Origin of the sequence: Kribbella speibonae, from assembly GCF_004331375.1 — a bacterium.
GTDB classification, from domain to species: domain Bacteria; phylum Actinomycetota; class Actinomycetes; order Propionibacteriales; family Kribbellaceae; genus Kribbella; species Kribbella sindirgiensis.
On sequence record NZ_SJKC01000009.1, the window covers coordinates 169144 to 225529 of the forward strand.

The 56386-nt window shown below is 68.2% G+C and carries 58 protein-coding genes (2 of these 58 running past the window's edge); 31 read left to right on the forward strand and 27 right to left on the reverse strand.

The window, feature by feature from the left end; genetic code table 11:
• Window positions 1–437, reverse strand: partial view of a bifunctional metallophosphatase/5'-nucleotidase gene (locus E0H92_RS41700; protein ID WP_131500194.1) — the 5' end (the start) only. It extends 1396 nt beyond the left edge of the window; 437 of the gene's 1833 nt are visible here — the first part of the coding sequence; it begins with the start codon at window positions 435–437; its stop codon lies off the left edge, out of view.
• 133 nt (window positions 438–570) lie between these two features.
• On the opposite strand from E0H92_RS41700, the gene mshD reads away from it, so the two are divergent.
• From mshD to E0H92_RS45400, 5 genes are all read left to right on the forward strand, one after another.
• On the forward strand, window positions 571–1479 hold the full coding sequence (gene mshD, locus E0H92_RS41705; RefSeq protein WP_202874104.1) for a mycothiol synthase: 909 nt from the start codon (window positions 571–573) through the stop codon (window positions 1477–1479).
• A 230-nt stretch (window positions 1480–1709) separates the two neighbouring features.
• On the forward strand, window positions 1710–2318 hold the full coding sequence (locus E0H92_RS41710; protein ID WP_131500196.1) for a DUF6318 family protein: 609 nt from the start codon (window positions 1710–1712) through the stop codon (window positions 2316–2318).
• Complete coding sequence (locus E0H92_RS41715; RefSeq protein ID WP_131500197.1) at window positions 2315–3247, forward strand: PKD domain-containing protein; 933 nt, start codon at window positions 2315–2317, stop codon at window positions 3245–3247. The genes E0H92_RS41710 and E0H92_RS41715 overlap by 4 nt, the downstream gene beginning before the upstream one ends.
• Window positions 3248–3293: 46 nt before the next feature.
• The gene (locus E0H92_RS41720) at window positions 3294–3971 is read left to right on the forward strand and encodes a DUF6318 family protein (RefSeq protein ID WP_275670135.1); all 678 of its coding nucleotides are present in this window, start codon (window positions 3294–3296) and stop codon (window positions 3969–3971) included.
• Window positions 3972–4134: 163 nt separating this feature from the next.
• Window positions 4135–4701 carry a DUF6318 family protein gene (locus tag E0H92_RS45400; protein WP_238173822.1) on the forward strand — a complete coding sequence of 189 codons (567 nt, stop codon included), beginning with the start codon at window positions 4135–4137 and terminating at the stop codon, window positions 4699–4701.
• Window positions 4702–4769: 68 nt separating this feature from the next.
• On the opposite strand, the gene E0H92_RS41730 is transcribed toward E0H92_RS45400, so the two are convergent.
• The gene (locus tag E0H92_RS41730) at window positions 4770–5948 is read right to left on the reverse strand and encodes an alpha/beta hydrolase (RefSeq protein WP_238173823.1); all 1179 of its coding nucleotides are present in this window, start codon (window positions 5946–5948) and stop codon (window positions 4770–4772) included.
• Between the two features lie 106 nt (window positions 5949–6054).
• On the opposite strand from E0H92_RS41730, the gene E0H92_RS41735 reads away from it, so the two are divergent.
• From E0H92_RS41735 to E0H92_RS41775, 9 genes are all read left to right on the forward strand, one after another.
• Complete coding sequence (locus E0H92_RS41735) at window positions 6055–8214, forward strand: RNA degradosome polyphosphate kinase (RefSeq protein WP_131500201.1); 2160 nt, start codon at window positions 6055–6057, stop codon at window positions 8212–8214.
• A 20-nt stretch (window positions 8215–8234) separates the two neighbouring features.
• Window positions 8235–9113: an NUDIX hydrolase gene (locus tag E0H92_RS41740; protein WP_131500202.1), complete on the forward strand. Its 879-nt coding sequence runs from the start codon at window positions 8235–8237 to the stop codon at window positions 9111–9113.
• Window positions 9114–9251: 138 nt separating this feature from the next.
• The gene (locus E0H92_RS41745) at window positions 9252–9725 is read left to right on the forward strand and encodes a bifunctional nuclease family protein (RefSeq protein WP_131294232.1); all 474 of its coding nucleotides are present in this window, start codon (window positions 9252–9254) and stop codon (window positions 9723–9725) included.
• A 266-nt stretch (window positions 9726–9991) separates the two neighbouring features.
• Window positions 9992–11107, forward strand: coding sequence for a phosphate ABC transporter substrate-binding protein PstS (gene pstS, locus E0H92_RS41750; protein WP_131460652.1), 1116 nt, complete (start codon window positions 9992–9994; stop codon window positions 11105–11107).
• A 291-nt stretch (window positions 11108–11398) separates the two neighbouring features.
• Complete coding sequence (pstC, locus tag E0H92_RS41755; protein ID WP_131460976.1) at window positions 11399–12448, forward strand: phosphate ABC transporter permease subunit PstC; 1050 nt, start codon at window positions 11399–11401, stop codon at window positions 12446–12448.
• Window positions 12445–13365 carry a phosphate ABC transporter permease PstA gene (gene pstA, locus E0H92_RS41760; RefSeq protein ID WP_131460653.1) on the forward strand — a complete coding sequence of 307 codons (921 nt, stop codon included), beginning with the start codon at window positions 12445–12447 and terminating at the stop codon, window positions 13363–13365. The genes pstC and pstA overlap by 4 nt, the downstream gene beginning before the upstream one ends.
• A gap of 20 nt (window positions 13366–13385) precedes the next feature.
• Complete coding sequence (gene pstB, locus E0H92_RS41765) at window positions 13386–14162, forward strand: phosphate ABC transporter ATP-binding protein PstB (RefSeq protein WP_131294238.1); 777 nt, start codon at window positions 13386–13388, stop codon at window positions 14160–14162.
• A 183-nt stretch (window positions 14163–14345) separates the two neighbouring features.
• Window positions 14346–15245 (forward strand): RDD family protein, encoded by a 900-nt coding sequence (locus E0H92_RS41770; RefSeq protein ID WP_131500203.1) that lies wholly within the window; start codon window positions 14346–14348, stop codon window positions 15243–15245.
• 27 nt (window positions 15246–15272) lie between these two features.
• Entirely contained in the window at window positions 15273–15761 is a 489-nt protein-coding gene (locus tag E0H92_RS41775) for a hypothetical protein (RefSeq protein WP_131460655.1), read from the forward strand.
• Between the two features lie 6 nt (window positions 15762–15767).
• On the opposite strand, the gene E0H92_RS41780 is transcribed toward E0H92_RS41775, so the two are convergent.
• On the reverse strand, window positions 15768–16193 hold the full coding sequence (locus tag E0H92_RS41780; protein ID WP_238152555.1) for a DUF2752 domain-containing protein: 426 nt from the start codon (window positions 16191–16193) through the stop codon (window positions 15768–15770).
• A gap of 55 nt (window positions 16194–16248) precedes the next feature.
• On the opposite strand from E0H92_RS41780, the gene E0H92_RS41785 reads away from it, so the two are divergent.
• On the forward strand, window positions 16249–16917 hold the full coding sequence (locus E0H92_RS41785) for an RDD family protein (protein ID WP_131460656.1): 669 nt from the start codon (window positions 16249–16251) through the stop codon (window positions 16915–16917).
• A gap of 2 nt (window positions 16918–16919) precedes the next feature.
• On the opposite strand, the gene E0H92_RS41790 is transcribed toward E0H92_RS41785, so the two are convergent.
• The 3 genes from E0H92_RS41790 to thiC form a co-directional block, all read right to left on the reverse strand.
• Window positions 16920–17477, reverse strand: a complete 558-nt coding sequence (locus tag E0H92_RS41790; RefSeq protein WP_131460657.1) for a hypothetical protein — start codon at window positions 17475–17477, stop codon at window positions 16920–16922.
• On the reverse strand, window positions 17474–18073 hold the full coding sequence (locus tag E0H92_RS41795; protein ID WP_131460658.1) for a transposase: 600 nt from the start codon (window positions 18071–18073) through the stop codon (window positions 17474–17476). The genes E0H92_RS41790 and E0H92_RS41795 overlap by 4 nt, the downstream gene beginning before the upstream one ends.
• A gap of 139 nt (window positions 18074–18212) precedes the next feature.
• A complete protein-coding gene (gene thiC, locus E0H92_RS41800; RefSeq protein ID WP_131460659.1) occupies window positions 18213–19835 on the reverse strand; it encodes a phosphomethylpyrimidine synthase ThiC in 1623 nt (540 codons plus the stop codon).
• Between the two features lie 153 nt (window positions 19836–19988).
• On the opposite strand from thiC, the gene E0H92_RS41805 reads away from it, so the two are divergent.
• Both E0H92_RS41805 and E0H92_RS41810 read left to right on the forward strand, forming a co-directional pair.
• Window positions 19989–20735, forward strand: coding sequence for a lysophospholipid acyltransferase family protein (locus tag E0H92_RS41805; RefSeq protein WP_131460660.1), 747 nt, complete (start codon window positions 19989–19991; stop codon window positions 20733–20735).
• Between the two features lie 126 nt (window positions 20736–20861).
• Window positions 20862–21392 (forward strand): hypothetical protein, encoded by a 531-nt coding sequence (locus E0H92_RS41810; RefSeq protein ID WP_131460661.1) that lies wholly within the window; start codon window positions 20862–20864, stop codon window positions 21390–21392.
• A gap of 46 nt (window positions 21393–21438) precedes the next feature.
• Here the strand turns inward: E0H92_RS41810 and E0H92_RS41815 are convergent, their stop codons facing one another.
• The 9 genes from E0H92_RS41815 to E0H92_RS41855 form a co-directional block, all read right to left on the reverse strand.
• On the reverse strand, window positions 21439–21672 hold the full coding sequence (locus tag E0H92_RS41815) for a hypothetical protein (protein WP_131460662.1): 234 nt from the start codon (window positions 21670–21672) through the stop codon (window positions 21439–21441).
• A 13-nt stretch (window positions 21673–21685) separates the two neighbouring features.
• Window positions 21686–22822 (reverse strand): inorganic phosphate transporter, encoded by a 1137-nt coding sequence (locus tag E0H92_RS41820; protein ID WP_420843856.1) that lies wholly within the window; start codon window positions 22820–22822, stop codon window positions 21686–21688.
• Window positions 22823–22906: 84 nt separating this feature from the next.
• A complete protein-coding gene (locus E0H92_RS41825; RefSeq protein ID WP_131460664.1) occupies window positions 22907–23905 on the reverse strand; it encodes an inorganic phosphate transporter in 999 nt (332 codons plus the stop codon).
• 2 nt (window positions 23906–23907) lie between these two features.
• Entirely contained in the window at window positions 23908–24540 is a 633-nt protein-coding gene (locus E0H92_RS41830) for a DUF47 domain-containing protein (RefSeq protein WP_131460665.1), read from the reverse strand.
• A gap of 139 nt (window positions 24541–24679) precedes the next feature.
• The gene (locus tag E0H92_RS41835; protein ID WP_131500205.1) at window positions 24680–24988 is read right to left on the reverse strand and encodes a DUF202 domain-containing protein; all 309 of its coding nucleotides are present in this window, start codon (window positions 24986–24988) and stop codon (window positions 24680–24682) included.
• An 8-nt stretch (window positions 24989–24996) separates the two neighbouring features.
• Window positions 24997–25329, reverse strand: a complete 333-nt coding sequence (locus E0H92_RS41840) for a YidH family protein (RefSeq protein ID WP_131500206.1) — start codon at window positions 25327–25329, stop codon at window positions 24997–24999.
• Window positions 25326–26576, reverse strand: a complete 1251-nt coding sequence (locus tag E0H92_RS41845; RefSeq protein WP_131460667.1) for a glycoside hydrolase family 3 N-terminal domain-containing protein — start codon at window positions 26574–26576, stop codon at window positions 25326–25328. Before E0H92_RS41845 ends, E0H92_RS41840 begins: the two co-directional genes overlap by 4 nt.
• A 1-nt stretch (window position 26577) precedes the next feature.
• Entirely contained in the window at window positions 26578–26991 is a 414-nt protein-coding gene (locus E0H92_RS44550; RefSeq protein ID WP_238151427.1) for a MarR family winged helix-turn-helix transcriptional regulator, read from the reverse strand.
• Window positions 26879–27943, reverse strand: a complete 1065-nt coding sequence (locus tag E0H92_RS41855) for a DMT family transporter (protein WP_165550269.1) — start codon at window positions 27941–27943, stop codon at window positions 26879–26881. The genes E0H92_RS44550 and E0H92_RS41855 overlap by 113 nt, the downstream gene beginning before the upstream one ends.
• Before the next feature lie 37 nt (window positions 27944–27980).
• Here E0H92_RS41855 and E0H92_RS41860 point away from each other — a divergent pair, with 37 nt between their 5' ends.
• Window positions 27981–28601, forward strand: coding sequence for a TetR/AcrR family transcriptional regulator (locus tag E0H92_RS41860; protein WP_131460669.1), 621 nt, complete (start codon window positions 27981–27983; stop codon window positions 28599–28601).
• On the opposite strand, the gene E0H92_RS41865 is transcribed toward E0H92_RS41860, so the two are convergent.
• Together E0H92_RS41865 and E0H92_RS41870 are read right to left on the reverse strand one after the other, a co-directional pair.
• Complete coding sequence (locus tag E0H92_RS41865; RefSeq protein WP_202874105.1) at window positions 28598–29263, reverse strand: potassium channel family protein; 666 nt, start codon at window positions 29261–29263, stop codon at window positions 28598–28600. The genes E0H92_RS41860 and E0H92_RS41865 overlap by 4 nt on opposite strands.
• Window positions 29260–29766: an acyl-CoA thioesterase gene (locus E0H92_RS41870; protein WP_131500207.1), complete on the reverse strand. Its 507-nt coding sequence runs from the start codon at window positions 29764–29766 to the stop codon at window positions 29260–29262. Before E0H92_RS41870 ends, E0H92_RS41865 begins: the two co-directional genes overlap by 4 nt.
• A 455-nt stretch (window positions 29767–30221) precedes the next feature.
• Here E0H92_RS41870 and E0H92_RS41875 point away from each other — a divergent pair, with 455 nt between their 5' ends.
• Window positions 30222–31184 carry a DUF1444 domain-containing protein gene (locus tag E0H92_RS41875; protein WP_131500208.1) on the forward strand — a complete coding sequence of 321 codons (963 nt, stop codon included), beginning with the start codon at window positions 30222–30224 and terminating at the stop codon, window positions 31182–31184.
• A gap of 83 nt (window positions 31185–31267) precedes the next feature.
• Here the strand turns inward: E0H92_RS41875 and E0H92_RS41880 are convergent, their stop codons facing one another.
• Window positions 31268–31891, reverse strand: a complete 624-nt coding sequence (locus E0H92_RS41880) for a flavin reductase family protein (RefSeq protein WP_131500209.1) — start codon at window positions 31889–31891, stop codon at window positions 31268–31270.
• Between the two features lie 120 nt (window positions 31892–32011).
• Between E0H92_RS41880 and E0H92_RS41885 the strand changes: the two genes are divergently transcribed.
• The 3 genes from E0H92_RS41885 (at window position 32012) to E0H92_RS41895 (ending at window position 34890) form a co-directional block, all read left to right on the forward strand.
• Window positions 32012–32923, forward strand: a complete 912-nt coding sequence (locus E0H92_RS41885; RefSeq protein WP_165550270.1) for an aminoglycoside phosphotransferase family protein — start codon at window positions 32012–32014, stop codon at window positions 32921–32923.
• 108 nt (window positions 32924–33031) lie between these two features.
• On the forward strand, window positions 33032–34066 hold the full coding sequence (gene mgrA, locus E0H92_RS41890) for an L-glyceraldehyde 3-phosphate reductase (RefSeq protein WP_131460674.1): 1035 nt from the start codon (window positions 33032–33034) through the stop codon (window positions 34064–34066).
• Window positions 34067–34239: 173 nt separating this feature from the next.
• Window positions 34240–34890, forward strand: a complete 651-nt coding sequence (locus E0H92_RS41895) for a hypothetical protein (protein WP_131460675.1) — start codon at window positions 34240–34242, stop codon at window positions 34888–34890.
• Between the two features lie 234 nt (window positions 34891–35124).
• On the opposite strand, the gene E0H92_RS41900 is transcribed toward E0H92_RS41895, so the two are convergent.
• Both E0H92_RS41900 and E0H92_RS41905 read right to left on the reverse strand, forming a co-directional pair.
• Window positions 35125–36093 (reverse strand): TAXI family TRAP transporter solute-binding subunit, encoded by a 969-nt coding sequence (locus E0H92_RS41900; RefSeq protein ID WP_131460676.1) that lies wholly within the window; start codon window positions 36091–36093, stop codon window positions 35125–35127.
• Window positions 36090–38111: a TRAP transporter permease gene (locus E0H92_RS41905; protein ID WP_131500211.1), complete on the reverse strand. Its 2022-nt coding sequence runs from the start codon at window positions 38109–38111 to the stop codon at window positions 36090–36092. Before E0H92_RS41905 ends, E0H92_RS41900 begins: the two co-directional genes overlap by 4 nt.
• 118 nt (window positions 38112–38229) lie before the next feature.
• Here E0H92_RS41905 and E0H92_RS41910 point away from each other — a divergent pair, with 118 nt between their 5' ends.
• Both E0H92_RS41910 and E0H92_RS41915 read left to right on the forward strand, forming a co-directional pair.
• The gene (locus tag E0H92_RS41910) at window positions 38230–38895 is read left to right on the forward strand and encodes a response regulator transcription factor (RefSeq protein ID WP_012918592.1); all 666 of its coding nucleotides are present in this window, start codon (window positions 38230–38232) and stop codon (window positions 38893–38895) included.
• Between the two features lie 3 nt (window positions 38896–38898).
• Complete coding sequence (locus E0H92_RS41915) at window positions 38899–40272, forward strand: sensor histidine kinase (RefSeq protein ID WP_238152556.1); 1374 nt, start codon at window positions 38899–38901, stop codon at window positions 40270–40272.
• A gap of 18 nt (window positions 40273–40290) precedes the next feature.
• Here the strand turns inward: E0H92_RS41915 and E0H92_RS41920 are convergent, their stop codons facing one another.
• Window positions 40291–41370, reverse strand: coding sequence for a TAXI family TRAP transporter solute-binding subunit (locus tag E0H92_RS41920; protein ID WP_131460678.1), 1080 nt, complete (start codon window positions 41368–41370; stop codon window positions 40291–40293).
• A 189-nt stretch (window positions 41371–41559) separates the two neighbouring features.
• Here E0H92_RS41920 and E0H92_RS41925 point away from each other — a divergent pair, with 189 nt between their 5' ends.
• Window positions 41560–44574 carry an alpha-mannosidase gene (locus tag E0H92_RS41925; protein ID WP_131500212.1) on the forward strand — a complete coding sequence of 1005 codons (3015 nt, stop codon included), beginning with the start codon at window positions 41560–41562 and terminating at the stop codon, window positions 44572–44574.
• 56 nt (window positions 44575–44630) lie between these two features.
• Here E0H92_RS41925 and E0H92_RS41930 read toward each other — a convergent pair whose 3' ends face one another.
• Window positions 44631–45464 carry an SGNH/GDSL hydrolase family protein gene (locus E0H92_RS41930; RefSeq protein WP_131500213.1) on the reverse strand — a complete coding sequence of 278 codons (834 nt, stop codon included), beginning with the start codon at window positions 45462–45464 and terminating at the stop codon, window positions 44631–44633.
• Window positions 45465–45564: 100 nt separating this feature from the next.
• Here E0H92_RS41930 and E0H92_RS41935 point away from each other — a divergent pair, with 100 nt between their 5' ends.
• Both E0H92_RS41935 and E0H92_RS41940 read left to right on the forward strand, forming a co-directional pair.
• Complete coding sequence (locus tag E0H92_RS41935; RefSeq protein ID WP_131500214.1) at window positions 45565–46797, forward strand: PucR family transcriptional regulator; 1233 nt, start codon at window positions 45565–45567, stop codon at window positions 46795–46797.
• A gap of 15 nt (window positions 46798–46812) precedes the next feature.
• Window positions 46813–48138, forward strand: a complete 1326-nt coding sequence (locus E0H92_RS41940) for a cytochrome P450 (RefSeq protein ID WP_131500215.1) — start codon at window positions 46813–46815, stop codon at window positions 48136–48138.
• Window position 48139: 1 nt separating this feature from the next.
• Here the strand turns inward: E0H92_RS41940 and E0H92_RS41945 are convergent, their stop codons facing one another.
• Window positions 48140–48637: a DUF5709 domain-containing protein gene (locus tag E0H92_RS41945; RefSeq protein WP_131460681.1), complete on the reverse strand. Its 498-nt coding sequence runs from the start codon at window positions 48635–48637 to the stop codon at window positions 48140–48142.
• A 48-nt stretch (window positions 48638–48685) separates the two neighbouring features.
• On the opposite strand from E0H92_RS41945, the gene E0H92_RS41950 reads away from it, so the two are divergent.
• Both E0H92_RS41950 and E0H92_RS45625 read left to right on the forward strand, forming a co-directional pair.
• Window positions 48686–49849, forward strand: coding sequence for an FUSC family protein (locus E0H92_RS41950; protein ID WP_131500216.1), 1164 nt, complete (start codon window positions 48686–48688; stop codon window positions 49847–49849).
• 70 nt (window positions 49850–49919) lie between these two features.
• Entirely contained in the window at window positions 49920–50051 is a 132-nt protein-coding gene (locus E0H92_RS45625; RefSeq protein WP_272948795.1) for a hypothetical protein, read from the forward strand.
• A gap of 214 nt (window positions 50052–50265) precedes the next feature.
• Here the strand turns inward: E0H92_RS45625 and E0H92_RS41955 are convergent, their stop codons facing one another.
• Window positions 50266–50715, reverse strand: a complete 450-nt coding sequence (locus tag E0H92_RS41955) for an OsmC family protein (protein WP_131500217.1) — start codon at window positions 50713–50715, stop codon at window positions 50266–50268.
• A gap of 7 nt (window positions 50716–50722) precedes the next feature.
• Entirely contained in the window at window positions 50723–51883 is a 1161-nt protein-coding gene (locus E0H92_RS41960; protein ID WP_131460684.1) for a phosphatidylinositol-specific phospholipase C1-like protein, read from the reverse strand.
• Between the two features lie 86 nt (window positions 51884–51969).
• On the opposite strand from E0H92_RS41960, the gene E0H92_RS41965 reads away from it, so the two are divergent.
• Window positions 51970–52587, forward strand: coding sequence for a TetR/AcrR family transcriptional regulator (locus E0H92_RS41965; protein WP_131460685.1), 618 nt, complete (start codon window positions 51970–51972; stop codon window positions 52585–52587).
• Between the two features lie 30 nt (window positions 52588–52617).
• On the opposite strand, the gene E0H92_RS41970 is transcribed toward E0H92_RS41965, so the two are convergent.
• On the reverse strand, window positions 52618–53010 hold the full coding sequence (locus E0H92_RS41970) for a DUF3592 domain-containing protein (protein WP_238151433.1): 393 nt from the start codon (window positions 53008–53010) through the stop codon (window positions 52618–52620).
• 354 nt (window positions 53011–53364) lie between these two features.
• On the reverse strand, window positions 53365–55062 hold the full coding sequence (locus tag E0H92_RS41975) for a DUF5107 domain-containing protein (RefSeq protein ID WP_238173824.1): 1698 nt from the start codon (window positions 55060–55062) through the stop codon (window positions 53365–53367).
• A gap of 35 nt (window positions 55063–55097) precedes the next feature.
• On the opposite strand from E0H92_RS41975, the gene E0H92_RS41980 reads away from it, so the two are divergent.
• A protein-coding gene (locus E0H92_RS41980; protein ID WP_131500218.1) for an FAD-binding dehydrogenase crosses the window boundary here: on the forward strand, window positions 55098–56386 show its 5' portion. 367 nt of this gene lie beyond the right edge of the window; 1289 of the gene's 1656 nt are visible here — the first part of the coding sequence; the start codon lies at window positions 55098–55100; its stop codon lies beyond the right edge, outside the window.

Sequence of the window (56386 nt, forward strand, 5' to 3'; positions counted from 1 at the left end):
TCGACCGTCGGCTCGTCGTGGAACGCGGCCGACAGCAGCGGCGAGGCGCCGATCAGGTCACCCGCGGCGACCGTCACCGAGTCCTGGCCCTTCGCGTGCGCGGCGGCCCGCAGCTGCTTCAGATGCGTGGCGAGGTACGCCGCGCCGCCCGCCGGGATGCCGTTGATGTTGCCGCTGGACCCGGTCGCGGGCTCCAGGTTGCCGTGGAAGTCGTTGATCGCGAGCAGCTGGATCTGGCTGTGCGTCGGCTTCGGCTTCTTCGCCTGCGCCGCTGTGTCCTGCGCCGCTGTGTCCTGAGTCGCGTCCTGTGTCGCGGCTCCGGCCTGGCTCACGGATCCCCCCGCGGCCAACGCGAGCGCGACGGCCGTCCCGGTGACGAGCAGCCCGACCGCCCGCCGTCCCCCCAACCGTGCCCTGCCTCGTCCTGTGATGGCCATTTCTTCTCCGTCGTCTCGGTCACCGCTGTTGCGGTGCCGCGAAATCCTCCGCGGTTCCGCGAAAGTTACCCGTGACGACGCGCCCTCGCCAGGACCTGAGCATGAACTGAACCGGACCTTTTACGGTATTCAGGTGACCCTCGAAGCCGTTCCCTCACCGTTGCCCTCGGCCACTGCCGCCGCCGTCACGGAACTCGCCCGCGCCGCAGCACACAGCGACGGCGTCAACCCGCTCTCCGAACGCACCCTCCTGCACCTCGACGGCGAACACCCCGGCGACGTCCACGTCCTCGCCTACGAAGGCGATCCCGGCACCATCGAGGTCAGCGGCCTGCAGAGCGCCCGCAACCTGGTCGGGTACGGCGCCCTGTCCCCTGACGGCTCCGCCGAACTCTTCGTCGCCCCGCCGTTCCGCCGGCAAGGCTTCGGCGCGGCACTCCTCCGCATCCTCCTCGACCACGGCGGCGCCCGTACCAGCGTCTGGGCCCACGGCCGCCTGCCCGGCTCCGACGAACTGGCCCACCGCCTCAACCTCGAGGTCACCCGCGAGCTCTACTTCCTCCGCCGTACCAGGGCTTCCTTGCCCGATCCGGTGTGGCCCGACGGCATCGACGTACGCACGTTCGTCCCCGGCCAGGACGACGCCGCCTGGCTCAAGGTCAACGCCGCCGCCTTCGCCGACCACCCCGAGCAAGGCAGCTGGACCGCCGCAGACCTGGCCGAACGCTTCCAGCAACCGTGGTTCGACCCCGACGGCTTCTTCCTGGCCGTCGACTCCGCCACCGGAGCGATCGCCGGCTTCCACTGGACAAAAGTAGAAGAAGGCATAGGCGAGGTGTACGTAGTAGGCGTCTCCCCCACCCACCAAGGCCAAGGCCTAGGCAAAGCCCTGACCCTCCAAGGCCTCCACCACCTACAAACCACCCGCAACCTCAACGAAATAGTCCTCTACGTAGACGGCACCAACACCCCAGCCCGAGCCCTCTACACCTCCCTAAACTTCACCACCGCCGCCCTAGACGTCCAATACACCCCCGCCTGACCCGCCCCGCACCCCCTGTGAACGACATCACAACGAAGTCACTCGCTCACTTCCCGTCATAAACCCCGCCCCCACCCGTCCCACCACCAACCAGGAGCCGTCCGAGCCTCTAACCCCCCAGCCGGGCGGCTCCTGGCCCCAACCCAGTTATCCACAACTGCATCTTTTGACATCGAACCCACCCCCACCCCACCGTTACGATCTGTGTCAACTACGGAGGGCTGACACACGTGACACACCGCAACAGGCCAACCATCACTCTCCTGGCCTGCCTGACCACGACCGCGCTACTGACCTCCTGCGCCCAAAAGAGCCCCGAGGCCGGCCGCCCCAACACGGCCCCGCCACCAGCCACGTCCGCAAGCTCTGCGACACCCACTGAATCCACGTCCTCGCCTTCGACCGCAAGCGGCCCGCCTGAACGCCCCGCGAACGCGAAGGGGCTTACGCTCGCGGCAGGCGAGCAGTTCGTTCGCTACTACAGCGAATTGCTCAACTACGCCTCCGAGACCGGCAACACCGCGCCGATGCTCGACAACAGCGAAGCTGGTTGCGAGAGCTGCAAGTCGTACGCAGGATTTGTGGCGAAGGCGAACGCGGCTAACGGACTACTCAAGGGTGACTACCGGGAGCGGGTGACCGACGTCCCTGACCTGTTTCGCGGGGAGGGCGGGCATCTGGGCGGTTCCGCAAATGTGAGCGTGGGCGCCTACGTGAGCCAGGAAACGAAGACCTCCGCTCCAATCAGAGTGAAGGCTGCGAAATACAAGCGTGAGTTCGGACTATCGGTCAGCCATGGCAACTGGGTCATGTACGAGATGGAACTCGTGAAGCAATGAAGAAGATGGTGAAGGTAGTCGTCACGCTCAGTGCGCTACCGGTGCTGGCGAACGTCGCACTCGACACTTCCTGGGCCGATGCAGACGGACGGCTGACTTCTTCTGAGATCGCCACTCAGCCTAAACCCAAGCCGAAACCTGAGGTGACCGGCGGCAAGATCAAGGAGGGTACGTCGGTAAGGGGTACGGGCCGAGTGCCGCATCGAGAACGAATCACGAAGTCGGCCACAGAAGAGAAAGCGTCGACCAGAAAGAACGAGTCCGATCGGCCGAAAGTCCCCGCCGATCCGCCACACACGAAAGACAACCCACCGACAGACTCCAAAGAACGAACCGACTTCAAAATCAACATCGGTATCTGTGGTCGTGTGCAGACGGACGGGAGTATTCCCGGTCCGAACCGGTGTCAGCCGGGCGGCGATGAACGGCGGCATACGATACGCAAGGTCCCGCGGGAGGTCGTGCGGCCACGGCCCGAAGACATCACCTGGGAGCAGGTGCGGTCGGAGACCAAGAACATCATGTTCCCGGGGCTCTCGGTCAAGGTTCAGCCGGACGGTCGGACGCTGGTGAATCTGGACACCATCATCTACACCGACGACAGCAAGGTCTCGAGGACCACCGTCACATTGCTCGGATTCCCTGTCCTGGTGGAGGCGACGCCGATCAGCTACACCTGGCGGTTCGGTGACGGGAGTCCGGCGCTCACCACGAGCACGCCCGGCAAGCCGTACCCGTCGAAAGAGATCACCCACAAGTACATGAAGCGCGGCAACGTCAGCCTCACGCTGACCACCAACTACGCCGCCCGCTTCAACGTCGCCGACACCGGCTGGCAGTACATCGAAGGCACCGTCCCCATCACCGGCCCCGCCACCGCTCTCCAGGTCCGCGAAGCAATCCCCGTCCTCGTAGACCCCGACCGCTGATCTCATCCCGCCAGCGACCTGCCGCAGGTAGGGCGCTGTCCGGCCGATGCCGTCATACAGAGTCCGCACTCGGCCGGGACGGTCCGGTTCTACCGCGTCAACAACGGAGGGCGCACACTTGACACGCAAATCGCGAACGGTCACACGCCTGGCCTGTCTGAGCGCCACGGCGCTGCTAGCGTCCTGCGGCCAGGCTGGCCACCCGGACCCATCGGCGCCAACCGGTGGCCCGAGTGACGCGGTGAGCACACCATCTGCAGCGGCCCCCACCGCTCCGCCCATGCGTCCGCAGGCTGCGACCGGAGGAAGTCTCGCCGCCGGGGAAGCTTTCATCGGGCATTACGTTGATTTACTCAACTATTCCCGTGGAATGGGCGACCCTGGGCCGCTCCTGGCAGCGAGCGACAAAGGTTGTATCGGTTGCAAGGCCATCGCTGACTACGCCAAGAAGATCAACCTCAAGAACGGGACCCTTGAAGGCGACTACAACGATCGTCTGATCGAAGTGAAGGAGATATTTCGAGGGAGCTCCGGACGGCTCGGCGGCTCGGCGACCCTCAAGTCGGGGACGTACACCGAACGGGATTCCCCGAACGCGTCGCCAGTTCCCCAGGGAGGCGGCACCGGGACGATGGAGTTCACCCTCTCGCCCCGCGGCGGGAACTGGGTAATGTACGAGATGGAAATCAAGGAATGGCATCCGGACTCACCACAGCCGAAGTAGAGCCTGAAAAGCGCTCGCTGCCCACTCGACGTCGCCAACATCGGTTTGCGGTCGGTCGCATGCGCCATCCCGGTCGGCCCACTCCAGATCCGCTAAGCAATCGCTTCACCGAAGAGGTCGGCACAACTTGTCACGACTCAACAGGCCGACCGTCGGACTTCTGATGTGCGTGGGCGCCGCGGTTCTCGCTGCCTGCAGCCAAGGCGGCTCCGACGCAGGTCGCCCAAGTACGCCGTCCTCGTCTGGCAGTCCGCAAGCCTCTGGATCGACCACTGCTGCGACAAGTAGCACGCCGGCAACTCCGCCCGCGCGGCCTACAGCCGCCGTTGGTCTCTCACTGGCTGCAGGTGAGGCGTTCGTCAGGCATTACGTCGACTTGATGAACTACGCGTCCCAAACCGGCGACGGCGCGCCCCTTCTCGCCGAGAGCGAGGCCGGATGCGAGGGCTGCAAGCAGTACGCCGACATCGCGCGAAAGATCAATGCCGCGGACGGTGGGCTCAGCGGGGACTACTTCGAGCGCGTGACCAAGGTGACCGGACTAACTCGCGGGCGCAGCAGCAACCGGCTGTTCGGCTCCGCGGCGGTCACGATCGGCTCGTACACGACGAAGGACTCGCCGACCGCGGAGCCAGTTACGACCAAGCCGAGGCGCTATACGGAGAAAGTCGCGCTCTCACCGAGTAATGGCAACTGGGTCATGTACGAGATCGAACTCAAGGAGAGCTGACAACGCAGAACGTGAGCGGGTGGGTGGGGAGGGTTTCGGTCCGGGGTGAGTAGGTAGTCCTCCCCAAGTCAAGCTTGCTGGCCGCTGCCGAGCGCTTTTCGGAGGTGGTTGGTGAGGTGGGTGTGGGCTGTTCGGGTGGTGCCGGGGACTGTTAGGAGGTTGGCGTGGCCGTGGGGGAGGGTGGGGTGGTGGGCGTGGGTTAGGGGGTTGCCGGCGGCGGTTAGGGCGGTGGCGTATTCGAGGCCTTCGTCTCGGAGGGGGTCGAAGCCGGCGGTGGTCAGGTAGGTGGGTGGGAGGCCGGTGAGGTCTTCGGCTCGGAGGGGGGAGACGATCGGGTCGGGGCGGAGGGTGGGGTCGGGGGTGTAGTGGTCGCGGTACCAGATGATGTCTTCCTCGGTGAGGAGGAAGCCCTCGGAGAACAGGTCTCGGCTGGGGCGGCGGGCGACCAGGTCTACGGCTGGGTAGAGGAGTACCTGGAGTGCCGGCTGTGGGAGGCCGCGGCGGACTGTTTGCTGGGCGACCACGGCTGCGAGGTTGCCGCCGGCGCTGTCGCCGCCGACGGCTACCAGGGCGGGGTCCGCGCCTAGGTCTTCCGCGTGGTCGACGGCCCAGGTGAATGCGGCGATCGCGTCTTCGGCGGCGGTTGGGGCGGGGGCTTCGGGGGCCAGGCGGTAGTCGACGGAGAGGACGCGGATGCCGGCGTCCGCGGCGATCGCGCGGCAGAGCGCGTCGTGGGTGCCGAGGTCTCCGACCACCCAGCCGCCCCCATGGAAGAAGACCAGGAGACCACCGCTGCCCAAGCGCCTTGCGGCACCAGCGTCCGGCGCCGAGCCGGATGCCGACGGTCCGGGCGCGGTGGAGGGACCGGGGCCAGCTGAACTGGGCGCGGGCGGGGTGGGTGGGGTGGGGCGGGGGATGTATAGGCGGGCTTCTAGTTGGCCGGCTGCGCCTCGGACGGTTAGGTCGGTTACTCGGAGTAGGGGGGCGGGGGTGCCGGGGATCAGTTTGCAGAGGTTGCGGAAGTGGGTGCGGGCTGTTGCGGCGTCGGTTTTGGTTGTGTGTGGCAACAAGTTGTCGACGCGCAGGAGGAGTTGTACGTCGGGGTCGAGGGTGTTGCCGTCGATCTGGATCGGGGCGCCGGCGAGCCGTCGGCGGACGGCGGCGGGCAGGGCGTACAGCGGGAGGAGGGCGTTCGCTTGTACGGCGGTCACCGTGTCGCGCAGTACCGAGTCCAGTCGTAGGTTCACAAGATGTGACGCTAGCAACCGTGGCCGCCAAGAAGCGTCGACAGGCAACGAAAAGGTCACATCGGCCAACGCGCGGACGGCTACCCGTTGTTCACCAAAGGATGGGATGCTGAGCGGTGTGGCTGGAGATCTGCTGGCATCGCACAACCGGGAGTACGACGTTGAACCGCCGTACGACATCAGTGCGGCCGGTGACCTCCCCGCGGACCGGTTCTCCGACCGGGAACTGAGCTGGCTGGCCTTCAACCAGCGGGTCCTGGAGCTCGCTGAGAACGACCGGATCCCGCTGCTCGAGCGGGCCAAGTTCCTCGCGATCTTCGCCAGCAACCTGGACGAGTTCTACATGGTCCGGATCGCCGGTCTGAAGCGCCGGATCGCGGCCGGGGTCGCGGTGAAGGCGGCCAGTGGCCTGCTCCCCCGCGAGGTTCTGGACCGCAGCCTGGCGCGGAGCCGGGAGCTGATGGACCGGCACGCGGAGACCTGGCGGAAGTCGGTGCAGCCGGCGTTGACCGAGCAGGGCATCGACATCCTGCGCTGGGACGAACTGGAGCACGGCGAGCGCGAGGACATGACCCGGTTTTTCCGGGAGCGCGTGTTCCCGGTGCTGACCCCGCTGGCGGTCGACCCGTCGCACCCGTTCCCGTACATCTCCGGTCTGAGCCTGAATCTCGCGGTCGTGGTCCGCAACCCCGACACCGGCGGTGAGCATTTCGCCCGGGTGAAGGTGCCGCCGCTGCTGCCGCGGCTCGTCAAGCTCGCTGAGGGCCGGTTCGTGCCGCTCGAGGACGTGATCGCGACCCACCTCGGCCAGTTGTTCCCGGGGATGGAGGTCACCCAGCACCACACGTTCCGGGTGACCCGCAACGAGGACCTCGAGGTCGAGGAGGACGACGCCGAGAACCTGCTGGCCGCGCTCGAGAAGGAGCTGCTACGCCGCCGGTTCGGTCCTCCGGTGCGGCTCGAGGTGGAGGAGTCGATCGATCCGCAGGTGAAGGCGCTGCTGCTGTCCGAGCTGGGCGTCACCGAGGCGGAGGTGTTCGAGCTCCCGGGCCCGCTCGACCTGCGTGGTCTGTTCACCATCGCCAGCCTGGACCGGGCGGAGCTGAAGTACCCGGCGTTCGTGCCATCGACGCATCCGCACCTGGCCGAGGTGGAGACCTCGAACCCGGCCGACATGTTCCACGCGCTCAAGCAGCGCGACGTGCTCGTCCACCACCCGTACGACTCGTTCTCCACGAGCGTGCAGCGCTTCATCGAGCAGGCCGCCGCGGATCCGCACGTGCTGGCGATCAAGCAGACGCTGTACCGGACCAGTGGTGACTCCCCGATCGTGGACGCGCTGATCGACGCCGCGGAGGCCGGCAAGCAGGTGCTGGTCCTGGTGGAGATCCAGGCGCGCTTCGACGAGCAGGCGAATATCAAGTGGGCCCGGCAGCTCGAGCACGCCGGTTGCCACGTCGTGTACGGCGTCATCGGCCTCAAAACGCACTCCAAGCTGTCGCTGGTCGTCCGTGACGAGCCGGACGGCCTGCGCCGGTACGCGCATATCGGGACCGGCAACTACCACCCGAAGACGGCCCGGCTGTACGAGGACCTCGGCCTGCTGACCAGCGACAAGGTGGTCACGGAGGACGTCGCGCTGCTCTTCAACCACCTGTCCGGCTTCGGTCGGAGCGCCGGCTACCGGCGGATCCTGGTCGCCCCCCAGTCGGTACGGCGGGGGCTCGTCGAGCGGATCGACCGCGAGGTACAGCACCACCACGCGGGCCGCCCGGCGCGGATCCGGATCAAGGTGAACAGCCTGGTCGACGAGGCCCTGTCCGACGCGCTCTACCGGGCGTCCCAGGCCGGCGTACCGGTCGACCTGTGGATCCGCGGCATCTGCACGATCCGTCCCGGCGTACCCGGTCTCTCGGAGAACATCCAGGTCCGCAGCATCCTGGGCCGGTTCCTCGAGCACAGCCGGGTGTTCCTGTTCGAGAACGGCGGTGAGCCGGAGGTGTGGATCGGCTCGGCCGACCTGATGCACCGCAACCTGGACCGCCGGGTGGAGGTACTGGTGCAGCTGAAGCAGCCGGACCACGTCACCGAGCTCAGTGAGCTGTTCGACCTGGCGATGGATGACGGCACCGGCTCCTGGTGGCTCCAGGCGGACGACACGTGGCAGGCCCGGCTCAGCGGGCCGGACGGTGAGCCACTGCGGGACATGCAGGAAAGGCTGATCGCAACGCGCGGCCGCCGCCGGGCCTCCGAAACGATTGCTTAGTCGCGTCCTAGGGTGAGTTCATGAGCAACACGGCGACCGTCATCGCCGCGGGTGGTGTCGTGTGGCGAGAGCGCCGCGGCACCCGACAGGTCCTGCTGGTGCACCGGCCCCGGTACGACGACTGGTCCCTCCCGAAGGGCAAGCTCAACGCGCACGAGCATGTGCTGCTCGGTGCGCGCCGGGAGATCGAGGAGGAGACCGGACTGCAGGTCGTCCTCGGTCCCCCGCTGGGCGTACAGCGGTACGCGGTCCGCAAGAACGGCGGGACCGCGGAGAAGCTGGTGCACTACTGGGCGGCCGCACCGGTCAACGGCGGCGAGTTCGAGCCGAACGACGAGGTGGACCAGGTCAGCTGGCTCCCGGTCGAGAAGGCCCGCAGCAAGCTCAGCTACCCACGTGACGTGGACATCCTGGACGCATTGGACCAGGCGGTTCCGGTCGTGTCCACAGTGGTCGTCGTACGGCATGCAGAGGCTGTGAAGCGGAAGGACTGGGACGGCAAGGACACCCTCCGTCCACTGACCAGCAACGGTACGGCGGTCGCACAACGCATGACCGGCGTACTGGCCGCACTGGGCGCCAACCGGATCATCAGCAGCGACGCGGAGCGGTGCGCCGCGACAGTCATGCCGTACGCCGCCTCGATCGACCGGCACATCCACCTGTGGCCGGAGATCTCCGAACGCGGGTACGACGCCGACCCGGACGGACTGCGCGGTCTGGCCGAGCGGGTGTGGAGACCGGGCAAGGTGACGGTCGTCTGCTCGCACCGGCCGGTCCTGCCGGCGCTGGCGCGGGAGCTGGGCCTGAGGGTCGGTAAGTACTCCACGGGTGCGTTTCTGGTCGCACACCGACTGGCTGACGGGCGGCTGTTGCACGAGCGATTCAGCGCACCGTAGCCGCCGCGACACGGCTCGGTGACGATCCAGGCACAGCCGACGGGGTGGCCGGGTGACACTGGAGGTGACGGGTATGTTCCTACCCGAGGAACCGGCGCCCCACCGGGTGCCGGTCTGAGGAGAGGTTCGGGGCGCACCATGACGATGATGCGAGAACTGACACTGATCGGGATCCGGATGGAATCGCCCAACCGGGCCCCGGTGATGATGCTGCGCGAGTCCGAGGGCTACCGCTACCTGCCGATCTCGATCGGCTCGGTCGAGGCGACGGCGATCGCCTACGAGGAACAGGGCCTGCGTCCGTCGCGGCCGCTCACCCATGACCTGATGCGCGACCTGATCGAGGCGTTCGGCGTGCACATCGAAGCGGTCGAGATCGTCGAGTTGCGCGACGCCGTGTTCTACGCCGAACTCGTGCTGGCCAACGGCGCCCGGGTCTCGGCCCGCCCGAGCGACTCGGTGGCGCTCGCGGTCCGTCTCGGTACGCCGATCCGCTGCACCGAAGAGGTACTGCGGGAAGCCGGCGTCGCGACCCCCGAGGAGGAACAGGCGGAACTGGAGCGCTTCCGGCAGTTCCTCGACGGAGTCGCCCCGGAGGACTTCTCCAGCTGAGTTCTACGCCCCTGCAGGGCACTACTGTTCATAGTGAAGATGCGCCGAGCGTTACCGGAACGTGAGCAAACAGCCGTTTACATCGACGGAGAGTGACGGCTCTTAACTCAGTTCACCTAATGGCTGCCTGTCGGCACGCCAGACGTCGCACACGCTACCGAAACCGTTCACCGCTCGTTCACCGGTGACGGACCGGTCGGTCACCTGGTCTCCCTACCGTCTGTGGAAGTTCAGAAGTCTGATTCCCGCAGAAGGGCAACACTCTCGTGTCCGTCAATCGCCTGTTCCGCGTCGGCTCCGTCGCCGTGGCCTCCCTCGGCGTCCTCGCCCTGAGCGCCTGTGGCAGTGACCCCGAGCCGACCGGTTCGTCGAGCCCCGACTCCTCGGCGTCGTCGGCCGGCGCCGAGTGCCCGCAGGGCACGCTGAACGCCGAAGGTTCCTCGGCGCAGAAGAACGCCATCGAGGAAGTCATCAGCAAGTACAACGAGAAGTGCGCCGACGTCACGGTGAACTACAACCCGACCGGTTCCGGCGCGGGTATCAAGCAGTTCAACGCGAACCAGGTCGACTTCGCCGGCTCCGACTCGGCGCTCAAGCCCGACGAGCAGACCGCGGCCACGAAGCGCTGCGCGAACAACGCGGCCGTCAACCTGCCGATGGTCATCGGCCCGGTCGCGATCGCCTACAACGTCGACGGCGTCACCAAGCTGACCCTCGACGGCCCGACCGCCGCCAAGATCTTCCAGGGCACCATCAAGACCTGGAACGACCCGGCGATCGCCAAGCTGAACGCGGGCGTCACGTTGCCGTCGGCACCGATCTCGGTGTTCTTCCGCTCCGACGAGTCCGGCACCACCGAGAACTTCACCAAGTACCTGAAGGCGGCCGGTGGCGGCGCCTGGGCCGGTGAGCCGGCCAAGAAGTGGACCGGCACCGGCGCCGGCAAGGAGAAGTCGGCCGGTGTCGCCGAGGGTGTGAAGAGCACCAAGAACGCGATCACGTACGTCGAGTGGTCGTACGCCGTCGACAACAAGCTCGGCGTCGCGCAGATCGAGACCGGTTCGGGTACGCCGGTCGAGCTGTCCGCCGAGTCCGCCGGCAAGGCGCTGGCCGCGGCCAAGCCCGCCGACGCGTCCGGCAAGGACCTGGCCCTGAAGCTGGACTACGCGACCAAGGCCCCGGGTGCGTACCCGATCATCCTGGTCACCTACGAAATCGCCTGCACCAAGGGCCTTCCGGCCGAGAAGACCGCGCTGGTGAAGAGCTTCCTGAGCTACTTCGTCAGCAAGGACGGCCAGGCGTCGCTGACCGACCTGAACTACGCGCCGCTCCCGGCCGAGATCCAGACCAAGGTCGACGCCGCCATCCAGGCGATCAGCTGATCGAGAAGCAGTACTGATGCGAGCCCCGGCCGATCCGAGTCATCGGAGGACGCCGGGGCTCGCCTCGTCAGATCCAGACGTGACCATCACGACTCAGGCGCTTGGAGCAGCATCGAAATGAGTAGTCCAGACGGCACGGCACCGCCCGACCGGCCGGACGGCACAGCCTCCGACGGGACAGAACCGAAGATCGAGGATCTGGTCCACGAGGACGCCGGCCCGACCCCGCAGTTCGGCGGCCTGGCTTCCGAACACGCCGAGCACGAGGCGGCGCAGCAGCCCGCCGAGGTGATGACCGAGTCCGGTGTCGAGGCCGCGGGGACGAAGACCGCGACCGAGACCGGCGGCAAGCTCGAGCTCGGGCCGGTCGGGCATCTCGGCGACCGGCTGTTCGGCGGGCTCGCCCGCGGCTCCGGCGGCCTGGTGGTCCTGATCGTCGCGTTCGTCGGCATCTTCCTGCTGGCGCTGGCGATCCCGGCGCTGATCGACGACAAGAGCAGCTTCCTGTTCTCCCGGATCTGGGAGCCGGGCGGCGACGAACCGCGGTTCGGGATCGCGGCGCTCTTCTACACCACCGTGATCAGCTCGATCATCGCGATGCTGATCGCGGTCCCGATCGCGATCGGCGTCGCGCTGTTCGTCACGTACTACGCCCCGAAACGGCTGGCCGCCCCGGTCGCGCACGCGGTCGATCTGCTGGCCGCCGTACCGTCGATCATCTACGGCCTGTGGGGCATCCTGTTCTTCGCCCCGATCCTGCGCCCGGTGATCAACGGCCTGTCCACGGCGCTCGGCTGGATCCCGCTGTTCGAGAAGCCTGCGGGCGACAACGTCGGCGTGGTCTTCACCGCGTCGGTGGTGCTGGCGATCATGATCCTTCCGGTGGTCACGGCGATCAGCCGCGAGATCTTCGCGCAGACGCCGATCTCGCACCGCGAGGGCGCGCTGGCGCTCGGCGCGACCCGCTGGGAGATGATCCGGCTGTCGGTGCTGCCGTACGGGCGGTCCGGTGTGGTCAGCGCCTCGATGCTCGGTCTCGGCCGGGCGCTCGGTGAGACCGTCGCCGTCCTGATCATCCTGTCGGTGCCGAACGGCAACGACCCGTGGAACTCGTCGATCTTCGCCGGTGGCGAGACGTTCGCGTCGAAGATCGCCAACAACGCCGCCGAGTTCGACTCGCCGGAGAAGACCGGCGCCTACATCGCGGCCGGCCTGGTGCTGTTCGTCGTCACGTTCCTGGTCAACTCCGCGGCCCGGATCATCGTCGACCGCAGCACACCCGGCGCCAAGCGCCCCCGCCGTAACCGCCGCGCGGGTGCAGCCGAAGGAGCCTCCGCATGACCGCCATCGCAGAGAACAAACCGGCCTACGACGGGAAGGTCCTGGACCTGACCGGGAAGTCCGGCGCCCGGGCCTTCAAGAACACGCTGGCCACCGTGCTGATCGTGCTGGCCTTCGCGGTCGCGATGATCCCGCTGCTGTGGATCCTGTTCACCGTGGTCAGCAAGGGTTATCACCTGCTGCTGAGCGCCGACTGGTGGAGCCAGTCGCAGCGTGGCATCACGGTCCGGCGGGCCGGCGGCGGCGCGTACCACGCGATCATGGGCACGCTGATCATGGCCTTGATCACCGCGGCGATCGCGGTCCCGATCGCGATTCTCGGCGCGGTCTACCTGGTCGAGTACGGCAAGGGCACCCGGGCCGCCAAGGTCGTGAGCTTCATGATCGACATCCTCACCGGTGTCCCGTCGATCGTCGCCGCGCTGTTCGTCTACGCGGTCTGGATCACCGTTTTCGGCTTCAACCGCGTGGGTTTCGCGGTGTCGCTGTCGCTGGTGCTGCTGATGCTTCCGGTCGTCCTGCGGTCCACGGAGGAGATGCTGAAACTCGTGCCGGACGAGTTGCGCGAGGCGTCGTACGCGCTCGGCGTCCCGAAGTGGAAGACGATCCTGAAGGTCGTCGTACCGACGGCGTTCGGCGGCATCATCACCGGCGTGATGCTCGGTCTGGCCCGGGTGATGGGTGAGACCGCGCCGCTGCTGATCCTGGTCGGCTACTCCAAGAACATCAACCTGAACCCGTTCGACGGCTTCATGGGCGCGCTGCCGACGATGATCAACCAGGACCGTACCGAGCTGGCGTTGCCGAACGCCGCGGACCGGGTCTGGGCGGCGGCGCTGACCTTGATCCTGCTGGTTCTTGCCCTCAACCTGCTGGCCCGGCTCGTCGCCCGGTTCAGCACCATCAAGTCGAAATAGTCGAGAGGTTCTGAGTCGATATGGCTAAGCGCATCGAGGTCAGCGGCCTCAACGTCTACTACGGCGACTTCAAGGCCGTCGAGGACGTGTCGATGACGGTCGAGCCCCGCTCGGTCACCGCGTTCATCGGCCCGTCCGGCTGCGGCAAGTCCACGTTCCTGCGCACCCTGAACCGGATGCACGAGGTGATCCCGGGCGCCCGCGTCGAGGGCAAGGTGATGCTGGACCAGCAGGACCTGTACGGCAACGGCGTCGACCCGGTCGCGGTCCGGCGGGTCGTCGGCATGGTGTTCCAGCGGCCGAACCCGTTCCCGACGATGTCGATCTTCGACAACGTCGCGTCCGGCCTGAAGCTGAACGGCGTCAAGGACCGCAAGAAGCTCACCGAGGTGGTCGAGTCGTCGCTCAAGGGCGCGAACCTCTGGAACGAGGTGAAGGACCGGCTCGACAAGCCGGGCGCGGGTCTGTCCGGCGGTCAGCAGCAGCGGCTCTGCATCGCCCGGGCGATCGCGGTCGAGCCCGAGGTGATCCTGATGGACGAGCCCTGCTCGGCCCTGGACCCGATCTCCACGCTGGCGATCGAGGACCTGATCGAGAAGCTCAAGGACCGTTTCACTGTTGTGATCGTCACGCACAACATGCAGCAGGCGGCGCGGGTCTCGGACCAGACGGCCTTCTTCAACCTGGCCGCGACCGGCAAGCCCGGCCGGCTGATCGAGATGGCCCCGACCAAGCAGATCTTCTCCAACCCGGGCGAAAAAGCGACCGAGGACTACATCACGGGTCGCTTCGGCTAGGCCGTCGTACGAGTTATCCACAGCTGCGGGCCGGTGATTCACCGGCCCGCAGCTGTATTTGGTGTCAATTGGTGCAACTGTCCACAGATCGGGCGTTTCGCGCTTGCCGTGCCCGCCACTGTGGCCCTCCGACCGCTAGCCTTTGCCCAGTAAACGCGGGTGAACTGTGACGAAAGGACCATCGTGAGCGACCAGAACGTACCCCCGGGCACCGGACCGGAGGACGGCCGGAACCAGGGACCGGGCGCGCCCGGTGGGCAGCCGTCCTATGGACAGGGCGCCCAAGGCCCCGGACAGAACCCGTACGGCAACCCCGGTGCCACACCGCCGGGACAGCCCGGCCAGCCGGGGCAGTACGGCCAGCAGCCGGGGGGTCAGCCTGGTTATGGTCAGCAGCCCGGCCAGCCGGGCGGACAGCCTGGTCAGCCTGGTTACGGCCAGCCGCAGTACGGCCAGCAGCCGGGCCAGCCCGGTTACGGCCAGCCCCAGTACGGCCAGCAGCCCGGCCAGCCGGGTCAGCCCGGTTACGGCCAGCCCGGCGGCTACCCGCAGGGTCCTGACTACGGCCAGGTGGCGCAGGCTCAGAGCGGCCTCGTGCAGATCCCGGGCATGGGCACCGTGAAGGTGGCGACGATCGGATCGCGTGCGCTCGCACGCATCATCGACAGCGTCATCCTGTACGCGGTTGTCGGCATCCTGTACTTCGTCTTCATCGGCGGTACGGCTGCGGCGACCAACGACGGCACCGTCTCCGACGGCGAGACCGCCGGCATCCTCGGCGGGTTCTTCGCCTTCATCGGTATCTCGGTCCTGATCACGATCCTGTACGAGTTGCTGCTGACGGCGTTCAAGGGCCAGACGGTCGGCAAGATGGTGATGGGCATCAAGGTCGTCCGTTCCGCGGACGGTCAGCTCCCCGGCTTCGGTCCGGCGTTCATGCGCTGGCTGCTGCCGATGATCGGCGCGTTCCTCTGCTACGTCGGCGCGCTGCTCGTCTACCTGTCGCCGCTGTTCGACAGCTCCGGTCGGGTGCAGGGCTGGCACGACAAGGCCGCGAACACGCTGGTGATCGGGCTCCGGTAGTCGGCTGAAGGAAACTGGGGAGGGGCTGTGCTGAATCCGTTCGAGCAGGACTGGTGGGATGCGTGGAACTTGTGGAGCGCATTGGGCCAGGGTGTTCAGCTGCAGCCTCTCCCGCCGCCGGTGCCGCTGGGTCCCGGTGAGACCGCCCACGCGGTCGAACCGTGCGAGGTGCAACGGTTCGACGGCATCCGGCTCGCCTTCGGGAGCTCCCACGGCAACGCGTCGGCGGCGCAGTGGCGCACCATCGACAACGGTACGGCGGTGCTCACGCGGTACCGCGTACTACTGCTGAACCGCAACGGCCAGCAGGACTTCGGGATGGCCGCCGTGACCCGCATGTGGACCGAGCATGACGGGACTGTTCTCGCCTACGGGGACACTCAGTACAAGCTGCGGGTGCCGCGGCCGGTGTGGTTCGACGTCATGTTGAACCACGTCGCGTTCAACCGGCGGATCGACCTCGTGGTGCCGCCGTTCGTGCAGGCCGCGTGGCAGCGCGCCGGCCTGATCAGGTGACCGGCGCTAGAAATTCCGTAGTACGCCGAAGATCAGCAAGGCGCCCAGAGCAACTTTCGTGAGGATCGCGACCGCCCGTGGGCTGAGGCGCTGGCGTGGCAGGTTGAGCCAGCCGGCGCGGGACAGCGACCAGGCGAGAACTTCGTAGCCGATGGCAACACCGATGAGCGGGCCGAGGATCAGGACCGCGGCGTTGAAGTGCCAGGCGGCGTTCAGGTCGCCTTCGAGGAGTGCGGCGGCCATTCTGGTCGCGCCGCAGAACGGGCAGTCGAGACCTGTCATCGTGTGCAGCGGGCACGGGATGCCGAGGCCGGACAGCCGGTAGATCCCGGCCAGCGCGAAGCCGCCGATCCCCACTCCGGCCAGCCCCCAGACGCGTCGATCGACAGGTTTGACCGGTCCTTGTGGACGGGGCATCACCGCGAAGGTCACACTCCCACCGTACCCGCGATACTGGTCGCATCGATCGACTGGGAGACGGATTCCGATGAGCACACCGACGCCGCCCGACGACAACCGGCCGCAGGACCGGCCGTACGGAAACACCGAGCCGGGGTACGGGTACGGACAGCAGCCGGGCTACGGGTACGGGCAGCAGCCACAGCAGCATCCGCAGCAGGCGCCGTACGGGCCGGGCTACGGTCAGCCGTACGGCTCGAGCTACGGCCAGCAGCCCTACGGCTCCTATGGCTACGGCTACGGCGCTCCGATGCCTCCTCTGGCCGACTGGGGCCCTCGCGTTGCCGCGTCACTGATCGACAGCCTGATCGTGCTGGTGCCGATAGTGATCGGGTACGGCGCTCTGATCTGGAACGTCGTGGCGCGCCAGGACAACCCCTCCCCCTATGACAATCCGCAGTGGTGGGCGATCATCCTCTTCCTCGTGAGCATGGTCGCCGCCATCGCGCTCAGCCTGTGGAACCGGGTCTTCCGGCAGGGACGGACCGGGCAGAGCGTGGGCAAGAGCGCACTGCACATCAAGCTGATCGACGCCGTTTCCGGAGAGCCGATCGGCGCCGGCAAGTCCTTCCTCCGCGACTTCCTCAGCGGCCTCTTCAACAACGCCTGCTTCCTGAACGTCCTGTGGCCCTTGTGGGACGACCAGAAGCAGACCTGGCACGACAAGGTCATCAACACCTACGTGGTGAAGATCTGACGTCAGTGCGAGCGCAGTAGACCCGCGCAGGCCACGGCCCACAGCACACTGCTGAAGGTGCCGATGATGAAGCGCTCTGCAACGGCTTGCGGCGTGACCGAGGCAGGCTGGTCGGGGCTGCGGAGCTCGGGGTACCTGGCGAGTCCCTTGATAGCCAGCACCACAGCGATACCTTCCGGCCAGCCGGAGACCAGTGAAGCGTAGATAGCCATTCGCTCGAGCGCACCGATCAGAGCGCCGCCCCGCAGCACCTCACCGGCCTTCTGCGTCGACTGGGCGCGTGTGCTCCTCCGGTCGGCCAGGGCCATCACAGAGGTCGTCAGCGGCCCGCCACCCGTCACTGCCAACGCTCCGGCCAGCAGGAGCAGTATGTTCCACCAGCGCTCGGCCCAGCCGTCCACTCCGTGTCCAGCGAGCAGCAGTACGCCGACAGCGGCGAGGCAGGCCAGCATGACGCTGCTGATGACGATCTCGAGGGTGGAGCCGGACGACCTGGGCACCCAGGCGAGTACGGCGAGGACCAGTGCGGCACCGGTCAGCGACAGGACCAGCGCCGTCACGCAGCGGCCCCGGCACCGAGGAGGTCCGCGGCCAGCACCCGTCCGCGCTGTTCCTCGGCGAAGCCCGCGGCCTGGGCGCGTTGTGTCACCGCCGACTGGCTGATGCCGAGCTTCACACCGATCTCCCGCCTCGTGAGTCCTTCACCCAACAGGTCGGCCACTGCCCAGCCACGGTCGCTGCGGCGCCGCAGCACGGACGCCATCAGCCAGAGCACCGTCTCCACCTGCTCTGCTCTACGCGAGTCCGCTCCGACCACGTTCACGTGGTGCTGGCTGGACTTCGCCCGCGTCACCGCCTCCCGCGCGAACACGTACGCGTCGCCGCTTCCGGCGCGGGTGCTGCGCGGCAGCGGCTCGGTGACCTCACCGACGCCGAGTCCGACGTACCAGTTGTCAGACCGCAGCAGTTCGACGATCACGTCGACGGTCGGACGGGCCTCGGACAGCACACCCTGCACCTCGTCGCCGGCGGTCCGCTCGAACCTCCGCAGCAGTCCGGTCCGCCGCGGACGGCGGTTCAGGAAGTTCAGTAGCTCAGGTACGAGATCGCTCGTGCTTCGGCTGCCGCGCTGATCTACCGTGAGAACGAAGACCATCCCTGCACCTCCTTCTGAACGGCTTAAGGCTACAGTCTTATTCACGTAGAGTGAAGGGTAAAACCTGAATCGGTTCAGCCGGTTACTCCCCGTATCCGGCCCGGAGCCAGATTCACGCCGGGCCGGACGGGGTCCGTACTCAGTCCGTGATCGGCAGGTACAGCTTCTGGTCCGCGGCCTTGAACGTTTCCGACATTTCGGCGAAGCCGGCCTCGATCGCGTCGGCCGACGTCAGGCCGTGTTCCTCGGCGTACGCGCGGATGTCGGCGGTGATCCGCATCGAGCAGAACTTCGGGCCGCACATCGAGCAGAAGTGCGCGGTCTTCGCGGGCTCGGCCGGCAACGTCTCGTCGTGGAACGACCGCGCCGTGTCCGGATCCAGCGAGAGGTTGAACTGGTCCTCCCAGCGGAACTCGAACCTTGCCTTGGACAACGTGTCGTCCCAGTCCTGCGCGCCCGGATGCCCCTTGGCCAGATCGGCCGCGTGGGCGGCGATCTTGTACGTGATCACGCCGGTCTTCACGTCGTCACGATCAGGCAGGCCGAGGTGCTCCTTGGGCGTGACGTAGCAGAGCATCGCCGTACCCAGCCAGCCGATCTGGGCCGCGCCGATCGCCGACGTGATGTGGTCGTAGGCCGGCGCCACATCGGTTGCCAACGGCCCCAACGTGTAGAACGGCGCCTCCCCGCAGAGCTCCTCCTCGAGCCGGACGTTCTCCGCGATCTTGTGCATCGGCACGTGTCCGGGGCCTTCGATCATCACCTGCACGTCGTGCTCCCAGGCGATCTTGGTCAGTTCGCCGAGCGTCCGCAGTTCGGCGAACTGCGCCTCGTCGTTCGCGTCGGCGATACACCCCGGCCGGAGGCCGTCGCCGAGCGAGAACGTCACGTCGTACTCGCGGAGGATCTCGCACAGCTCCGCGAAATGCGTGTAGAGGAAGGACTCCTGGTGGTGCGCCAGGCACCACGCGGCCATGATCGACCCGCCGCGGGACACGATCCCGGTGATCCGCCGGGCGGTCAGCGGCACGTACCGCAGCAGTACGCCGGCGTGCACGGTCATGTAGTCCACGCCCTGCTCGCACTGCTCGATCACGGTGTCGCGGTACACCTCCCACGACAGCGCCGCCGGATCGCCCTTCACCTTCTCCAGCGCCTGGTACAACGGCACCGTCCCGATCGGCACCGGCGAGTTCCGCAGGATCCACTCCCGCGTCTCGTGGATGTTCTTGCCGGTGGACAGGTCCATCACGGTGTCCGCACCCCACCGGGTCGCCCAGACGAGCTTCTCCACCTCTTCCTCGACCGAGCTGCTGACGGCCGAGTTGCCGATGTTCGCGTTCACCTTCACCAGGAACTTCTTCCCGATGATCATCGGCTCGCTCTCCGGGTGCCGGCGGTTCGCCGGGATCACCGCGCGCCCGCGCGCCACCTCCGCGCGGACGAACTCAGGATCGAGCCCTTCCCGCAAGGCGACGTACCGCATCTCCTCGGTGATCGTCCCGGCCCGGGCATGCCCGAGCTGGGTGAGTCCCGGGCGGCCGGCGATCCACTCGCGCCGGAGCGCGGGCAGACCGGCCTGGACGTCGATCTGCGCCGACGCGTCGGTGTACGGACCGGAGGTGTCGTAGAGGTCGAAGTGTTCGCCGTTGGTCAGATTCACGCGGCGCGCCGGTACCCCGAGCTCTCCGCGATAGATCTTCTCCGAGCCCGAGATCGGACCCGTGGTGACGGCCGGACGGATCGTGCTGACATTCACCATGCTGCTGCTCCCTACGCCGGAATTACCCGGACAGGTTCGGCGGTCGGCGGCGCCGGCGATTCAAGCCAGCCGCCCTCTCAGCCCACTACGGTGCGAGCTCCCGCGATTTCCAGTTGTGACCGCCACCCTAGACGAAGCCTGTAGCGTCGAGGAATGCGAGACCTCGTCTACCCGCCTGTCGTCGCCTTCGCGAAGACCGCGTTCACGGTGCTGGACCTGAAGATCCGCCGTACCGGGACCGAGCACGTCCCGCGGACCGGCGGGGCGCTGATCGCGATCAACCACATCAGCTACGTCGACTTCATCCTCGGCGGGTACGGCGCTTTGCCGGCCAAGCGGCTCGTCCGGTTCATGGCGAAGGAGGTGCTGTTCCGCAACCGGATCTCCGGCCCGTTGATGCGCGGGATGCACCACATCCCGGTGGACCGGGACGCCGGCGCCGCGTCGTACCAGCAGGCGCTGGAGTACCTGGCGGCCGGTGAGCTGGTCGGCGTGTTCCCGGAGGCGACGATCAGCCGGTCGTTCGAGCTCAAGGAGTTCAAGTCCGGCACGGTGCGGATGGCGGCGGAGGCCGGCGTACCGGTGCTGCCGATGATCCTGTGGGGCACGCAGCGGATGTTCACCAAGGACCACCCGCGGGACTTCACCCGGCACCGGCCGATCTCGATCAGCATCGGCGCGCCGATCACGGTGACGCGCGACGACGATCCGGCCGAGGCGACCGCACACCTGCGGTCAACGATGGCGGGGATGCTGGACGAGACGATCCGCGCCTACCCCGAGCAGCCGGAGGGCGCCTGGTGGCTGCCGGCCGCGTACGGCGGCAGCGCGCCGACTCCCGAGGAGGCCCAGCGGCTGGACGCCGAGGAGCTCGCCAGGCGGGCAGCGAAACGTCAGTAGGGCGGACCAGACCTTGACCCTCGGCCCGGTACGAGGGTACGAAGTCTTTCGTTGACGGAGCAGGAACCTGGGGGGTCCCTGTGTGGCGGGCGGCTGCGGTGGCTCGCGTACCAGGAGCGGGCGGGGATGGTTTTGTTCGATTCACCGGAAGAGCTGCATCTGTTCGACCCGGGGGCGCTGACGCCGGCCCCGCACGTGGCCGAGCACATCCCGGACGCGGGGGCGTTCTTCGTCGACTGGGCGACCCGGGGACTGTCCGCGGACCGCGCCCGGGAGATCGAGTCCGCGGTGAACGGCCGGCGCAACCAGAACGGCTGGTTCCCGCTCGAGTCCCTGGACAGCATCGGCCGCAAGGGCTTCTGGCGCGGCCCGCTGACCTACCTGGCCCGGATGACGGCCGACGACGCCCGGATCATGCAGGAGTGGGCCACGGACGGCCTAGGCGGCACCCAGTCGAGCCGCATCGAGGCGACCGTCGACCACCTCCTCCACCAGCAGGGCCACGCGGCCGCGGCCACCTGGGCGGTCGCTGTCCGCCCCCGCACGTACCTGGACGCAGAGGTCCTCGGCGACCGCCTCCTGGCCGCCTGGGAGTACAACCTCGGCTCCATCCGCGCCAAGGACGTCGCCAAGTCCGTACGCCGCTGGAACCGCTGAAGAACCGCTGTACGACGGGCAGCCGCCAGACCGCCCGTCGTACGGCTCAGTGGAACTGGGGGATGATCAGGTACAGCCCGTAGAGCACTGCCGCCAGGCAGGCGGCGAAACAGAGTGCGGCCACGCCTGTGTCCACGAAGGACGGCTGCCGCTTCTCGTCGATCGCCACGGCCCGCCGCGACATAGCGGTCACCCCGAACGCGAACAGCACCGCCAGGCCGACGCCGAAGAGCAGACTGACCAGTGCGACCTCACCGAGCGCACTCCAGTTGATGTGCATCGCCGTACTCCTCTCAGGCCGCCGCGGCCGTGGCGGCCTGGCTGCTGCTCGGGTACTCGTTGACGTTCTCCGACGTCACCGGACGGCGCCGGGACGCGGCGTAGATTCCGCCGCCGGCCGCGACCGCGAGGATCGCGATGATGACCACACCGAGGTTGCCGGAGTCGGCGACCTCGCCGGCCAGCGCGCCGACCACCGCAGCGGCCGGCAGCGTGAGCAGCCAGGCCACGGCCATCCGGCCGGCGACCGTCCAGCGCACCTCGGCCAGCCGCTTGCCGAGGCCGGCGCCGAGGATGCTGCCGGAGCAGACCTGCGTGGTGGACAGCGGGAAGCCCAGGTGCGAGGAGGCCAGCAGCACGGCCGTCGAGCTCGTCTCCGCGGAGAAGCCCTGCGGCGACTCGATCTCGGCGAGGCCCTTGCCCATCGTCCGGATGATCCGCCAGCCGCCCAGGTACGTCCCGGCGGCGATCGCCAGACCGGCCGCCAGGATCACCCACAGCGGCGGCCGCGACCCGGAGGCGAGGCTGCCCGAGGTGATCAGCACCAGCGTGATGACGCCCATCGTCTTCTGCGCGTCACCGGTGCCGTGCGCGAGCGAGACCAGCGACGCGGACGCGATCTGCCCGATCCGGAACCCCTCGTTCACCGACTTCTTCCGCGCCCGTGCGGTGATCTTGTAGGCCAGGAAGGTGCCGAGCAGCGCGACCACACCGGCCACGATCGGGGCCGCGACCGCCGGGACGATGATCTTCTGGACGACGGTTCCGAAATGTACGGCGCTGCTCCCGGAGGCGATCCAGGTGGCGCCGATCAGGCCGCCGAACAGTGCGTGCGACGAGGAGCTCGGCAGACCGACGTACCAGGTCAGCAGGTTCCAGAGGATCGCGCCGACGAGTCCGCCGAAGATGACCGGAACGGTCACCTTCGTGTCGTCGACGATCCCGCTGGAGATCGTCTTGGCGACCTCGGTCGAGATGAAGGCGCCGACCAGGTTCAGCACCGCCGACAGCGCGACCGCGACCTTCGGTCTGAGAGCTCCGGTGGCGATCGACGTCGCCATCGCGTTGGCGGTGTCGTGGAACCCGTTGGTGAAGTCGAACACCAAGGCGGTGACGATCACCACGACGACGAGGAAGGACAGGTCCATCAGGATCACTTCCCTAGGCGGACGATCTGCAACGTCGATCGACCGTAGGCCGGGTGAGTGAATTCGGCATGAATGGATCTTGTGTTCTTACTCCAAGATCAGGTGAGCCAGCCCGTAGACGCCGGCCGCGACGATACCGGCGGCCGGGATGGTCAGGATCCAGGCGGTCACGATGCCTTTGGCGACACCCCAGCGGACAGCGGACAGGCGCTTGGTGGCGCCGGCGCCCATCACCGCGGAGGTGATCGTGTGGGTGGTGGAGACCGGGGCGTGCAGGCCGATCGCCATCACGTACAGGACGGTGGCTGCGACCGCCTCGGAGGCGAAGCCGCGGGCCGGATCCAGGTGGATGATCCGGCGGCCGAGCGTCCGCATGATCCGCCAGCCGCCGGAGTACGTGCCGAGCGAGATCGCGGTCGCGGCGGACAGCTTCACCCAGATCGGGATCCCGTCGCCCTTGCTCACGTGACCGGTGGTGAGCAACGCCAGGAAGATCACGCCCATCGTCTTCTGGGCGTCCTGAAGGCCGTGCCCGAGCGCCATGGCGGCGGCCGACAGCGACTGCGCCAGCCGGAAGCCGCGCGTGGTCCGGCCGGGGTTGCTGTTCCGGAAGATCCACAGGATCGCGGTCATCAGCAGGAACGCGCCGACGAACCCGACCGCGGGCGACAGCACCATCGGGATGACGACCTTGTCGACGATGCCCGACCACAGCACCACGCTGCTCGACGCCAGGCCGGCGCCGACCAGGCCCCCGATCAGCGCGTGCGACGAGGAGCTGGGCAGACCGAAGTACCAGGTGATCAGGTTCCAGGTGATGGCGCCGACCAGCGCGGCGATCACGATCACCAGGCCGTGTTTGCCGCTCGGAGCGCTGATGATGCCCTTGCCGACGGTGTCGGCCACCTCGGTCCCGAGGAAGGCGCCGAGGAAGTTCATCACCGCGGCCATCACCAGCGCCACCCGCGGCGTCAGCGCCCGGGTGGACACCGAGGTCGCGATCGCGTTGGCGGCGTCGTGGAAGCCGTTGGTGTAGTCGAAGGCCAGCGCGATGACGACGACGGCGATGACGAGCGCGAACTCCACGCTCAGCTCTCCTTGACGGCGATCTGCTCGACCGTGTTGGCGACGTGCTCGAACGCGTCGATCGCGGCCTCCAGCAGGTCGACCACGGTCTTCAGCTTCATCACCGTCAGCGCCTCGTACTCGCCGCTGAACAGCTTCGCGATCAGCCGCCGGTGCACCGCGTCACCGGTGTTCTCCAGGCGGTTGATCTCGATCCAGTACTCGGCCAGGTCCTTCATCGTCCGCAGCCTGGGCATCGTCTCGGCGGTCAGCTGCGCGGCCCGCTGGAGGACCTCGATCTGCTCGGCGATCTCCTCCGGCAGCTTCTCCAGGTTGAAGAGGTGGATGGTGTCCACCGCCTCCTCCATGAAGTCCATGACATCGTCGAGATCGGAGGCCAGCCGGTAGATGTCCTCACGGTCGAACGGGGTGACGAAGGTCGAGTTCACCCGGCGAATGATCGAGTGGGTGGTCTCGTCGGCCGCGTGTTCCGCGTCCTTCATCTGGGCAGCGATCTGGTGGCTCGCGGAGAGCCCGGTCCCCGCCGTACTGCCGAGCAATTCCGCCAGGATGCGCGATCCCTCCACGAGGTGGTTCGCGGACTCGGTGAAAAGGTCGTAGAACGTCGGGTCGTTCGGACGCAGACGTAACGGCACTTCAAGCTCCGGATGAACGAGGGACAAACCGTGAACATGCTAGGGGGAACCATCGGTTGACGCGGCATCCGCCCCGATCAACGTAGCGCGTCGCGGTGAACCGCGTTTCCCGGCGCGCACGACCGGTGACCGATCGGTTTCAGCGTGTTATCACGGCGTACAGGTCGAAGAGCCCGACCACGAGCACCAGACCGGCCGCGATCCGGAGCACGTTGTCGTGGCCGAGGGCATGGATCGCGCCACCCTTGGTCCGGCGGTAGACGGCGCTCACCGCCGCCCAGCAGCCCATCGAGAGCACGAGAACGACGATCCCGAGACCGGTTCGGACGTCGGACGAGCCGTGGCCGGAGGCAAGCAGCAGGACGCCGTTGGCAATCAGCCCGAGCGCCGTACGCCGCCACGCCAGCAGTGTCCGCTCCGGCTGGCGGCCTGGATCCGGTGTGCTCATCGCCACACTCAGCGCCAGAGCGAGAACAGCAGGCCGATCAGTCCGACCACGCCGATCGTTGCTCCGAGCATCAGCGGGAGCTTGGTCACCGGGAGTGCGCCACCGCGACGGATCGCGGTCAGATTGAGCTGCCAGCGCCGAAACGCGCCCGCGGTCGTCACGATCCCGGCGAGGACCAGGACGATGCCGATGGCCTTGGCCGGCAAACGGTCCGGCCCGAGATCGAGGAACTGCACCGCGGACAGCCCGCCTGCGTAACAGGCCAGGGAGGTCCGCAGGTAGGCCAGATAGGTGCGTTCGTTCGCGAGGGTGAAGCGGTAGTCGGGCTCCTCCTCCGTCATCCGCAGCTCACCAGGCCGTAGTCCTCTTTCAGCGTCAGCACACGGCGCACGCTACTAGTCAGCTGCGCGGCGAAGAACTTGTCCTGCTGCGCCTTGGCCACCAGCGCCCCCACCATGTCGGCGGTCAGGCCGGCCTTCGCGTTGATGACGATGTCGCCGCCGGCCGCCACGAACCGGGTCGCGCGCTCGCCGGCCGGGACCGCGGCGACCTCCGCCGCGGCGCCGACGTCGTCGGTGATCACGACCCCGCGCCAGCCCAGATCGCCGCGCACCATGCCCTGGATGACGGTCGGCGAGAACACCGCGCGGTTCTTCGGATCGATCTTCGTGTACGTCACGGTCGAGATCATCACCATCGATGTACCGGCCTTGATCCCGTCCGCGAACGGCTGCAGGTCGGCGTCGCCGCGCTCGGTGACGTTGTCGACGACCCCGGAGGAGAAGTCGGTGTTGCCGCGGACGCGCCCGAGGCCCGGGAAGTGCTTGACCGACGTCGCGATCCCCGCGTTGCGCATGCCCTGGACGAAGGCCCGCACACCCTGACCGGCCTCCTCAGGCGTGTCGCCGTACTCACGGTCCAACTGGCCGATCGGTGCGTTCTGGGACTTGAGCGAACTGGGTACGACGTCGGCGACCGGCGCGAGGTCGACGTTGACGCCGGCCTCTTTCAGTTGGCTGCCCCACTGCTGGGCCTGCGCGGTGAGCTTGGAACTCGACCATGTGCCCTGCACCGTAGCCGCCGGGATGCGGTCGAACCCGGAGCCCTTGAGGCGCTGGATCTGACCGCCTTCCTGGTCCGCGGCGATCAACGGGCGGACGCCTTTCACGGTCGCGGCGGTATTCACCGCGGCCATCGCCGTCCGGGTGTGCGAGAGGCTGCCGCCGTTGCCGATCAGGAACACGCTGCCGGACTTCTCCTGCTGTACGACGGCACGCTGGGCGGACGTCATACCCGTGGAGTTGATCCCGGTCATGATCAGCTGTGCGGCCTTCTCCCGCAGGGTCAGGGTCCGCAGCTTCTGGTCGACGCAGCCTGCCGCACTGGTCGGCGGCTTCGAGGTCGGCGGCTTGCTCGGGGTTTCGCTCGGTGTGTTCGTAGGCGTGTCCGTCGGCGTTGTCGGCGGATCGTCGGTCACCGGGATCGAGGACGACGGCACGGTGCTCGGTCCTGCGGTCGGGGAGCCACTGTCGCCACAGCCGGTCACGGCGAGGGCAGTCAGCGCGATCAGCGCGACCGGGCGCCTCATCTCAGTTTCGCTCCCACGCCGCGCGGTCGACGGTGTCACCGGAATGCCGGGCCAGGGTCGCGCAGACGTCGTACAGGTGCTCGACCTGCTCGGGGCTGAGGGCGTCGAAGATCGACTTGCGGACCTCCTCGACATGCCCGGGGGCCGTGTCGACGAGCTTCTGCCGCCCGAGTTCGGTGAGGATCGCGACCTGGCCGCGGCGGTCGGACTCGATCCCCTCGCGCTTCACCCAGCCGTTCTGCTCGAGCCGGTTGACCGCGTGCGAGAGGCGACTGCGGGAGCCCTGGGTGGCGACCGCGAGTTCACTCATCCGCAGCCGGTTGGCAGGCGCTTCGGACAGCCGGACGAGAATCTCGTAGTACGTGTGCGGAATTCCGGCGTCGCGCTGCAGTTGCTGCTCGATCCGGCTGCTCACTACGCGTTGCGCCGCGATGTACGCGCGCCAGGCCTGCGCCTCTGTCTGGTTCAGCCACCGGGGTTCCGCCATCCCCGCAGCGTACTTGTTCACCGATCCGAATCAGCAGTACGGCGGCAGCGCACACCAGCATGCCGACGACGGCGAGCGCGCCGATCGTCTCGTGGAACAGCAGGAACGCGAACACCATCGTGGTCGGCGGAACCAGGTAGAGCAGTGAACTGATGCGTGTTGCGCCGGAGAGCTTGAGGTTGACCAGGTACAGCCCCCAGCCGCCGCCGGTTGCCAGCAACACCAGCCAGAGCACCGCGCCGTAGAAGCCCGGCTGCTCGGGCACGGTCAGTCGATGGGTCGACGCAGCCAACGCGGTGAACAGGACTGCGGACACGAGGCTCTGGACCGCCAGCGCGTCCAGAGAGTTCGTCGCCGGCTTTCGATGCCGATCGAGGCAGGTGCCCGCGACCAGGCCGAGGAGACCGCCGATCGGGATCAGGAAGAGGAGCGGTGAACCGTGGCCGGCTCCGAGGTCGTCAGCGACGACCAGACCGACACCGAGCAGACCAATGAACAGTCCTAGCCATTGGCGCGGGCTGACACGTTCGCCGAGCAGCGGCCCGGCGACGGTCGCGATCAGGATCGGCTGGAGTGACCCGATGAGCGCGGTGACACCGGCCGTGATGCCGTGGTCGATACCGGTGAAAATCAGGCCCAGATAGACGAACTGGGTGAGAACCGCCATCCACACCTGGCTCACGAGGTCCCGGCGAGAGATCCGCGGCCGCCGGATCGCCAGCACCACCACGGCGATCGCGCCCGCGACGAGGAACCGCCAGGCGAGCAGGTCGAACGCGTTTGTGTACTCCGTCCCCCAGCGCGCACCGATGAAGCCGCAGCTCCAGAACACGACGAACCCGGTCCCGGCTGCCAGCGTGAGCGCCCTGTGCGTGATCATGGAAGACGGTAACCACACCGGTCGGTATACTGTCAGTATGCTCGACCAGCAGGTGAGACTGATCGTGGACCGCGAGGTCCGTGCGGCGCCGCGGCTGACCCCGGCCGGCGAGCGCATCCTCGCGGCCGCGTCGACGCTGTTCTACGAGCAGGGGATCCGGACCGTCGGCGTCGATGCGATCGCTGCGGCGGCGGACGTGACGAAGAAGACGCTGTACGACCGGTTCGGGTCGAAGGACCGGCTGATCGCGGCGTACCTGGAGCAGCGGGACCGGACCTGGCACCTGTTCCTAGACGAACAGCTGGCCGCACGGAATCCGGCCACGCCCGAGGCGGTGATCTTGGTGCTCTTCGCCGCGCTGACGGACTGGCTCGCTGGATCACGCAACGGATGCGGATTCATCAACGCGAGCGTCGAACTGGCCGCGCCGGACCACCCGGCGATGCCGGTGATCGTCGGCCAGAAGCGGTGGATGCGGTCCGAGTTCGAGGCGCAGGCGCGGGCGGCGGGGTTTGCGGACGCGGGCGAGCTGGCCGATCGGCTGTTGCTGCTCCATGAGGGCGCGCTGGTCAGTTACCGGGTCGCGGCGATGACCTCCGCGCCGGAGGTCGCCGCGCGGGCAGCCGCCGATCTGCTCGCCGGGTGGCCGCGGGTTTAGGTGTTACTTCGTTTGGTGATGGTCAGGCCTACGAGGCGGGACACGACCATGGCGACGTACCCGAGGCCGGCGAGCTGCTCGAGCATCACGACTGAGCGTCCCCAGGACGTGATCGGGACGATATCGCTCAGGCCGGTGCTGGACAGGGTGGTGAAGCTCAGGAACAGCAGCTCCATCCACGTGCGATCGTTGGCCGGATCAACAGCCGCGGTGAAGCTGCCGGGGACGAGAACCTGCACGAACACGTACAGATAGGCGAAACCCCAAGCCACCAAGGTGAAAGTGGCTCCCGTCGCGAAGAGTTCGTCGACGCTGACCTCGTGGTCGGACAGCATGTAGCGGAGCAGGCTGTACGCCGCATAGAAGTAGAAAGCCGCATGCAGCGCGCCGGAGATCGCGACCACTGGTTGAGTCGGATTGAACGCGTCGACCACCGACAACGCCACCGCCGGGATCCCCAGGCAGACGCTGACCCAGGTCAGTCCAGGAGTCGCCCGGACGGACACGACCGCGAGCACCAGTACGACGATGCCAAGAATCTCGAACCCGACCCGGCCGGAACGCGACCCCTCCATCGCCGGATAAACAAGCACGCCAAGCAACTGCACAACCAGCAACACCGCCGACGGATTCCGCCTGGCGTGTCCCAGCATGCTCGTCATACCTGCTCGCGGGAGGCGATGATCGCGGCGCGGCGGGCCAACCGGTGACTCCGGCGGATCTCGGCCTCGCGCAGCCGGCGACGGTCCTCGTCGGTCTCCGGAACCGCCTGCGGCACCTGCCGAGGCTTCCCCTCCTCGTCGACGGCCACAAACACCAGATAAGCCGACGCGACATGCACCTGCGGACCGACCGCATCCCACCGATCGGCGGTGATCCGTACGCCGACCTCCATCGAACTCCGCCCGGTCCAGTTCACCTGCGCGCTGAAGTGCACGACATCACCGACCCGCACCGGGACCAGGAACACCATCTCGTCCATCGAAGCGGTCACCGCGGCCCCACCCGAGTGCCGCGCCGCAACCACACCGGCCACCGAGTCGACCAACGTCATGATCACGCCGCCGTGCACAGTGCCGAGCAGATTCGTCTCGTTCTGCGCGGTGATATGCGACAACGACAACCGCGTCTCCGAGGTAGGCCGCGCCAACGGACTGCTACTCATACAACTCCTCGCTAACTCCGACAGCGTCCGCGGCAGCGTATCCCGCCCCCACCACTCACCGACCACACCTGACCCGCACCGGACAACAGGACCCCCCAACCGATGGGTTCTCCGCTCGAACCCTCGAGTCGTGGGTTTTGGTCGCCGAACGCAGCCTGGGTCCACGACTCGCGGTTTCGGGGACCGACCAAACGCCACGACTCGGGACCGGAGCGTGGGATGAGCTGCCGTGGCCGGGAAAGAAATCGTCGCCAGGTGCAACTTTGTTTCCCCGCTCTTCGGGTGCTGCTCGCCGAGTGGGTCCCGTTTCTGCCTGGGTGCCGGACAACTCGGGCCTGCCGGACGACCCGGGGTGCGTCGGCAATCAGGAGAGTCGCGCTTGTCCACAGGTTTGGATTGGGGTGCTCGGGGCGGGTCGATCCTCGTACTTTCTCTGCCGACAAGGAGGACCGACGATGCCCATCGACACCACCGAACATGCCCACGGCAACAACTCCCCTCATTCCAGCGGTCCCGACCTGGTGCTGCCGCCGCTGTCCAGGCGGCAGGCCGATCGGTTCGTGCATCTCGCGCTGCGCGCAGCGGCCGACCTCGGACTCGCCGTCAGCTACCAGGGCGGCGCCGCGCTCGTGCCCGCCGACAGATCCGCCGGCGACCCGGTGCTCGGCCTCAGCAATCTCGCGCGCATCCTCGCCCACTTCGACGAGGACCGCTGGCCATTGCTCATCGAGGAGCACTTCCGCCAACTCCTGGAGCAGCTCCGCGAGGGCCCACCGAAACCACCCGACGACCCCGAGCGTGAGCTGATCCAGCGGCTCGTCCCGCGCGACGCGCTGCCGAAGGACTGGACCGCGGACCGCCCCGATTTCCTCCCCGGCCTGATCTCCGTCCCGTCCGCGGAAGCCGAAGGCGTCCTGACCATGTACCTCGACCCGTCCGACCTGGGCCTCACCTGGTCGGACGCCGAACGCTTCGGCCTCACCAACCTCCGCAGCCTCGAGGACCAGGTCGAGTACGTCGACCACGACGACATCCGCATCGCCTTCGTCTCCGGGACCGCGTTCGCAGCCTCTCGCGCGCTCGTCCTCGACACCGTTCTGCGTGAGTCCTTACACATCGACCGCGCACCGTACGGCGTGCTCGCCGCGGTCCCCGCCCGGGACACGTTGCTCCTGCACGTGATCGATGGCCTGACCGTCATCCCGGCCCTCGGCGTCCTGCTGAACGTCGCCGCCCGCTGCCACGCCCGTGATCCCGGCCCGCTGTCACCGGACGTCTACCTGGTGACCCCCGACTTCACCTGGCACCCCGCCACGACCGCGCTACCCGACCACACACCCCTCCGGTTGTCCCCCGCGCTCGAAGACCTGACCAAGGTCCTCGCAGCCCGCGAATCAGCGGCCGAGTTCCGCAAGTAGCACAGATGCCCAGAGCAACTACCAGGACCTAGGTCCGGTCTGGTGATCCTGAGCCGCAGCAGGCGATGGACCGCCGGGCAGGACTACTCACCAGGAGGTGTGAAATGACCAGGCCAGTCGGAGTAGCGAATGCGAGTGATCGAGCGGACCTCGCCGATCGTGGACCACTCGTCCTTGCCGAGCCGCGCGAGCGGGCGGAGCCGATGGACGTCGGGGTGGTCGCCGTCCAGCACGGCGTCGTCGATCGCCAGGTGCCGGACCTGACCGATGACAAGGGTGCAGTCGCCGAGTTCGAGAGTGGTGTGCAGTGTGCACTCGAGCGCCACCGGCGACTCCGCGACCCGCGGTACGGAGACCGTCCGGGACGGCTCGGTCGTCACCCCGATCGCCTCGAACTCGGAGACCTCCGCCGGGAAGTTCGTCCCGGACGCGTTGACCTGTTCGTAGAGCTGCTCGGCGGCGAAGTTCACCACGAACTCGCCGGTCGCCTCGACGTTGTTCAGGCTGTCCTTGCGGCCCACCGAGGTGAACTGCACCATCGGCGGCTGCACGCACGAGACCGTGAAGAACGAATGCGGCGCCAGGTTCAGCACGCCGTCGGCCGATCGGCTCGACACCCACGCGATCGGGCGCGGCACGACCACCGAGTTCAGCAGCGCATAGAACTCCCGCCGTCCGACGGCCTCCGGATTCACATCGACACGCACGCCCGCAGTACATCAAACTCGGTGCAGGCCGCCGTACCCCGCCTCGCGGAGTTCGGTGGAGGCCGCCGTACGCCGCCTCGCGGAGCCGGGCGGCGATTCGCGCGGACGAGGAGATACGGATTGGCTGCGGAGCTCGACTTCCTGGACCAGGTGGCTGCTGTGGCGCGGCGTCACGGCGTCGATCCCGGTGAGGTGCAGGAGGTCGCCGGCGGGGTGGCCAACCGGGGCTTCGCGCTCGGGGACGACCTGTTCCTGCGCGTGTGCCGTCCCGGGTTCGAGGCCGATCTGCTGAAGGAAACCCGCATCGTACCGGCCGCCCGATCCGTCGGGGTGCTGACACCCGCCATCGTCGAGTACGACGACAGCGGCCGCCTCCTCGCCGCCCCCTACGCGGTCATGGAACGAGTCCACGGCACCGAGCCCACCGCCCTCCCCGCCAACCTCGCGATCCAACTCGCCCACCTCCACCAACTCGAACAAACCCCAGCCCTCTCCAACCCAGACCACTCGGGGCCGGAGTTGGCGGGCGTGGGTGAGGATGGGTGGGGGGATCCGTGGGTGACGGTTGAGGGGCTTGCTGAGCGGGGGTATGTGGATTCGGGGACGGCCAGCTGGTTGACCGGGTGGTTCACGCGGCTTGCGGAGCGGATCGACGGGAGTAGGTCCAAGGTGCTGATCCACGGGGATGTTGCCGCTCACAACCTTCTCGCCGGGCCGGACGGGGACCTCCGCGCACTCATCGACTGGGGTGACGCGGCCTGGGCGCCGCGAGCGATGGACTTCGCCAAGCTCCCCCTGACCCAGGTCGCCGTACTGCTTCCGGACTACCTCCGGCACTCCCAGTCACCGGAGTCCGAGGAGGAGCTTGCCGCCGCAGTTCTCTGGTTCCACCTGTCCTGGGGTCTCGCCAAACTCCCCGCCGCCCCGTGGCCCGGCCAACGGCACTGGACCGCGCCCACCACCAGCCGCCTGCTCAACATCCTGCACTTCTTCACCACCGCTCCACCGGCGCCCTGGTCCGAACTCACCTAGGGCGCCCGCCCCGATCAAGAACCCGGCCTTCTTGATCTCAGCGATGCGGTTTCTGCTTGAAAACAAGGGGGTTTGCACTTGTTGTGACATGAGGCAGACTGGGGTTCCGTGACTGACTACGAGGCGGCTGCGAGCCGGTACGACGATCAGATGACCTACCGGCGGACGGGCCGGAGTGGACTGCAACTCCCGGCGATCTCGCTCGGGCTGTGGCACAACTTCGGCGACGACAAGCCGTTCACGACGCAGCGGGACATCCTGCGGCGGGCGTTCGACCTCGGCGTCACGCACTTCGACCTGGCGAACAACTACGGCCCGCCGTACGGGTCGGCCGAGACCAACTTCGGGACGCACTTCGCGCGGGACTTCAAGCGGTACCGCGACGAGCTGATCATCTCGTCCAAGGCCGGGTACGACATGTGGCCGGGGCCGTACGGTCAGGGCGGCGGCTCGCGGAAGTACCTGCTCGCCTCGCTCGACCAGTCGCTGAGCCGGATGGGTCTGGACTATGTCGACATCTTCTACTCGCACCGGTTCGACCCGGACACGCCGCTCGAGGAGACGATGGGCGCGCTCGACGCGGCGGTCCGCTCGGGCAAGGCGCTGTACGCCGGTATTTCGTCGTACTCGGCGGACCGGACCCGGGAGGCGGCGCGGATCCTGCAGGAGCTCGGTACGCCGCTGCTCATCCACCAGCCGTCGTACTCGATGCTGAACCGGTGGATCGAGGAGGACCTGCTGGACGCGGTGGGTGAGCTCGGGGTCGGCGTGATCGCGTTCTCGCCGCTGGCGCAGGGCGTGCTCACGGATCGGTACCTGGGCGGTATTCCGTCCGACTCGCGGGCGGCGCAGGGCAAGTCCCTCAACCCGGATTCGCTGACCGAGGAAACGCTCAAGCACGTCCGCGCACTGAACGAAATCGCGAAGGAGCGCGGTCAGTCCGTCGCCCAGCTCGCGCTCGCCTGGACGCTGCGCGACGACCGCGTCACGAGCGCCCTGATCGGCGCCTCCAGCGTCGCGCAGCTCGAGGACAACCTCGCCACCGTGCGCAACCTCAAGTTCACGTCCGAGGAGCTCGAGGCGATCGACGCCGACGCCGTCGAGGCCGGCATCAACCTCTGGAAGAAGAGCTCGGACGCCTGACGCGCCCCACCGAACGCCCGCCGCACCCACGTGCGGCGGGCGTTTTCCATTCCCACCCGCTGCCGCGGGATCGGGCACAGTCGCGAACGGGAAGATTACGGAGCGGGGTGGGACGGTTGCGGTTTGGGTGGGATGGGCACACGCTGAAGGAAGACCCTCTGGAGGTGGTTGCCATGACCGCTTCGACGCTCGAAATGGCCCTGACCTACGAACACGCGCGGATCCGGGAGCTGGCCGAGCCGGCTCACCATCCGGACGCCGCGCACCCTGAGCACCGGCATCAGACGGACTGGTTCTACGCGATCGCGTCCCAGCATCTGGCCGCGGCCGAGGACGTGCTCCTCCCGCACGTCAGCCGACTTCCCGACGGGAGCGACCTGGTCACCAGGTACGTCGGCAACGCGAAGGAACTGGAACGCTCGCTGCGCTTCCTGAAAGGACGGCAGTACGGCGACAGCCGGTTCCTGGATCTGCACCACGACGACCTGTGGAAGCACATCGACCGGCTGCTGAGCGAGCACGAGACGCTCGAGACGACGTACAGCCGGCAGATCTCGGAGCAGCTCGACGGAGCGGACGTGAACACGCTGACCGAGGACCTGCTGGAGGCGGAGGAGGTGGCGCCGACCAGAGCGCACCCGTCCTCCCCGCACACCGGCAGGGCCGGGCGGCTGGCGCACCGCATGTGGCGGATGGCCGACACGGCCTGGGACAGCGCCGAGGGACGCGTCGTACCGACCAAGTACCACGCGCACCCGAAGCGCGACTCCGCGCTCTCCCACTACCTGTACGGCACACCGATGCCGCACGAGGAACAGCACTAGACAACAAGAGGCACAGCAAGAGGCCCGGCCCCGGCGGATGCCTCCGCCGAGACCGGGCCCGGTCTGCCGGCTCTCACTGCGCCTGGTTGTGGGAGCCGGCGTGCGGGTCCCGTCGCCGCTGCGCCTGGTGTGCGGAGCCGGGGCCCTGCGTCCTCCCCCGCTGCGCCTGGTGTGCGGGGGAGGACGGTCTGTGTTCTCCCAGGTTCCGAACAGCTACCGGTACCCAGGTCGGTGCTATTTGAGTCCGTCGATCGCCTTCTTCGCGCCCGGATGCAGCGGCACCGGGTCGGTGTTCGCGGCGTTCTCGAGCTTGATGCCCTTGGCGGCAGCGTTCACCGCGACCAGCGCATCCATGTTGTCGTAGACAACCTTCGTGAGCTGCTCCGCGAGCTCGTCCTTCATGTCCTTGCGGACCAGCAGCACGTTCGGCACGATGATCGTCGCGACGTCGGCCGGCTGCTTGTACGTCGCCGCCGGGATCGGTGCAGCAGAGTAGATCGAGCCGTACTTCTCCTGCATCTTGGGCAGCAGATCCGCGATCGGCAAGAGCTTGACGCCCTTCCCCATGCTGGTGAACAGGTCGGTCATGCCGCCGGTCGGCAACCCACCGGACCAGACCAGAGCGTCGATCGACCCGGACTTCATCGCGTCCACCGACTCCGGCAGCCCGAGCCGTTGAGCGGTCACATCCTTGGCCGGGTCGAGCCCGGCCGCCTCGATCAGCCGGCGCGCGATCACCTCGGTGCCGGAGTTCGGCGAGCCGGTGGAGACGCGCTTGCCCTTCAGGTCCGCGATCGAATTGATGCCCGCGGACGCCCGTACGGCGACCTGCGTGTAGTTGTTGTACAGCCGGGTGAGCGCGACCACGTCCTGCTTGGACTTGAAGCTGTTGACGCCGTTCACCGCGTCCGCCGCGGAGTCACCGAGCGAGAACGCGATGTCGTAGTTCCCGCCGACCAGGCCCTGGATGTTCTGCACCGAGGCGCCGGTCTCGCTGGCCGTCGCCCGGTAGCCGGACATCTTCTGCGAGATCACCGAGGCGAGCGCACCACCGAGCTGGTAGTACACGCCCGTCGTGTTGCCGGTGGCAATCGTCAGCCGGCCGCCGGATTCCGTTCCGGAGCCGGACGGTTCCCGCTGGCCTCCACAGGCAGCCAGCGAAACCACGGTGACCAGCGCCACTGCAACGGTTCGGAGTCTCATGAGGCAAGGGTTCCTTCCTCGGCAGAGGTCTGGCGTTGCCGCCGGACCAGGTTGATGACGACGGCGACAAGTAGCAAACAGATTCCGGCCGTGATGGTTACGGGCGCGAGGTAGAGCAGCAGTGCGGCGGCCGGTACGCAGACCGCGCGCTCGAGCCAGGTCGCCCGGACGAACACCCAGCCGCCGGTGACCACGGCGAGCGCGGCCACGGCCAGCATCGACACCACCGTCGTCCACACCATGCCGACAAACGATCCCTGACCGAGCAGGTGCGCGCCGTTATCGGTGAGCACGAACGCGAACGGCACCAGGAACGCAGGCAGGGTGTACTTCCACGCCTGCCACATCGTCGGCATCACCTTGCCGCCGGTGATCGCGGCGGTCGCGACGGCGGCCAGCGCGGTCGGCGGCGACACCTCGGACAGTACGGCGTAGTAGAAGATGAACATGTACGCCTCGGGCCGGGTGACGCCGAGGTTGATCAGCGCCGGCGCGATGATCACCGCCGCGATGATGAACGACGCGGTCACCGGCACCGCGAGTCCGAGGATCAGGACCGCGAACCCGGACAGCACCACGGTCAGGATCAGCACCACCGTGTGGTTGTCGGTCAGCCCGCGGGCCGCGTCGACGATGATCTCCGCCAGGTTCAGCCCGAGACCCGTCTGCGTGGTGACCGCGACGATCACGCCCGCGGTCGCGCAGGTCGCCGCCACCGGCAGCACCGAACGGGTGCCCTGGGCAAGCGCCTTGAACAACGGCTTCCCGGTCAGCCGGTGCTCGCGGTCCAGGAACGACAACCCGAACTGGACGATCACGGCGTAGACCACGGCCTTGAACGGCGGTACGTCGACCGCCATGAAGCCGATGATCACGAACAACGACAGGAAGTGGTACCCGAACCGCAGCAGCAACCGCCACGCCGAGTCCGACGACACCTCCGCCGACGTCGTCCCGTGCTTACGGGCGTCGATCTCGATCGCGAGCAGGATGCCCAGGTAGTACAGCAGCGTCGGGATCACGGCGAAGCCGAGGACCTTCAGGTACGAGACCTGCAGGAACTCCGCGATGATGAACGCGGCCGCGCCGAGGGTCGGCGGGGACAGGATCGCGCCGATCCCTGACGCGGCGAGCATTCCGCCTGCCGGTTCGGCCGGATAGCCGGCCCGGCGCAGGATCGGCCACGACACGGTGCCGAGCGATACCGCGGTCGCCGTACCCGAGCCCGAGACGCTGCCCAGCAGGAAACCTGCCAACGTGACCGTGCGGCCCGGCGCCGTCCGGCTGCGTTTGAAGGCGGCGAACGACAGGTCGATGAAGAACTTGCCCGCGCCGGAGTAGTCGAGCACCGCGCCGTAGATCGTGAACAGCACGATGTACGACGCAGCGACCGTCAACGGCGTCCCGTAGAACCCCGCCGTACCCATCGTGAACTGCGCGATGATCGCGTCGAAGTTGAAGCCCTGATGCGAGAGCGACCAGGTGTAGGGCAGGTAGCCGCCGTAGTACGCGTAGGCGATGAAGACCAGGCTGAACGCCGGCAGCACCCAGCCGGTCGTACGACGGCACGCTTCGAGCAACAGGATGAGCAGCACAGCGCCGACGGCCACGTCCAGCGCCGAAGGAGCCTGCCGGCGTTCCAGGAAACCGTCGAAGTCGAAGAGCGGGTAGACGCACACCGCCAGCGCGACGAGGGCCAGGATCCAGTCCGCCACGCCCGGGTCGTCGTGCGACCGCGCCTTGAACGGATTCACGAACGCCGGCACCCGAAAACCGCGGTAACACAGCAACGTGATCGGCAGAACCGCTGCGAGAAAGATCACCAAGTAGAACTGCGTGCCCTGTGGTAATGGAAAGAACACCTGTGCGAGCACGCCGACGCTGATGATTGCGCACCAGACCGAAATCACCCGATCCAGGGCAGGCCGAAGCCGCCGAGCGGGGCGTTCCTGCTCGTACTCGGCCAGTTCTTCGTCAGAGGGCACGGTTACGCCGCCCCCGCCAGCACCGACAGTCATCGACTGGTTCCCTCCTGTGTGCGGAAGGCTAATGTTGCCGAACACTGCGTGGAGTCGTGTGATTACGTCTTTACCAAGATCTGACACATCGGGCCGTGACCTGGCCTACGATCACCGCATGAGTGGCGCGGTCCGGATTCTGCTGGTCGAGGACGATCTCGATATCGCCAATGCCTTGATACCCGCTTTGCGGCGGTACGGCCTGATGGTGACGCATGTCCGCACGGCCGCGGACGCCCTGGCGGCGGATCCCGGCGACCTGGTTCTGCTGGACCTCGGACTGCCGGACGGGGACGGCATCAACGTGTGCCGGCAGATCCGCACGGTGTCCGACGTACCGGTGATCGCGGTGACCGCGCGCGGCGAGGCGGCCGACCGGGTCCGCGGCCTGCGCAGCGGCGCCGACGACTACGTGGTGAAACCGTTCGCGATTTCCGAGCTGCTGGCCCGCATCGATGCTGTACTTCGTCGTACCGGCCTCTTGCAGCCCCGCCCCCGGGTGACTGTCGGCGACCTGACCGTGGACATCGAGGCCCGGACGGTCCAGGTGGCGGACAAGCCCATCAGTCTGACCCGCAAGGAGTTCGACGTGCTCGCAGTGCTGGCCGCTCACCACGGCCGGGTGGTTCCCCGTGAACAGGTCGCGCTGTACGCCTGGCAGTCGGTCTTCGAGGCGTCGTCGCGGACCATGGACGTGCACGTCGCCAGCCTGCGCGCCAAGCTCGGCCGGCCCGAACTGGTGCAGACCATCCGCGGCGTCGGCTACCGCCTGGGTTCGGACTGACCGTTGCGCCGTCGACTACTGCAGTCCCTCGTCCCGATGGTCGTCGCGCTGGCGATCGTCGCCGTGATCCCGCTGGCGAACTTCATCGCCACCAGCAACTCGCGCACGCTCTTCCTGTCCCGCAGCAACGACGCGGACTGGTTCGCCGCGATGGCCGAGTCCCCGCTGCAGACCGGCGACATCGCGAACCTGCGTGAGCTCGCGGTCCGGTACCAGGAGCTCTACGACACCCCTGTCTTCGTCGTCGACGTCGACTCCCGCGTCGTCGCCACGTCCGTCTCCGGTGTGGACGTGAAGGAAGAAGACATCGCGACGGCCCTGCACAGCACGCTGGCCGGCCGTCTCCCACCCGAGCCGCCGGCGCTGTGGCCGTGGGCCTCCGGCGAGATGATCGTGTCCCGCCCGGTCGTCAACAACGGCAGCGTGCTCGGCGCCGCCGTACTGCGGGTGCCGACGGACAACGCCCGTGACCAGGTACAGCGCGGTCTGCTGCTGCTCCTCGGCGGCCTGCTGATCAGCATCGGCGCGATCATCATCGGTATCGTCCGGCCGATCACCCGCTGGGTGCTGCGGCCGCTGCAGGACCTCGACAACGCCACCCACCAGATCACCCGCGGCGCGCTCGACACCAGGGTCTCGACCGACGGCCGCGCACCGGAGCTCCGCCGGCTCGGCGACAGCTTCAACTCGATGGCGCTGAGCCTGCACCAGGCACGGCAGCGTGAGCGCGAGTTCGTCGCCGACGCGTCGCACCAGCTGCGGACGCCGCTGACGTCGGCCCGGATCCACATCGAGGGCCTGTCCCGGTTGTCGCCGACCGCGCGGTTCGCGCTCAGCGACATCGACCGGCTCGGCCGGATCGTCCAGCGGCTGTCCCGGCTGGCCGGCTCCGACCGTCCGTCGGCCGATGCCGAGGGCAACGAGGAGCCGCTGGACCTCGCGCAGGCGGTGAAGGAGCGGCTGGTCGGCTGGAAGGCCGTGTACTCCGCCGACGACCTCGAGCTGATCATCGGCGAGATGGTCCCGGGCGGGGTCGCGCCGGAGCTCGAGGTCGACGACATCCTCGACGTACTGCTCGACAACGCCTCGAAGTACGGCGCGCCGCCGGTGGAGGTCTCGGTCACCCGGGACGGCACCGAGGTCGTGATGTCCGTACGCGACCACGGTCTGGGGCTCGGCTCGCGGGACCTGAAGAAGGTCGGCGAGCGGTTCTGGCGCAGCGCGCACCACCGGGAGATGCCGGGCACCGGTCTCGGCCTGGCGATCGTCCGCTCCGAGGCGGCCCGGGTCGGCGGCCGCGTGGTCGCCCGGCCGCCGATCGGCGGCGGCCTGGTCATCGAGGTCCGCGTCCCCCTGATCGACGACTACGACGCCTGAGAGCGGTACCGCTCAGCCTCAGATGTGGTTCTGGCGGTACCAGCGTTCCGCTGCGGGGTGCAGTGGGACGGGCATGGTGGCGATCGCGGAGCGGGGGTCGAGCGCGCCGGCTTCAGGGTGCTTCGGGATCAGGTCGTTCTGCCGGCGGAACAGGGTGTTCACCGTCCACCACGCCCAGGAGTCCGACAGGGTCGACTTCGCGATCAGGAGGTTCGGGACCGCGAGCGTCGGCACCGAGCTGGCCAGCCCGTACTGCGACGGCGGGATCGCGGACACCAGGAAGCCGCCGAACTCCTTCAGCGCGATCTCCTCCGCGACACCGCCGATGTCCAGCAGCCGGAACCCGATGCTCTTCTGCAAGGCCGCGATCGGGTCGGTCGGGACCCCACCGCTCCAGATGAACGCGTCGATCGACCCCTTGGTGGCGGTGCCGCGGGGTTGCACCGCGGCAGTCATCTGCTCGAGGGTCAGGTTCTTCCGGATCACGTCGACCTTGGCCGGGTCCAGCTCAGGATTCTTCTGAATCAGGTCGGCCTTGGTCTTGTTCAGGATCATGTTCGCGACGATCTCGGTCCCGGAGTTCTTCGGGCCGACGCCGACGACCATCTTCCGGTTCGGCTCGGCCTTGCTCGGGAACAGGTCGTCGAGCCGCGACGCCTTCGACGCCATCGGTACGACGACGTGTACGTAGTTGTCGTAGACGCGGGCCAGCGCGAAGAACCGCCGCGGGCCGCTGCTGAACTCGCCGGTGCCCTCGTACGCCGCGAGCGCCGAGTCCGACGTACAGAATCCGAGGTCGGCCTTGCGGCCGGCGACCTTCTCCAGGTTGTCGACCGACCCGTCGCTGACGATCGGCTTCAGCTCCATGCCGGTGACCTCGCTCACCAGCGCGCTGAGCGCCGTACCGAACTTGTTGTAGACGCCGTTCAGGTTCCCGGTCGAGAACACGCCGGCCTCCGACGGCGCCGGCTCGTCCGCGCGGCCGCGCGAGCAGCCGGGCAGCAGCAGTCCCGACGCCGCGGCGGCACCGAAGCCGAGGAAACCACGGCGGGTCAGACCGGTCGGCCGGGCAGGAGTCAGCAGGCGGGGGCGTTCCATGCAGACAACCTAGACAACAATGAGGCCGAGCGGGTAGCCGTGTCGGCGCCCCGCAACCCAACCGCTACTCACAGAGATCCACACAGCGAGAGTGAAACTGCGTCTGGACGCATGCGGGGTTGGTGTGACAGCGTTGTCATCGGTGCGGCCTGTCGGCCGCGTGAGGATCCTTTCCCGGAGGCTGATTTCGTGCACGACGACCGTCAACTCATCGAGGAGCGGCTGAAGCGCGCCCTGCGGGAGCGGCTCCGCCCCGCGATCTACGGCGCGGCGGTCCCGCTGGACATCGAGGTGTGGCACGCACCCGGTGAGCCGGTGTCCCCCGCCGAGGCGCTCGCCCAGACCTACGAACCGGCCGAGATCGGGCTCCCGTGGGGCCCGGCCTGGGGCACAGCGTGGTTCAAGTTCAGCGGTCAGGTGCCGGCCGAGTGGGCCGGCAGCGAGATCGAGGCGGTCATCGACCTCGGCTTCAGCGGCGGCCCGGGCTTCTCCGCGGAGGGCCTGGTGCACACCACCTCCGGCCGGCCGCTGAAGGGCCTGCACCCGCGGCAGACCTACGCCCCGCTGTCGATCCTCGGCCCGGACGGTACGGCGGCCTCGCCCGGCGACCGGATCGAGTTCTACGTCGAGGGCGCCGCCAACCCGGAGATCCCGCTCGACAACGCGTACGCGAAGGTCGACATCGGCGCCAAGCTCGGCGAGACCCCGATCTATCAGCTGACCCGCGCCGACCTGGCCGTGTTCAACGCCGAGGTGTGGGACCTGATCCTCGACCTCGAGGCGCTCGACAGCCTGCAGCGTGAGCTGTCGCTGCAGGACCCGCGCCGCAAGGAGATCCTGCGGGCGCTCAGCCGTTCGCTGGACGCGCTCGACTACGAGAACGTGGCCGGCACCGCCGCGGACGCCCGCGCCCAGCTGACCGACGTACTGAGCCGGCCGGCGCACGCGAGCGCGCACCAGCTGTCCGCGGTCGGGCACGCGCACATCGACTCCGCCTGGCTCTGGCCGCTCCGGGAGACCCGCCGCAAGGTGGCCCGGACGGTGTCCAACGTTGCCACCCTGGCCGAGGAGTACCCGGAGCTGGTCTTCGCGTTCTCGCAGGCCCAGCAGCACGCCTGGGTGAAGGACAACTACCCGGAGGTCTGGGAGCGGCTGAAGAAGGCCGTCGCCGAGGGCACCATCGTTCCGGTGGGCGGCATGTGGGTCGAGTCCGACACCAACCTGCCCGGCAGCGAGGCGCTGGCCCGCCAGTTCGTGCACGGCAAGCGGTTCTTCCTGGACGAGTACGGGATCGACACCCAGGAGGTCTGGCTGCCGGACTCGTTCGGCTACACCGCGGCCCTGCCGCAGCTGGTGAAGCTGTCCGGCTCGAAGTGGTTCCTGACCCAGAAGATCTCCTGGAACAAGGAGAACAAGTTCCCGCACCACACGTTCTGGTGGGAGGGCCTGGACGGGACCCGGGTGTTCACGCACTTCCCGCCGATCGACACGTACAACTCGGACCTGTCCGGTCGCGAGCTCGCGCACGCGCAGCGGAACTTCCAGGAGAACGGCGCCGCGACCCGGTCGCTGGTTCCGTTCGGGTACGGCGACGGCGGTGGCGGCCCCACCCGTGAGTTCGTCGCGACCGCGCGCCGGGTGGCGAACCTGGAGTCCTCCCCTCGCGTGACGATCGAGTCCCCGACCGAGTTCTTCGCGGCCGCCGAGGAGGAGTACCACGAGCACGCGCCGGTCTGGTCCGGTGAGCTCTACCTGGAGATCCACCGGGCGACGTACACCTCGCAGGCCAAGACCAAGCAGGGCAACCGGCGCAGCGAGCACCTGCTCCGCGAGGCCGAGCTGTGGAGCGCCGCGGCCGTCGTCGCGGGCAAGCTCGACACGTACCCGTACGAGGACCTCGACCGGCTGTGGAAGGTCGCGCTGCTGCACCAGTTCCACGACATCCTGCCGGGCTCCTCGATCTCGTGGGTGCACCGCGAGGCCGAGCGGACGTACGCGAAGCTCGCCGACGAACTGGACGCGATCATCTCCCGGGCGCAGCAGGCGCTGGCCGGCGAGGGCTCGGAGCAGATCGTCTTCAACGCGGCGCCGCACGGCCGCAACGGCGTCGCCGGTCTGGGCGCGGGCGTCGCGACCACGGCCGGTCAGGCGGTCACCGTCGAGAACGGCGTGATCGACAACGGCCTGATCCGGGTCACGATCGACGAGCGCGGCCTGATCACCTCGCTGTACGACGTCGAGGCGCAGCGCGAGGTCATCGCGCCAGGTGCCGTGGGCAACCTTCTGCAGCTGCACGTGGACACCCCGAACCACTGGGACGCGTGGGACGTCGACTCGTTCTACAAGAACAACGTCCGGGACGTCACCGAGGTCGACAGCGTCGACTTCAGCAGCGCCGACGACGAGGTCACCGTCGTCGTGAAGCGGTCCTTCGGCCGTTCGACCGTCACCCAGACGCTGCGGGTCAGCCCGGGCACCAAGCGGGTCGACATCGAGACCGAGATGGACTGGCACGAGTCGGAGAAGTTCCTGAAGGCGGCGTACCCGGTCGACGTGCACGCGGACCGGTCGGCGTCCGAGACGCAGTTCGGGCACATCTTCCGGCCGACCCACCAGAACACCTCGTGGGACGCGGCGAAGTTCGAGATCGCGGCGCACCGCTGGGTGCACGTCGGCGAGCCGGGGTACGGCGTTGCCGTCGTCAACGACTCGACGTACGGCCACGACATCAACCGGACCGCGCGGGAGGACGGCGGTACGACGACCACCATCCGCACCTCGCTGATCCGGGCGCCGCGGTTCCCCGACCCGCAGACCGACCAGGGTGTGCACGTCGTGAACCACGCACTGGTGGTCGGCGCCGGCATCGCTGAGGCGATCGAGGAGGGCTACCGGATCAACCTGCCGGAGCGCCTCGTCACCGGTGCCGCGGGCGTCGAGCCGATCGTTGCCGTCGACAACGACAACGTGATCGTCGAGGCGCTCAAGCTGGCCGACGACGAGTCCGGCGACGTGATCGTCCGGCTGTACGAGTCCAGCGGCGGCCGCTCGCGCGCCACCGTCACACCGTCCTTCGCGGCGGCGTCGGTGACCGAGGTCGACCTCCTCGAGCGCCGCCTGGCGGACCGGGACCTGACCGACGACGGAGTCACCTTCGAACTCCGCCCGTTCCAGATCCTCACCCTCCGCTTCACCCGTTCCTGACCCACCCCACCCGCGACGGCCCGCCCAACCCCTCCCCGGGCGGGCCGTCGCCCCATTTAGTGGGCTGCTGTGGCGACCAACTGGCCGAAGGCCTGCATTCCTCGGGCGCTGGGGTGGAGGGGGGCGGCGGCCGAGGTGGGGATGAGGCCTTCGAGCCAGCGGGACGTGATGGGGGCGCAGGCGTCGTGGCCGATGCTCGGCGTGCGGAGGTCGACGTACTGCGCTCCGTGCGCGGCGGACTGTTCCGCGAGCATGGTGTTGAGGCCGTCGATCGTGGCCTGCAGGTAGTTGGCGTCGACCGGCCAGACCGGGATCTGCGGGTAGCAGCCGTTCGGGCGGATGTAGGTGCCGTACCCGGTCACCAGGATGCGCGCGTTCGGTGCGAGCTGCCGGATCCGGTCGAGCGCCTCCCCGAACGGTGCGGCCGTCGCGGCGATCCGCGCGGCCAACTGATCGGTGCCGCCCGCGGTGAACCGCGCCTTGCACGAGGCGCCGGCGGGTGGCGGCAGCAGGTTGATACAGCTCAGCGCCGCGGCCACGAGCCCGGTGTCGTTCCCGCCGATGGCGACCGTCACCAGATCGGTCGTCGGCTTCAGCGCGTCGTACTGCGGGGGCTTGAAGCCGAACTGTTTCCCGCTGAAGTCCGGGATCACCGCCCCGGAACAGGTGACATCGGTCAGCTGCGCACCGAGCTCCGCGGCCGCGGCGTGCGGGTAGTTCAGCGCGGACCGCAAGCACGGTACGTCGATCTGCGGCGGGATCAGCGGCCCGGCCGCGGACGAGTCCCCGAGCGCGACGTACTCCAAAGTCCCGTCCGCCTGGGCCACGGATGGACCGCTCACCAGTCCCGCCACCAGCACACCTACCGCAAGCAGTACGCCTCGTCTCATCACCATCACCCTTCGCCGCCGACCGGTCACTACCTTCGAGTAGTAATGTTCGACCCCAAAGCACCCGCCGGTCGCTAGGGCCGCACCCAGACTTCGAGGGGTGATCGTTGTGACGGATCACAAGCAGGAGCTGCGGTCCGGCGGCGTACCGGTGCACGAGATCCTGCGCACCGACCTCTCTCCACTGGTGGACGATGTACTGCGGCGACTGGTCACGGACATCCCGCTGTACGCGCAACTGCCCGAGGAAGAACTGCAGGGCGACATCCGGCGGATCACCGAGCGGACGCTGCGCGCGTTCAGCGAGACGTTCCGGACCGGCGTCGTACCGACCGGCGAGGCGCTCGATCCGCTCCGGGAGTCGGCGACCCGACGGGCCGAGGAAGGCGTTCCGCTGGAGGCTCTGCTGGCGGCCTACCACCTGGGCGGGAAGGTGTGCGCGGATCATGTCGCGGCGACGTTCCGGCCGGACGAGTTGCAGGACGCGATCGCGCTCAATCGATTGATCTTGGATTTCCTGCAGCGGGTGACGGCGGTTGTGTCGGCCAGCTACTTCGAGGAGCGGCAGTCGATCGCCGGTGAGGATCAGGCCACGCGACAGTCGGTGTTCGCGGCGCTGGTCGACGGCCGCCCGATCGACGAGGCCGGGGTGCGGTTGCCGACGGAGTACGTCGTACTCGGCCTGGCGATCGGCCCGCATCCCGACGAGAGCCGCCCCGGCGTCGACCCCGAAATCGTTGCCCGCCGCAAACTCCGCAGGATCCGCGTCGAGCTGGACCGCGTCCCCAACAGCATGTCCGCCCTCGTCACGGACGGCGGCATCGCCCTGCTTCCCACTCCAGCACGCGGCGGTGGCGGGGTCGGACGGATCGCGCTCGATTGGTTGCGCGCGCGGTTGAGTCAGGTGGCTGGAGTCGAGGTGACACTGGCGAGCACGACGGCCGAACCGAAGGAGGTTCCGGCGGGGGTGGCGTTGGTGCGGGAACTCTTGGACGTTGTTCGTACGCATCGCCGGCCGGCGGCGGTGTACGAGCTGGACGATCTGTTGCTGGAGTATCAGCTGAGTCGGCCGGGCCCGGCGCGGGAGCGGTTGGCGGGGATGCTCGAACCGGTGGCGGACCGCGACGACCTGATGGCGACGCTGCGGTGCTACCTCGGGAACGCGCGCAACCGGCGCCAAACCGCCGCGGACCTGCACGTTCACGCGAACACCGTGGACTACCGCCTTCGTCAGGTCGGCCGCCTGACCGGACTCGACCCGGTGCGCGACGACCAACTGCCGCGGATCGTCGCCGCGCTTGTCGCATTCGATGCCCGGCGTTCACCCAGCTGACGTAGCGTGAAAGATATGGCTCCGACTCCGCTGCTCGGTTCCCGGACGCTCGACCGTCAGACGGCCCGCACGCTGCCGCCCGGACCGAAGCTGCCGACCCTCGCGCAGACCGTGCTGTTCGCGAGTCACCGCAGGACGTTCTTCCCGCGGATGCGGGAGAAGTACGGCGACGTATTCACGATCCGCCTGGTGCCGTCGAGCCGCGTGTGCGTCGTACTGAGCCGGCCCGACCACATCCGGGAGGTGTTCGGCAGCCCGCCCGCGGTGATGCACGCCGGCGAGGGGAACACGGTGCTCGAGCCGATCATGGGTTCGCACTCGTTGCTGCTGCTCGACGACGAGGACCACGTGCGGATGCGGAAGCAGCTGATGCCCGCGTTCTCCGGCGCGGCGCTGCGCGGGTACGCCGCGATGGTGCTCGAACTCGCCCAGGCCGAGGTCGCGAAATGGCCGGTCGGAACGCCGTTCAAGGTGCACCACCGGATGCGGAACCTGACCCTGGAGATCATCCTGCAGGTGATCTTCGGCGTCACCGACGTCGACCGGCTGAACACCCTGCGCCCGTTGATGGACAAGATCGTGTCGGTGTCGCCGGTGATCATGCTCGGCGGCTTCTACCCGCCGCTGCTCCGGGTGCGGCCGTGGAAGACGTACCTGGACACCCAGAAGCAGGTCGACGAGATCCTGTACGACGAGATCTCCGCGCGCCGCGAGACGTACGCCGGGCGCACCGACGTACTGTCCCGGTTACTTGCTGCCGGCAACTGGTCGGACGTCGAGCTGCGGGACCAGCTGGTGACGCTGCTACTGGCCGGGCACGAGACGACGGCGACCGCCCTGGCGTGGGCGTTCCACGAACTGGCGCGCCGGCCCGCGGATCTGGAGTTTGGCCAGCACGCCGCCGACACCGGCGCCGACGACGAACTTGACGCGATCGTCAAGGAAGCGCTGCGGCTGCACCCGGTCGTCTACCAGGTCGGACGGCGTCTCACCGAGACCACCGACGTGGCCGGCTACCGGCTTCCCCGCGGTACGACGATCATGGCCGCGATCGGGCTGGTCCACCGGGACGCGGAGCACTTCCCGCAGCCGCAGGAGTTCCGCCCGCAGCGCTTCCTGTCCGACGATCCGCCCGCGCCTGGTACCTGGATGCCGTTCGGCGGCGGAGCCCGGCGCTGCATCGGCGCCGGATTCTCGCTGATGGAAGGCACCGAGATCCTCCGCGCCGCCCTCAGCGCCTACAACTTCCAGGCCCCGCACCCGAAACCCGAACCGGCCCAGGCGAAGAACGTCACCCTCGTCCCCCGCCACGGCGCCGAAATCACCGTCACTCGCAGGTAGGTCAGTCCTCCAGGTCGCCGACGTCTCCCAGGTCGACGTCGCGGTAGTTCTCCAGGTCCTGCTCGTCGTCGTCCTCGAGTTCGAACTCGTCGTCCACCACGTGGACGGCGGCTTCCTCCGCGCCGGCGGCGGCGCCGTCGATGCCGACGTCCTCGGCGTACAGCTCACTGTCGTCGTCGCTGCGGGCGCCCTCGTCGGAAGCGACCAGGCGTCCGGAGCGTTCGGCGCCGACCTGCGGGCCGCCCACGTCCTCACCGTCCTCGGCGTACGGGTCGACGTCCGGGACCTCCTGCGCGATCCGCTGGTCCAGCGTCTCGCCCTGCAGTGCCTCATCGGCCGTCGTACCGAAGCCTTCGCCCGCGGACCACTTCTCCGGCGGCGAGTACCCCTCGTCGAGCAGGTCGTCCACGCCCCGGTCGTTCAGGGTGTCCGAGGCCTGCAGCTGATCCTCGTCGTCGACGCTGTAGCTGCCGTAGTCCTCGCGGTTGTTCTCCGTCATGACGCAACCTTGGCGCGTCGCAGGCCGCAGAATCAAGCACGACGGAGAATGGGGCGCGTGGATCCGGTCAGGCTGACGTTGGACCAGTTGCGGGAGCTGCGCGACGACATCGCGCCGCAGGCCGCGCGGCGGTCCCGTGCCTCGATCCGCCGGCGGATCGAACGCTGGCGCAGCCGCGCCTTCTTCATCGCCCAGTGCGCACTCGCGGCCGGTGTCGCGTGGTCGCTCGCGCACTACGTCGTCGGCCACAAACAGCCGTTCTTCGCGCCGGTCGCCGCGATGGTCTGTCTCGGTTTCAGCTTCGGTCAGCGCCTCCGCCGGGTCGCCGAGGTGATGGTCGGCGTGGCGGTCGGCGTCGGCGTCGGCGATCTGTTCGTCAAGGCGTTCGGTACCGGCATCACCCAGCTGATCTTCGTGATCGCGCTCGCGATGAGCGTCGCCGTACTGCTCGGCGCCGGCAACCTGATGACCACCCAGGCAGGCGTCCAGGCCGCGATCGTCACCACGCTGCTGCCCAACCCCGGCGCCGGCTTCAGCCGCTGGCAGGACGCCGCGCTCGGCGGCCTGGTCGCACTGGCAGCCGCAACGATCGCCCCGGCCGCGGCCATCAGGCGCCCTCGGCAACAGGCGTCCGGCGTACTGAACGAGCTGTCCGAGATCCTGGTCGAGACCGCCGACGGCCTGCGCGCACGCGACGAGGAGGCGGTCACCGACGCGCTCCGCCGCGCCCGCGCGAGCGAGTCCCGGCTGGACGACCTGCGCAGCGCCGCCGAGGAAGGGGTCGCCGTCGTCCGGCTGTCCCCGTTCCGCCGCCGGCACCGAGGGCGGGTGCAGGAGATCGCCGATCTCGTCGTACCGCTGGACCGGGCGATCCGGAACACCCGCGTCCTGGTACGCCGGTGCGCGGTGTCGGTGTGGCGCGACGAGCGGATGCCCGACGAGTACCCGATGCTGCTCGAACGCCTCGCCGACGGCACCCGGCTGATCGGCGAATCCCTGTTCGAGCCGGCCGCCGACGTCGCCGCCCACCGCGTGCTGGGCGAGCTGGGGCGTCGTACGGCGGAGATGCCGCTGCCGATCGGGCTGTCCGCGGTCGTCGTCCTGGGGCAGCTGCGCTCCACGATCATCGACCTGCTCGAGCTGACCGGCACGTCGTACGACGACGCCCGGGCGCTCGTTCCGCTGCGTCCGGACGGGCTCGACGAGAAGTAGCTCGACCGGCGTGACTCAGGTCACAGCGCGGATTCCCGTCATACCTTCCGGACTCGGGCGTCTCACTGGCATGACGATCCACCGACTGATGACCACGATGGCCACCGAGCAGGTCCGCCAGCTCGAGGACCTGCTGGCCGTCGACAGCATGGGCAGCACCCAGACCCCAGACGACCGGACCGACGCCGCCGCCGAGCAGTAAGGCGCCAGCCGGACGAACGGACCCGGGCGGCGCACCCGGACGGTCTGGCCCACCGAGCCAGACCGCACGGAAGCCGCACATCAAACGCAGAGGCGCCCAAGTGCGAAGCGCCCCCGGATCCGTCACCGGTGCACCGCCACAGAGGTGCACCCCACCACCCGCCGATTGTCCTGACACCGTTTGCGCGAGGTTCAGGCCGATCGGCGGGTGGTTTTTACTTGCTGGAAGCAACCGTGATCTCGGTGGTGACCGAGTTTGCGATGAAGCATTCCTGGTGGGCGAGGTGGTGGATTCGCTCGAGGGTTTCGGCGTCCGGCTCGGTGCCGTTCCAGACGATCTTCGGGTTCAGCGTGACCTCGGTGATCGCCAGGCGGCCGGCGGGGTTCTTGGCCATCACGCCGACCGCATGGTCGTCGTACGCGTCGACGACCAGCCGCTTGCGGGCCGCGATGGCCAGGAAGGTCAGCATGTGGCAGGAGGACAGCGCCGCCACGAACGCCTCCTCCGGATCGACCGGGCCCGGGTTGCCCAGGTACTTCGGGTTCGCCGAGCCCGGCACGGTGATGCCGCCGTCGAAGCGCCACTCGTGGTCGCGGTCGTAGGTGTCATAGGTGAACTCGTGCTCACCACGGCTCCAGCTCACGTCAACCACGTGCTCCGACATGTTCACATCACCTTCCGACGACATCTCCACGGCACCACTTTGGTGCTGTCACAGGGTTGCATCGTACGGCGGTGTGCCCGGGCAGCTTGGCGACGAAGTCGCTGTCGTACCGCGCGGCCATGCCCGCGACCGGCCAGTCCGTCGTCACGACCTGCGCACCGCTGGCCAGGGCGATCCCGAGCCGGGTGTAGTCCTTGTCGCGGATCGTCGCCATCGGCTCGTCCGACCGGGTGCGGATCAGGTAGCCCTTCGCCACGAGCCGCTGGATCTCTGCCTGGTTCGCGCCCCGCGGGTCGTTCACCTGCGTGATGGCCGCGTCCGGCTCGCCCTCAGGCCCGCGAGTGAAGACCGCCCGGCCCTCGAGGTTCTGGTGGCCGGTCCGGTAGAGGTCGCGGATCGCGCCCGGGCCGCCGTTGTCGAAGTAGAAGAGCACCTGGCCGCGGGCGTCGTCGAGCTTCGGCCAGCCCTTGGTCAGGACCGACTGCTCCAGCGTCAGGCCGGGCTTGCGGACGTCGTCCGGCGTCAGCAGCTCCTTCTCGGAGAACACCGACCGGATCTCCTGGTCGACACCCTCCAGGTTGGCGGCGTCCCACGGCGGCGACTGGACGCCACCGGCCGCGACCACCTTCGGGTCGGACTGCTTGAGCTCGAGGTTGATGGTGATCGGCACGTGGTTCGGGTGCTGGTCCGACCAGGACTTCACCTGCTGCAGGCACAGCACGAACGTGTCGCAGGTGGTGTTGTAGTCGAAGTCCGGGATGTGCATGACCTTGATCCCCGGCTTCGCCATCGCAGGATCGGTGAGCGGACCCTGCCCGGTCAGCTTCCGGATCAGCGGGTACGTGTACAGGCCCCCGTCCGGGTCCGGGAGCAGGTCGAGTTCGAGCGTGCGGACGTTCTGGTCCTCCAGCTGCTGCGTGATCGGCGCGTGCGAGTACCAGAGGTCGACCGAGCCCGGGTTCTGGGCCTGCTGGACCTTCTGCTCGGCCGGGCTGAGTTCACGGTGGTAGGAGTTGTGCGACCCGATCATCTGGACCTGGTTGAACCGCAACCCCGAACCGCTCTCCGCGGCGGCCGAGTCCTCCCGGGTGAGCGCCGTACCGGCAACCCCGGAGGCAGCCAGCGCGACGGATGCGAGCCCCACAACGGCGGATTTGTTGATGCGCATACGAAGTCCCCTCTTCATGACCAACTGTCGGCAATCTGTCACAAAGAGGTGGCAACGTTGTCCCCCGGAGCGTGGACAATGAATGAATGGTGACTTCGGGGGCGTATCCGCTGCGCCGGACGCCGACCCAGGACCGGGCGAGCCGGCAGGTCGAGCGGATCCTGGACGCGGCCTGTGCGGAGGTGGTCGAGCGCGGGTACGACGCGGCGTCGACGAGTGGGATCGCTAAGCGGGCCGAGATCGCGGTCGGCAGCGTGTACCGGTACTTCCCGGACAAGCGCAGCCTGATCCAGGCGATCGAACGCCGGAACCAGGCTCGCTACACCGACGCGGTACGTGAGCGGCTGGCCGATGTGACGAGCTGGCGGGCGGCGGTCGACGTCACGCTGGACACGTTCCGGGAGATGCACCGGACCGATCCGGGGTTCAAGGCGGTCGTGCTGAGCGGGCTCGGCGATCCGGAGCTGGAGGCGAAGCCGGGCGAGTTCGACGACCAGCACGCGGGCGAGTTCGCGGAACTGCTGGCGGCGCGCTTCGGGGCGCGGGACTCGCGGGACTTTCGCCTGGCCGTGACGCTCAGCATCACGATGGGCGAGGCGCTGGCCCACCTGGCGGACCGGTTGTCCGCGGACGAGGCGGAGTACGTTCTGGATCAGGGCCGGCCGGTGCTGTACAACCTGCTCGCCCCGCATCTTCCTGCTTGAGCCGGAGAGGAGGCTCAAGCAGGTGAACCGTCAGGCCGCGGAAGGCAGGCCCAGGGCCGGCCAGTGGCTGACCCGGCCGGCCAGGCGAGCCCGGCGTGGGGTCCGGACGTCGTACGCGACGATCACCCGGTCACCCTTGGCGTAAGTAATCCTGCTCCCGACCGGGAACTTGCGAGCGACCTCGTACGGTCCCTCACCCCGGCGGGTGTAGTACTCGACGATGACCTCGGTGTAGATCGCCGGGGCACCGCTCTGCAGTTGGCCGCGGACCGGGCCACGCACCCGGATCACTCGTCCCGCGGTCTTCTCTTCCGTGCCGGTGGGGATCTGGGACGGCCGAAGACCGGCCAGAACTTCGGTCACGATGAAGGCCGCGACCACCAGCACCAGGCCGAACCCACCGAGTACAACGATCGTCAACATGGCACTCACCCCCGACGCGTCGCCCGCGAGCGACGCGGTCGTTTGTCGAAACTGCCCTTGCGCGGCTTTTGCCGCTCACCCGGTGGGACGCCACCGGACTCCACTTGGTTCCATGTAATTCAAAAACTTCTCTACAGGACCATAGTAGAGTCCGGTGGAGCGGTGTTTCTAGAGGTAGAGTTGACCTGAAGTTGTCAGTTTCCGCCCATTCCGAACTGGTATCGCGGCGGAACTGGCCGTTGTGTGCCAAGCGCCTCTTCGGCGGCCAGCCAGTAGTCGGTGAGCGGGTTCGCACCCTCCCGGACCGTGGCCAGCTGGATACCCGCAGCGAGCAGTTCGTGCGCTCTGGCAGGGTCACCGGTCTCCAGCGCGTGCCGAACGCGCAGCAGCTGGATTCGCGGGTCGTCCGGCGCGCGTTCGAGCATCCGCTCCGCCCGCTTGACGTCGGTGTCGAGCGCGGCCGCGACCGCTTCGACGACCAGCGGCACCAGGTCGGGCAGGAGCTCGACGGCGCGCTCGTAGCACTCCAGGTCTCCCGTGACTACACCGAGGTTGCGTAGCGCCCAGGCGTTGTCCCCGGACTGCCGCCACGCCTCGATCGCCCCGGTCCACATCGCCGGCGTAGTGCCGCGCGACGCCCCGGTGGTACCAGACGAGCCAGTTGTCCTCAGCCGCCTCCAACAGCTCCCGCCACGCCACCAGAGTCCCGTCCGGTACGTCGTCACTCGCCGGCAACTGCCCGTCGAGCAGCGGCAACCACGCCTCCTCCCGCGCCGTCATGGTGTCCGCGTCGAACGGCGTACCGTCCGACACCGTCCACCCGGTGCGCTTGAGCTCCAAGGCGCCCCACCCGGACCCCAATGCAAGCCGCTCGACCGGCGCAGCATCAACTACGCCCAACCACGCCTGCTCACGCGCCGGCAGCTCGTCCAGCAACGGCCGCAACGCCGCAGCACCTCCAGTTCGTGCAGCCTTCCAGTCCTGGGAGTGCGCGACACCGGCGTCCATCGAGAGACGTCCGTACGCCTCCAACCAGTGCCACCCCTCGCGGGCGGGCAGCTTCAGGTGCTCCATCTGAGTACGGGCGAGCCCGGCCTGAATCTCGGCGTACCCCTCGCCCTCCAGACCGGGGGACAGCCACTCCTGCCACCGCTGCCCGCCGTCCCCTTGACCCCACACGAACAACTTCCGGCCCTGCAACCGTGAGGTCGACGCCTGCACGAACCCGTTGCCCGAGCCATCGACGGACGCGATCCACGACCGCTCCGCGGCGAGCGGCTCGAAGAAGTAGTCGATGGCCCGCGGGTGCCGGGTCGGATAGGTCAGGTCCGTTGCCACGTCCACCAGATCGAGCGTCCTCCCGTACCCGAACTGCCACGCCTGGTCCGCGGGCACCAGCACCCGACGGTCCGGCGACTGCGGGACCGCGATGTTCGACCACCAGTACGCCGGGACCTCGGCATCGGACGGGTTCTGCAGCCGTACGCCGACGTACAGGAACTCCGAGTCCTCCGGGAGCCAGAAGTCGAGCTGGGTGACGAGGTTGCGGGTGCGTTCGAGCTCCCACAGCCGCAGGATCGGCGTACCGTCCGGACCGTCGACGCGGGCGGCGTGCATCGGCGCGCAGGTCCCGGTCCAGTGGCCGGTGCTGCCGACGTTCCACTCGACGCCGCCGGCGAACCAGGCGTTGCGCAGCGCGAGGTTCGCGGGCTGGAACACCGGGTTGCGATACAGCAGCTCCTCGCCGTGGTGGACGAGCGAGTAGAGCCGGCCGCCGAGGGTCGGTAGGACGGTCGCGCGCACGTAGTCGTTCTCGAGCACGAGCGCTGGGAGCGCGGTCTCGGCCAAGGTGCGGTCGTACCCGTCCTGGTTCAGGCACGGCAGTGGGCTGTGCAGGCGCCCGTACTCGATGTTCTCCCGAAGGTCGGCGGGGAGGTCGGCGAGGTTCTCGACCTGGTGCGGCTCGCGCTGCGTGCTGAGCGGCGCGAGCGGGTTCTCCGGACCGATCGAAGCTGCAGGAAGTACGACGTTTTGAACAGAAAGGATCGTCACCGCTCCATCTTCCCAAGTGCGCTATACATGTCGGCATGGACGCTGATGTGATCGTCGTCGGGGCGGGGCTCGCCGGGCTGGCTGCGACCGCCGAACTGGCCGACGCGGGCCGGAAGGTACTGCTGCTCGACCAGGAACCCGAGGCGTCGCTCGGCGGCCAGGCGTTCTGGTCGTTCGGCGGACTGCTGTTCGTGGATTCCCCCGAGCAGCGCCGGATGGGGATCAAGGACTCCCGCGACCTCGCACTGCAGGACTGGCTCGGCTCGGCCGGGTTCGACCGGCTGGACGACGAGGACAAGTGGGCCCGGCAGTGGGCCGAGGCGTACGTCGACTGGGCGGCCGGCGAGAAGCGTCCGTGGCTGCATGCGCAAGGTGTGCGGTTCTTCCCGGTCGTCGGCTGGGCGGAACGCGGCGGGTACAACGCTGACGGGCACGGGAACTCGGTGCCGCGGTTCCACATCACCTGGGGCACCGGCCCGGGCTTGGTCGCGCCGTTCGAGCGCCGCGTGCGGGACGCCGTCGGGAGAGGACTCGTCGAGTTCCGGTTCCGGCACCGGGTGGACGAGCTGACCGTGACGGGCGGAGTGGTCGACGGCGTCGCGGGCAAGGTGCTCGAGCCCAGCGACGTACTGCGAGGTGTGTCGAGCTCGCGGGTCGAGGTCGAGGACTTCAGCCTCACCGCGCAGGCCGTGATCGTCACGTCCGGTGGGATCGGCGGCAACCACGACCTGGTCCGGTCGCAGTGGCCGAAGCGGATGGGCGAGCCGCCGCGGCGGATGATCAGCGGCGTCCCGGCCCATGTCGACGGCCGGATGCTCGCGATCACCGAACAGGCCGGCGGCCGGTACGTGAACCGGGACCGGATGTGGCACTACACCGAAGGCATCCAGAACTGGGACCCGATCTGGCCGCAGCACGGCATCCGGATCCTGCCCGGGCCGTCGTCGCTGTGGTTCGACGCGACCGGGAAGCGGCTGCCGGTGCCGTTGTTCCCCGGGTTCGACACGCTCGGGACGCTCGAGCACATCATGACCACCGGGTACGACTACACGTGGTTCGTGCTGACGCAGAAGATCATCGAGAAGGAGTTCGCGCTCTCCGGCCAGGAGCAGAACCCGGACCTGACCAACAAGGACGTCAAGGGTGTACTCGGCCGGGCCCGCGGCGGTGCGACGGCCCCCGTCCAGGCGTTCATGGACAAGGGCGCCGACTTCATTGTCCGCGGCAACCTTCCGGACCTGGTCCGTGGGATGAACGACCTGACCGGCGACAACCTGATCAAACTCGACGACCTCGAGCGGCAGATCGTCGCGCGGGACCGGGA

Bases quoted from the DNA above. Each gene is read 5' to 3' on its own strand.
- E0H92_RS41955 (WP_131500217.1), bottom strand. From the start codon at position 50,715: ATGTCGGAGCACGTGGTTGACGTGAGCTGGAGCCGTGGTGAGCACGAG.
- E0H92_RS41735 (WP_131500201.1), top strand. From the start codon at position 6,055: ATGCTGAGCGGTGTGGCTGGAGATCTGCTGGCATCGCACAACCGGGAG.
- pstC (WP_131460976.1), top strand. From the start codon at position 11,399: ATGACCGAGTCCGGTGTCGAGGCCGCGGGGACGAAGACCGCGACCGAG.
- E0H92_RS45400 (WP_238173822.1), top strand. From the start codon at position 4,135: ATGTGCGTGGGCGCCGCGGTTCTCGCTGCCTGCAGCCAAGGCGGCTCC.
- E0H92_RS41810 (WP_131460661.1), top strand. From the start codon at position 20,862: ATGGTTTTGTTCGATTCACCGGAAGAGCTGCATCTGTTCGACCCGGGG.
- E0H92_RS41960 (WP_131460684.1), bottom strand. From the start codon at position 51,883: ATGCGCATCAACAAATCCGCCGTTGTGGGGCTCGCATCCGTCGCGCTG.
- E0H92_RS41870 (WP_131500207.1), bottom strand. From the start codon at position 29,766: ATGAGTAGCAGTCCGTTGGCGCGGCCTACCTCGGAGACGCGGTTGTCG.
- E0H92_RS41835 (WP_131500205.1), bottom strand. From the start codon at position 24,988: ATGAGCACACCGGATCCAGGCCGCCAGCCGGAGCGGACACTGCTGGCG.
- E0H92_RS41950 (WP_131500216.1), top strand. From the start codon at position 48,686: ATGGGGCGCGTGGATCCGGTCAGGCTGACGTTGGACCAGTTGCGGGAG.
- E0H92_RS41795 (WP_131460658.1), bottom strand. From the start codon at position 18,073: ATGGTCTTCGTTCTCACGGTAGATCAGCGCGGCAGCCGAAGCACGAGC.
- E0H92_RS41900 (WP_131460676.1), bottom strand. From the start codon at position 36,093: ATGAGACTCCGAACCGTTGCAGTGGCGCTGGTCACCGTGGTTTCGCTG.
- E0H92_RS41970 (WP_238151433.1), bottom strand. From the start codon at position 53,010: ATGTTGACGATCGTTGTACTCGGTGGGTTCGGCCTGGTGCTGGTGGTC.
- E0H92_RS41930 (WP_131500213.1), bottom strand. From the start codon at position 45,464: ATGAGACGAGGCGTACTGCTTGCGGTAGGTGTGCTGGTGGCGGGACTG.
- E0H92_RS41860 (WP_131460669.1), top strand. From the start codon at position 27,981: ATGCTCGACCAGCAGGTGAGACTGATCGTGGACCGCGAGGTCCGTGCG.
- pstB (WP_131294238.1), top strand. From the start codon at position 13,386: ATGGCTAAGCGCATCGAGGTCAGCGGCCTCAACGTCTACTACGGCGAC.
- E0H92_RS41865 (WP_202874105.1), bottom strand. From the start codon at position 29,263: ATGACGAGCATGCTGGGACACGCCAGGCGGAATCCGTCGGCGGTGTTG.
- E0H92_RS41965 (WP_131460685.1), top strand. From the start codon at position 51,970: ATGGTGACTTCGGGGGCGTATCCGCTGCGCCGGACGCCGACCCAGGAC.
- E0H92_RS41840 (WP_131500206.1), bottom strand. From the start codon at position 25,329: ATGACGGAGGAGGAGCCCGACTACCGCTTCACCCTCGCGAACGAACGC.
- thiC (WP_131460659.1), bottom strand. From the start codon at position 19,835: ATGGTGAATGTCAGCACGATCCGTCCGGCCGTCACCACGGGTCCGATC.
- E0H92_RS41740 (WP_131500202.1), top strand. From the start codon at position 8,235: ATGAGCAACACGGCGACCGTCATCGCCGCGGGTGGTGTCGTGTGGCGA.
- E0H92_RS41875 (WP_131500208.1), top strand. From the start codon at position 30,222: ATGCCCATCGACACCACCGAACATGCCCACGGCAACAACTCCCCTCAT.
- E0H92_RS41945 (WP_131460681.1), bottom strand. From the start codon at position 48,637: ATGACGGAGAACAACCGCGAGGACTACGGCAGCTACAGCGTCGACGAC.
- E0H92_RS41910 (WP_012918592.1), top strand. From the start codon at position 38,230: ATGAGTGGCGCGGTCCGGATTCTGCTGGTCGAGGACGATCTCGATATC.
- E0H92_RS41845 (WP_131460667.1), bottom strand. From the start codon at position 26,576: ATGAGGCGCCCGGTCGCGCTGATCGCGCTGACTGCCCTCGCCGTGACC.
- E0H92_RS41905 (WP_131500211.1), bottom strand. From the start codon at position 38,111: ATGACTGTCGGTGCTGGCGGGGGCGGCGTAACCGTGCCCTCTGACGAA.
- E0H92_RS45625 (WP_272948795.1), top strand. From the start codon at position 49,920: ATGACGATCCACCGACTGATGACCACGATGGCCACCGAGCAGGTCCGC.
- E0H92_RS41785 (WP_131460656.1), top strand. From the start codon at position 16,249: ATGAGCACACCGACGCCGCCCGACGACAACCGGCCGCAGGACCGGCCG.
- E0H92_RS41940 (WP_131500215.1), top strand. From the start codon at position 46,813: ATGGCTCCGACTCCGCTGCTCGGTTCCCGGACGCTCGACCGTCAGACG.
- E0H92_RS41745 (WP_131294232.1), top strand. From the start codon at position 9,252: ATGACGATGATGCGAGAACTGACACTGATCGGGATCCGGATGGAATCG.
- E0H92_RS41815 (WP_131460662.1), bottom strand. From the start codon at position 21,672: ATGCACATCAACTGGAGTGCGCTCGGTGAGGTCGCACTGGTCAGTCTG.
- E0H92_RS41715 (WP_131500197.1), top strand. From the start codon at position 2,315: ATGAAGAAGATGGTGAAGGTAGTCGTCACGCTCAGTGCGCTACCGGTG.
- E0H92_RS41855 (WP_165550269.1), bottom strand. From the start codon at position 27,943: ATGATCACGCACAGGGCGCTCACGCTGGCAGCCGGGACCGGGTTCGTC.
- E0H92_RS41805 (WP_131460660.1), top strand. From the start codon at position 19,989: ATGCGAGACCTCGTCTACCCGCCTGTCGTCGCCTTCGCGAAGACCGCG.
- E0H92_RS41920 (WP_131460678.1), bottom strand. From the start codon at position 41,370: ATGGAACGCCCCCGCCTGCTGACTCCTGCCCGGCCGACCGGTCTGACC.
- E0H92_RS41895 (WP_131460675.1), top strand. From the start codon at position 34,240: ATGACCGCTTCGACGCTCGAAATGGCCCTGACCTACGAACACGCGCGG.
- E0H92_RS41720 (WP_275670135.1), top strand. From the start codon at position 3,294: ATGCCGTCATACAGAGTCCGCACTCGGCCGGGACGGTCCGGTTCTACC.
- pstA (WP_131460653.1), top strand. From the start codon at position 12,445: ATGACCGCCATCGCAGAGAACAAACCGGCCTACGACGGGAAGGTCCTG.